General features: G+C 34.7%; 48 protein-coding genes. 7 read left to right on the forward strand and 41 right to left on the reverse strand.

All coding sequences use genetic code 11. The annotated features are described in order from the left end of the window. Positions 1 to 112 precede the first annotated feature (112 nt). Both AC3ASS_RS04865 and cls read right to left on the reverse strand, forming a co-directional pair. Positions 113 to 400 (reverse strand): hypothetical protein, encoded by a 288-nt coding sequence (locus AC3ASS_RS04865; RefSeq protein WP_488282389.1) that lies wholly within the window; start codon positions 398 to 400, stop codon positions 113 to 115. Between the two features lie 198 nt (positions 401 to 598). Continuing rightward, complete coding sequence (cls, locus tag AC3ASS_RS04870) at positions 599 to 2,041, reverse strand: cardiolipin synthase (RefSeq protein ID WP_488282432.1); 1,443 nt, start codon at positions 2,039 to 2,041, stop codon at positions 599 to 601. 260 nt (positions 2,042 to 2,301) lie between these two features. Between cls and AC3ASS_RS04875 the strand changes: the two genes are divergently transcribed. Together AC3ASS_RS04875 and tatA are read left to right on the forward strand one after the other, a co-directional pair. After that, positions 2,302 to 3,426: an ATP-binding protein gene (locus AC3ASS_RS04875; protein WP_488282390.1), complete on the forward strand. Its 1,125-nt coding sequence runs from the start codon at positions 2,302 to 2,304 to the stop codon at positions 3,424 to 3,426. Positions 3,427 to 3,670: 244 nt separating this feature from the next. Beyond that, positions 3,671 to 3,838, forward strand: coding sequence for a twin-arginine translocase TatA/TatE family subunit (tatA, locus tag AC3ASS_RS04880; RefSeq protein WP_488282391.1), 168 nt, complete (start codon positions 3,671 to 3,673; stop codon positions 3,836 to 3,838). A 59-nt stretch (positions 3,839 to 3,897) separates the two neighbouring features. Here tatA and AC3ASS_RS04885 read toward each other — a convergent pair whose 3' ends face one another. The 7 genes from AC3ASS_RS04885 to AC3ASS_RS04915 all read right to left on the reverse strand — a co-directional run bounded on the left by AC3ASS_RS04885 (position 3,898) and on the right by AC3ASS_RS04915 (position 11,364). Further along, the gene (locus AC3ASS_RS04885; protein WP_488282392.1) at positions 3,898 to 4,785 is read right to left on the reverse strand and encodes a YitT family protein; all 888 of its coding nucleotides are present in this window, start codon (positions 4,783 to 4,785) and stop codon (positions 3,898 to 3,900) included. Between the two features lie 334 nt (positions 4,786 to 5,119). Beyond that, complete coding sequence (locus AC3ASS_RS04890; RefSeq protein WP_488282393.1) at positions 5,120 to 5,851, reverse strand: glucose 1-dehydrogenase; 732 nt, start codon at positions 5,849 to 5,851, stop codon at positions 5,120 to 5,122. 16 nt (positions 5,852 to 5,867) lie between these two features. After that, positions 5,868 to 7,163 carry an arsenic transporter gene (locus AC3ASS_RS04895; protein WP_488282394.1) on the reverse strand — a complete coding sequence of 432 codons (1,296 nt, stop codon included), beginning with the start codon at positions 7,161 to 7,163 and terminating at the stop codon, positions 5,868 to 5,870. Between the two features lie 168 nt (positions 7,164 to 7,331). Continuing rightward, the gene (locus AC3ASS_RS04900) at positions 7,332 to 8,237 is read right to left on the reverse strand and encodes a cation diffusion facilitator family transporter (protein ID WP_488282395.1); all 906 of its coding nucleotides are present in this window, start codon (positions 8,235 to 8,237) and stop codon (positions 7,332 to 7,334) included. Positions 8,238 to 8,440: 203 nt separating this feature from the next. Further along, positions 8,441 to 9,856, reverse strand: a complete 1,416-nt coding sequence (locus AC3ASS_RS04905) for a SpoVR family protein (RefSeq protein WP_488282433.1) — start codon at positions 9,854 to 9,856, stop codon at positions 8,441 to 8,443. A 144-nt stretch (positions 9,857 to 10,000) separates the two neighbouring features. Beyond that, positions 10,001 to 10,270, reverse strand: a complete 270-nt coding sequence (locus AC3ASS_RS04910; RefSeq protein ID WP_488282434.1) for a DUF3889 domain-containing protein — start codon at positions 10,268 to 10,270, stop codon at positions 10,001 to 10,003. A gap of 122 nt (positions 10,271 to 10,392) precedes the next feature. Next, the gene (locus AC3ASS_RS04915) at positions 10,393 to 11,364 is read right to left on the reverse strand and encodes a M14 family zinc carboxypeptidase (RefSeq protein ID WP_488282396.1); all 972 of its coding nucleotides are present in this window, start codon (positions 11,362 to 11,364) and stop codon (positions 10,393 to 10,395) included. 165 nt (positions 11,365 to 11,529) lie between these two features. On the opposite strand from AC3ASS_RS04915, the gene AC3ASS_RS04920 reads away from it, so the two are divergent. The 3 genes from AC3ASS_RS04920 (at position 11,530) to AC3ASS_RS04930 (ending at position 12,871) form a co-directional block, all read left to right on the forward strand. Then, complete coding sequence (locus AC3ASS_RS04920; protein WP_488282397.1) at positions 11,530 to 11,781, forward strand: YhdB family protein; 252 nt, start codon at positions 11,530 to 11,532, stop codon at positions 11,779 to 11,781. 184 nt (positions 11,782 to 11,965) lie between these two features. Then, on the forward strand, positions 11,966 to 12,397 hold the full coding sequence (locus AC3ASS_RS04925) for a disulfide oxidoreductase (RefSeq protein ID WP_488282398.1): 432 nt from the start codon (positions 11,966 to 11,968) through the stop codon (positions 12,395 to 12,397). Positions 12,398 to 12,400: 3 nt separating this feature from the next. Next, the gene (locus AC3ASS_RS04930; protein ID WP_488282399.1) at positions 12,401 to 12,871 is read left to right on the forward strand and encodes a thioredoxin family protein; all 471 of its coding nucleotides are present in this window, start codon (positions 12,401 to 12,403) and stop codon (positions 12,869 to 12,871) included. A 67-nt stretch (positions 12,872 to 12,938) separates the two neighbouring features. On the opposite strand, the gene AC3ASS_RS04935 is transcribed toward AC3ASS_RS04930, so the two are convergent. Then, positions 12,939 to 13,355, reverse strand: a complete 417-nt coding sequence (locus AC3ASS_RS04935) for a DUF5365 family protein (RefSeq protein WP_488282400.1) — start codon at positions 13,353 to 13,355, stop codon at positions 12,939 to 12,941. Between the two features lie 95 nt (positions 13,356 to 13,450). On the opposite strand from AC3ASS_RS04935, the gene AC3ASS_RS04940 reads away from it, so the two are divergent. Next, positions 13,451 to 14,350: an RluA family pseudouridine synthase gene (locus AC3ASS_RS04940; protein ID WP_488282401.1), complete on the forward strand. Its 900-nt coding sequence runs from the start codon at positions 13,451 to 13,453 to the stop codon at positions 14,348 to 14,350. A gap of 62 nt (positions 14,351 to 14,412) precedes the next feature. Here AC3ASS_RS04940 and wrbA read toward each other — a convergent pair whose 3' ends face one another. From wrbA to AC3ASS_RS05010, 14 genes are all read right to left on the reverse strand, one after another. Beyond that, on the reverse strand, positions 14,413 to 15,024 hold the full coding sequence (wrbA, locus tag AC3ASS_RS04945) for an NAD(P)H:quinone oxidoreductase (RefSeq protein ID WP_488282402.1): 612 nt from the start codon (positions 15,022 to 15,024) through the stop codon (positions 14,413 to 14,415). Between the two features lie 125 nt (positions 15,025 to 15,149). Continuing rightward, on the reverse strand, positions 15,150 to 15,932 hold the full coding sequence (locus AC3ASS_RS04950; RefSeq protein ID WP_488282435.1) for an aldo/keto reductase: 783 nt from the start codon (positions 15,930 to 15,932) through the stop codon (positions 15,150 to 15,152). Positions 15,933 to 16,128: 196 nt separating this feature from the next. Then, positions 16,129 to 17,028 carry a phosphogluconate dehydrogenase (NAD(+)-dependent, decarboxylating) gene (gnd, locus tag AC3ASS_RS04955; protein ID WP_488282403.1) on the reverse strand — a complete coding sequence of 300 codons (900 nt, stop codon included), beginning with the start codon at positions 17,026 to 17,028 and terminating at the stop codon, positions 16,129 to 16,131. A gap of 246 nt (positions 17,029 to 17,274) precedes the next feature. After that, a complete protein-coding gene (locus AC3ASS_RS04960) occupies positions 17,275 to 17,760 on the reverse strand; it encodes a DUF1259 domain-containing protein (RefSeq protein WP_488282404.1) in 486 nt (161 codons plus the stop codon). 301 nt (positions 17,761 to 18,061) lie between these two features. Continuing rightward, on the reverse strand, positions 18,062 to 19,498 hold the full coding sequence (lpdA, locus tag AC3ASS_RS04965; protein ID WP_488282405.1) for a dihydrolipoyl dehydrogenase: 1,437 nt from the start codon (positions 19,496 to 19,498) through the stop codon (positions 18,062 to 18,064). Then, a complete protein-coding gene (locus AC3ASS_RS04970; protein WP_488282406.1) occupies positions 19,498 to 20,763 on the reverse strand; it encodes a dihydrolipoamide acetyltransferase family protein in 1,266 nt (421 codons plus the stop codon). The genes lpdA and AC3ASS_RS04970 overlap by 1 nt, the downstream gene beginning before the upstream one ends. Positions 20,764 to 20,782: 19 nt before the next feature. Beyond that, positions 20,783 to 21,784: an alpha-ketoacid dehydrogenase subunit beta gene (locus tag AC3ASS_RS04975; protein WP_488282407.1), complete on the reverse strand. Its 1,002-nt coding sequence runs from the start codon at positions 21,782 to 21,784 to the stop codon at positions 20,783 to 20,785. Continuing rightward, complete coding sequence (gene pdhA, locus AC3ASS_RS04980) at positions 21,781 to 22,851, reverse strand: pyruvate dehydrogenase (acetyl-transferring) E1 component subunit alpha (RefSeq protein ID WP_488282408.1); 1,071 nt, start codon at positions 22,849 to 22,851, stop codon at positions 21,781 to 21,783. Before pdhA ends, AC3ASS_RS04975 begins: the two co-directional genes overlap by 4 nt. 25 nt (positions 22,852 to 22,876) lie before the next feature. Continuing rightward, complete coding sequence (locus AC3ASS_RS04985) at positions 22,877 to 23,986, reverse strand: Leu/Phe/Val dehydrogenase (protein ID WP_488282409.1); 1,110 nt, start codon at positions 23,984 to 23,986, stop codon at positions 22,877 to 22,879. A 230-nt stretch (positions 23,987 to 24,216) separates the two neighbouring features. Next, entirely contained in the window at positions 24,217 to 25,017 is an 801-nt protein-coding gene (locus AC3ASS_RS04990; RefSeq protein WP_488282410.1) for an ABC transporter ATP-binding protein, read from the reverse strand. Then, a complete protein-coding gene (locus AC3ASS_RS04995; RefSeq protein ID WP_488282411.1) occupies positions 24,992 to 25,966 on the reverse strand; it encodes an ABC transporter permease in 975 nt (324 codons plus the stop codon). Before AC3ASS_RS04995 ends, AC3ASS_RS04990 begins: the two co-directional genes overlap by 26 nt. Positions 25,967 to 25,983: 17 nt before the next feature. After that, the gene (locus AC3ASS_RS05000) at positions 25,984 to 26,979 is read right to left on the reverse strand and encodes an ABC transporter substrate-binding protein (RefSeq protein WP_488282412.1); all 996 of its coding nucleotides are present in this window, start codon (positions 26,977 to 26,979) and stop codon (positions 25,984 to 25,986) included. Positions 26,980 to 27,995: 1,016 nt separating this feature from the next. Next, positions 27,996 to 28,550 carry a YdcF family protein gene (locus AC3ASS_RS05005; protein WP_488282413.1) on the reverse strand — a complete coding sequence of 185 codons (555 nt, stop codon included), beginning with the start codon at positions 28,548 to 28,550 and terminating at the stop codon, positions 27,996 to 27,998. Between the two features lie 315 nt (positions 28,551 to 28,865). Then, on the reverse strand, positions 28,866 to 29,828 hold the full coding sequence (locus AC3ASS_RS05010; RefSeq protein ID WP_488282414.1) for an NAD(P)H-dependent flavin oxidoreductase: 963 nt from the start codon (positions 29,826 to 29,828) through the stop codon (positions 28,866 to 28,868). 63 nt (positions 29,829 to 29,891) lie between these two features. Between AC3ASS_RS05010 and AC3ASS_RS05015 the strand changes: the two genes are divergently transcribed. Continuing rightward, the gene (locus AC3ASS_RS05015; protein ID WP_488282415.1) at positions 29,892 to 30,422 is read left to right on the forward strand and encodes a gamma carbonic anhydrase family protein; all 531 of its coding nucleotides are present in this window, start codon (positions 29,892 to 29,894) and stop codon (positions 30,420 to 30,422) included. Between the two features lie 57 nt (positions 30,423 to 30,479). On the opposite strand, the gene AC3ASS_RS05020 is transcribed toward AC3ASS_RS05015, so the two are convergent. The 17 genes from AC3ASS_RS05020 to AC3ASS_RS05100 form a co-directional block, all read right to left on the reverse strand. Continuing rightward, positions 30,480 to 30,653, reverse strand: a complete 174-nt coding sequence (locus AC3ASS_RS05020) for an IS3 family transposase (protein ID WP_488282416.1) — start codon at positions 30,651 to 30,653, stop codon at positions 30,480 to 30,482. Between the two features lie 37 nt (positions 30,654 to 30,690). Next, positions 30,691 to 30,852, reverse strand: a complete 162-nt coding sequence (locus tag AC3ASS_RS05025; RefSeq protein ID WP_488282417.1) for a hypothetical protein — start codon at positions 30,850 to 30,852, stop codon at positions 30,691 to 30,693. A gap of 84 nt (positions 30,853 to 30,936) precedes the next feature. Further along, positions 30,937 to 31,833: a phenylacetic acid degradation operon negative regulatory protein PaaX gene (paaX, locus tag AC3ASS_RS05030; RefSeq protein WP_488282418.1), complete on the reverse strand. Its 897-nt coding sequence runs from the start codon at positions 31,831 to 31,833 to the stop codon at positions 30,937 to 30,939. Positions 31,834 to 31,920: 87 nt separating this feature from the next. Beyond that, positions 31,921 to 32,697, reverse strand: a complete 777-nt coding sequence (locus tag AC3ASS_RS05035) for an enoyl-CoA hydratase-related protein (RefSeq protein ID WP_488282419.1) — start codon at positions 32,695 to 32,697, stop codon at positions 31,921 to 31,923. Between the two features lie 11 nt (positions 32,698 to 32,708). Then, positions 32,709 to 33,911, reverse strand: coding sequence for a thiolase family protein (locus AC3ASS_RS05040; RefSeq protein ID WP_488282420.1), 1,203 nt, complete (start codon positions 33,909 to 33,911; stop codon positions 32,709 to 32,711). A 20-nt stretch (positions 33,912 to 33,931) separates the two neighbouring features. Further along, on the reverse strand, positions 33,932 to 34,756 hold the full coding sequence (locus tag AC3ASS_RS05045; RefSeq protein WP_488282436.1) for a 3-hydroxyacyl-CoA dehydrogenase: 825 nt from the start codon (positions 34,754 to 34,756) through the stop codon (positions 33,932 to 33,934). A 137-nt stretch (positions 34,757 to 34,893) separates the two neighbouring features. Continuing rightward, positions 34,894 to 36,411, reverse strand: a complete 1,518-nt coding sequence (locus AC3ASS_RS05050) for an aldehyde dehydrogenase family protein (protein WP_488282421.1) — start codon at positions 36,409 to 36,411, stop codon at positions 34,894 to 34,896. A 14-nt stretch (positions 36,412 to 36,425) separates the two neighbouring features. Continuing rightward, on the reverse strand, positions 36,426 to 37,199 hold the full coding sequence (locus AC3ASS_RS05055) for an enoyl-CoA hydratase-related protein (RefSeq protein ID WP_488282422.1): 774 nt from the start codon (positions 37,197 to 37,199) through the stop codon (positions 36,426 to 36,428). Between the two features lie 8 nt (positions 37,200 to 37,207). Beyond that, on the reverse strand, positions 37,208 to 37,984 hold the full coding sequence (locus AC3ASS_RS05060) for an enoyl-CoA hydratase/isomerase family protein (protein WP_488282423.1): 777 nt from the start codon (positions 37,982 to 37,984) through the stop codon (positions 37,208 to 37,210). Then, entirely contained in the window at positions 37,981 to 38,271 is a 291-nt protein-coding gene (locus AC3ASS_RS05065) for an EthD family reductase (RefSeq protein ID WP_488282424.1), read from the reverse strand. The genes AC3ASS_RS05060 and AC3ASS_RS05065 overlap by 4 nt, the downstream gene beginning before the upstream one ends. Positions 38,272 to 38,300: 29 nt before the next feature. Further along, positions 38,301 to 38,801: a 1,2-phenylacetyl-CoA epoxidase subunit PaaD gene (paaD, locus tag AC3ASS_RS05070; RefSeq protein WP_488282425.1), complete on the reverse strand. Its 501-nt coding sequence runs from the start codon at positions 38,799 to 38,801 to the stop codon at positions 38,301 to 38,303. Between the two features lie 26 nt (positions 38,802 to 38,827). After that, positions 38,828 to 39,652 carry a 1,2-phenylacetyl-CoA epoxidase subunit PaaC gene (gene paaC / locus AC3ASS_RS05075; RefSeq protein WP_488282426.1) on the reverse strand — a complete coding sequence of 275 codons (825 nt, stop codon included), beginning with the start codon at positions 39,650 to 39,652 and terminating at the stop codon, positions 38,828 to 38,830. Continuing rightward, positions 39,612 to 40,001: a 1,2-phenylacetyl-CoA epoxidase subunit PaaB gene (gene paaB, locus AC3ASS_RS05080; protein WP_488282427.1), complete on the reverse strand. Its 390-nt coding sequence runs from the start codon at positions 39,999 to 40,001 to the stop codon at positions 39,612 to 39,614. The genes paaC and paaB overlap by 41 nt, the downstream gene beginning before the upstream one ends. 19 nt (positions 40,002 to 40,020) lie before the next feature. Beyond that, positions 40,021 to 40,992: a 1,2-phenylacetyl-CoA epoxidase subunit PaaA gene (paaA, locus tag AC3ASS_RS05085; protein WP_488282428.1), complete on the reverse strand. Its 972-nt coding sequence runs from the start codon at positions 40,990 to 40,992 to the stop codon at positions 40,021 to 40,023. An 85-nt stretch (positions 40,993 to 41,077) separates the two neighbouring features. Beyond that, a complete protein-coding gene (paaK, locus tag AC3ASS_RS05090) occupies positions 41,078 to 42,403 on the reverse strand; it encodes a phenylacetate--CoA ligase PaaK (RefSeq protein ID WP_488282429.1) in 1,326 nt (441 codons plus the stop codon). A gap of 577 nt (positions 42,404 to 42,980) precedes the next feature. After that, positions 42,981 to 43,772 (reverse strand): TerC family protein, encoded by a 792-nt coding sequence (locus AC3ASS_RS05095; protein WP_488282430.1) that lies wholly within the window; start codon positions 43,770 to 43,772, stop codon positions 42,981 to 42,983. Positions 43,773 to 43,822: 50 nt separating this feature from the next. Continuing rightward, positions 43,823 to 43,957, reverse strand: a complete 135-nt coding sequence (locus AC3ASS_RS05100; RefSeq protein WP_488282431.1) for a hypothetical protein — start codon at positions 43,955 to 43,957, stop codon at positions 43,823 to 43,825. Between the last annotated feature and the right edge of the window lie 182 nt (positions 43,958 to 44,139).

Genomic DNA, 44,139 nt, shown 5'->3' on the forward strand with positions numbered 1-44,139 from the left:
TATTGGTCTCCATAAAATGAAAATACCACAGCTTAAATGACTGTGGTAGACCCAAATTTTTATACTTTCTTATCTTTTAAAAAAAGCCCCTAAATATAAGGGGCTCATTCACTCAAGTAATAACTTCAACTTGTCCGCTTTCTGTAATTACAACAGTATGATAACTATAAAACGGAGACATATCTGTAATATGTTCAGGCTGGTCATTCGATAACACATTCATATATTCATGATAAACTTCTGGATCCTTGATTAAATGATAATAATATAACTTTTGACCATCTAATTGATCAATATTTCTTAATACAAAACGTTCTTGAAAATGTTCGATAAACCACTCATGTGCCTCATTATATGAATGAAAAGTCGGCCTTTCATTTAATATTTTTTCAAAATCCATATGTTCCTCCTTAGCGAAAAGTTCTCTTTCACTAGTTTGAAGAAACATATTAATATTTATACCTAAATGAAAGTGAAAGGTATGACGAAAAAGAAACATTATCAAAAAGTGCTACTAGAGAAAAAACTCATCATTTCCATTATTGAAATGATGAGTTTTCCCTCTTTATAGAATGATCTATTATTTATCAATACTCATTTATAATATTGGTGATAACAATCGAGAAATCGACTCTTTAAACCTAATTTTTAATGGACGCTTTTTATATTCTTCGAGCGTTAATTCTTTACTCCATTTTAAATCTTCTTTAAAAATGCTAGAAAGTTTTTCGGCAATTTGTCTACTATAAATAAATGCATTAACTTCAAAGTTCAATTTAAAACTTCTTACATCAATATTTGCTGTTCCCACCGACGCTATTTCGTCGTCAACAACAATGGTTTTTGCATGTAAAAACCCATTATCATATATATAAACTTTTGCTCCAGCTTTTAATAGTTCACCTACATAGGAAAGAGTAGCCCAATAAACAAACATATGATCAGGTTTATTCGGAATCATTAAATGAACTTCCACACCCGATAATGCAGCAATTCTCAGTACATCTAATATACTTGCATCCGGAATAAAATAAGGGGTTTGAATATAGATAGATTTTTTTGCAGAACTAATCATTTTTATATACCCATTTTTTATTTGTTCCCACTCAGAATCCGGACCACTAGTAACGATTTGTAACGAAACATCACCATTTTCGACTGTATATGGAAAATACCTTTCTTCATAGTTAATATCATGACGAGTAGAGGCTTGGTTCCAGTCGAGAATAAATCTAGTTTGAATAGCCTTTACAGCCGTTCCCTTTATTCGCAAATGTGTGTCACGCCAATATCCAAATTTTTTGTCCTTTCCTAAATATTCATCTCCGATGTTAAATCCTCCAACATATCCGATCTTCCCATCGATAATAACTAGCTTCCTATGGTTCCGATAGTTTACTCGTAGGTTAATAAATGGAACTTTCGAAGGAAAGAAAACTTCTACCTCTCCACCAGCTTTTATAAGTGGACGAAATGCTTTCTTTTTAATCCTTCTAGATCCCATTTCATCGTACAAAACCCGTACTTTTACTCCTTCTTTTGCCTTCTTCGTTAATAATTCAATAAGCTTTACTCCTATTTGATCATCTCGAAAAATGTAATATTGGAGATGAATATGATCTTTTGCCTTCTCTACATCATGAAATAAAGATTCGAACTTTTCCTTCCCGTCATAAAAAATCTTTACATCATTATTTTGTGTTAAAATAGCCCCATTGTTGGCTAGTTGTAAATAAATCAAATCTTTATAAGCATTTGCATATTGATCTTTAAAAGGAAATGAATCACTTCGTAATTGTTGAATTTGCTCATTAATTAAATGTTCAATTCCAATTTTTTTTATATCTTCCCATTGGAATAGTTTTTCCCGTGTTAAATTTTGCCCAAAAATTAAATATAAAATAAAACCTAAAAATGGAATAAACGTTAGTACAAGTAACCAAGCCCAAGTTGCGCTTGCATCCTTTCTTTCTAAAAATAATATAATTCCTGCAAAGAAAAAGTTTAGTATAAATAAAATACTCAATAAAACCGTGAACATCAAAAAATCGCACCCATCTCTATATATAATGTTTGAATTACATTTATTGGGGTAAAGTATTTTTAGTTAAACCATCACTGTGTTTTACAACATACCCCAAAGGAAAAAATTTTTTACGAATAAATAGTATACACATGTCATATTCATGATAATACATGTAACTAATTTTTTGTCAAAAAAAGATGATTTTTTGAAGATACATACAATGACAAACTCCTCTTTTATTCTGCAAATTTTTGAAATCGATTGGAGGGAAAAAGATGCAAACTTCCTTTATTAAAAATCAACAATTTTTACAATCTATTCATTTTAAAAAACGAAGTAAAAAATTAAACAATAGTGTTTGGAATTATCCAGTCAATGACCTGATTGTCAAACTTTCAATTGATGGAATATTTACTTTCGTATCACCAGTAAGTTCTTTATTGCTAGGTTATTCCCCTGATGAAATGATCGGTAAACCAGCTGCTCAATTTATCCATCATGATGATGTAGAAAGACTTATAATTTTTTTACAAGAACTTAATTCCAAGCCAATAAAAAATGTTAACGAAACACAATTTGTTGAGAAGTTTCGCTTTATTAAAAAAGATGGAACGAGTGTATGGATGGAAGTTGTTATTTCGATAATATTTCATCATATAACTAAACATCCTATCGAATTTGTTGGAATTATGAAAAGCATTATCGGAAATAAAAAGCATGAAGAAATGTTATTACAAAACGAAAAACTATCGGTTGTCGGCCAATTAGCTGCAGGCATTGCGCATGAAATTAGAAACCCATTAACATCGTTAAAAGGGTTTATTCAGTTGATGAAATCAGACAATGGTTGTAAAAAACAATATCTAGAAATCATGGAATCAGAAATAGAGAGAATTGATTCTATTTCCAAAGAGTTAATGATACTAGCAAAACCAAATAAAAATCAATATCAAGTAACGGATTTAGAACCAATTTTATTGGACTGTATTTCTCTATTAGAAGGAGAGGCTTTTTATAAAAGAATAGATTTAAAAATTGATATTGAAGAACGTTTATTTCCTATTTATTGTGATGAACAAAAAATTAAACAAGTATTTATAAACATTATAAAAAATGCTATTGAATCCATGGATAAGCCTGGAAAAATAACGATTGAATTGAAAGAAAAGAATAATCAAGCCGTTATATCCATTACGGATGAAGGGTGTGGAATTCCAAAAGAATATATTTCACATCTAGGAAAACCATTTTTTACAACAAAATCTAATGGGAACGGTTTAGGTTTAATGATGTGTTATAAAATCATTGAAGAACATAACGGTACAATTTCCGTTCAAAGTGAACCCGGCATAGGAACAACTTTCTACATATACCTGCCATTAAATTATGACCATCATTAAAATTATATAGTAAAATCGATGAATATTGGAATAATATTTTAATAAACTCACTAACCTAAAGGATAAGCGGAATAAAAAGTAGCTAATTTTCCGAACTTAATAGAGAAATTAAACCATCCATATGATCAATCGATCGGCTTTATGTTAAGTATAACCCTACAGTTTATTATCTATATCCAAATTTGCAAAAATGTAATTTACGGTGTACGATAATTATGTATGTATATTAAAGGAGATGACCTTAATGAATCTAGGGTTTGGTGAAATCGTACTCATCCTATTAGTTGCATTATTAATATTTGGTCCATCCAAACTTCCTAAATTAGGTAGAGCCGCTGGCGAAACATTACACGAGTTCAAAAAAGGTATGAAAGAAGTTATTGAAGACGATGCAGATAAAACAAAAAAATAATAAAATGAATCTCCCACTATTGGGAGATTTTTTGTTTGTTAAGGAAATTATGAATGTTTTTAATGAATATCTTTCTTTTTAAATCTTCCTCCGCGAACTTCAACAATATTTGCAATGGCTAAAAAGGCATCTTTATCAATTTCTTCAACAATTTTTCTTAACTTTGCCTCTTCAAGTCTTGTAACTACACAAAAAATAACTTTTTTATCATCACCGGTATATGCTCCTTCTCCCTTTAAATATGTAACCCCTCTACCTAAACGAGCAAGTAGGCTTTCACCAATTTCTTTATATTTCTCACTAATGATCCACGCAGATTTCGATTCATCCAATCCTTCAATGACAATGTCTATCGTTTTATAGGCAATGAAATAGGCAATCATTGAATACAATGCACGATCGAGCCCGAACACTAAACCCGCTGAAGCAAATATAAATAAATTAAAAAACATAATCATTTCTCCAACGGAAAAAGGGAGTCTTTTATTAAGGAGGATGGCTAAAACTTCAGTACCGTCAAGGCATCCACCATATCGAATAACAAGACCAACACCTGCACCAAGAACTATTCCACCGAAAACCGTCGATAATAATAAATCATTTGTAAATGCAGGGAAATTATGTAGAAAGACGGTAGTTATAGAGAGTACGGAAATTCCTAATAATGTGGATAAAGCAAACGTTTTCCCGATCTGTTTATACCCTAAATAGAAAAAAGGAATATTAAGTATAAAAATATAAATTCCTAGTTTTATTCCTGAAATATGGGATAGAATAATAGATATTCCAACAATTCCACCATCTAGTATTTTGTTAGCGACTAAAAATTCTTCTAGACCTACTCCCATTAAAATAGATCCGATAATGATAAAAAAGATCCTTTTTGATAGCTCCATTTTCGTTAATTTCTTACTAAAATGTTGTTGAACAATTTCAGCTTCTGACATATACCATCCTCCCATTTTCATATGATAAAATGTTCATTCTAAATTCGCTCTTTTATTATAACTCTAATTTTTCTATAAAAAAATAACCCTTAATTTGAATTACTTAATTTTTCTTTATTTTTCGAATAAAAAAATTTCGTACTTACCTGTGTATAATGTGTTTTTTATTGCTACTATAATTCATAATTTTTTAGCTCGGCTCGCAGTGGCTTGCGAACGACTCACTCCTTCCCCTACGATAAGTCAACATCGGCTCGTCCCTCGCCGTGTTTCCTTTATCTCAGTGCAGGAGTGCCTCCCGTTCGTTCGCCACTATACGCTCGCCTCCGCTTTTCTATTCATAAATCATTTTTTTGGTGATTCCGCCATCGATGATGATGTTTTCTCCGGTTATAAAGTTGTTGTTTTCGTCTGTTAAGAATAAACATAGTCGAGCAATATCTTCAGGTTTTCCTACTCGTTTTGAAAAATGTTGTTGATGGTCAATTTCGCTAAGTTGGGAGTAGTCACCTGTTTCAATCCAACCTGGTGAAATGCAATTCACTGTAATTTTCCATTCACTTAATGACGCTGCTAATGCATGGGTAATGGAAATGATTCCGCCTTTTGTTGCAGCATACGCTTCTGAATGAGGTTCCGACATAAATGCTCGAGTGGAAGCTATATTAACTATAGAACCACCGTTTTTATTCATTTTCATATATTTTGCTGCTTCTCTTGAACATAGAAAAACACTTCGTAAATTTGTATTTATAACATCATCCCATTCATCCATCGTTACTTCCAGCGGAGATTTAAACAATCCTTTCCCAGCATTGTTAATTAAAATATCAATTGTTCCATATTTTTCTTTTGTTCTTCTCATTAAGTGGATAATATCCTCTTCTTTCTTTACATCGGTATGAATAAAAGTCGCTTCTATTGTTTTTTCTAATTCTTCCCCATGCTTCTCATCAATATCTGCAATAACAACATTCGCCCCTTTTTCTCGATAATGGGTAACAATCGATTTTCCAATACCGTTTGCTCCACCTGTAACAATAACGGTCTTTCCTCGAAAAACCATAAATATCTGCCCCCTTTTATACGAATAACAACCAAATATATAAACCCAATAATGTAATAAATAACGTCGGAATTGTTAAGATTATCCCAGTTTTAAAATACGTTCCCCATGAAATCTTTACACCTTTTGTTGCTAATACGTGGAGCCATATTAATGTTGCTAATGACCCAATCGGAGTAATTTTTGGTCCTAAATCCGATCCAATGACATTCGCATAAATCAATGCTTCTCTTATGACACCACTAGTTGTTGTATCGGCGATTGCTAATGCGTCAATCATTACTGTAGGTAAATTATTCATTATGGATGAGAGAATTGCTGCAATAAAACCCATTCCAATCGTTGCCGAAAACAAACCTTGATTGGCAAAAAATTGAATAATGTCAGTTAAAATGTTTGTTAAACCTACATTTTTCAATCCATACACGACTACATACATTCCGATAGAAAAGAAAACAATCGCCCATGGAGCACTTTTCACAACTCTTCTACTATTTACGACCGGACTTTTATGAGCCAAATATAAAAAGATGATCGCAATTATACCCGCAATAATAGAAACAGGTACTCTTGTAAACTCACTGGCGAAATACCCCATTAATAATATTCCTAATACAATCCAAGAAAAACGAAACATATTTTGATCACGAATTGCAGCACTCGGTTTTTTCAACTGACTAATATCATAATCTTTTGGTATGCTTTTTCTGAAAAATACATATAAAACTACTATACTTGAAAGCATGGAAAACATATTTGGTACAATCATTCTAGAAGCATACTCTACAAAATGAATATTAAAAAAATCAGCTGAAACGATATTGACTAAGTTACTAATAATAAAAGGCAACGAAGTAGTGTCTGCAATAAATCCACTTGCCATGATAAAAGGAAATACCATTTTTTCTGTAAAGTTAAGATTTCGTACCATGGCAAGAACAATCGGTGTTAAGATTAATGCTGCACCATCATTAGCAAATAGTGCTGATACCATTGCTCCAAGGATTGTTACATAGACAAACATTCGAACGCCATTTCCATTCGCCGCCTTAGCCATATGTAATGCAGCCCACTCAAAAAATCCAATATCATCTAATATCAATGAAATTATTATGATTGCAATAAACGTAAGCGTTGCGTTCCAAACAATCGCTGTCACATCTAGAACATCTTGTATGTTAACAACACCCACTAATAGAGCTAAGACTGCCCCACCCATTGCTGACCAGCCAATAGACAACCCTTTAGGTTGCCAAATAACGAATACTAATGTAAGTAAAAAGATCAAAGATGCCAAAATCGTTTCTGTCAATAAACTCCCTCCAAGTAATCTATCGTTCACTTAAACTATTAATTTCAATCCTTTTAATAGAGAAAAATAAAAAAAGATTCCAACTTAAATAATAATGAACTTCTGACCATTTTAGCAAAAAAAAATTAAATAGATTGAAAAACAATCTATTTAACTCTTCAATAGTATTTAATTACAGACACCATGTGGGCTAGGACAACCGTTTACTTCTTTTTCAACTTGTAATGTGCTATGTTCAATTTCGTATTGATCGTGCAAAATATTTTGAGCTAACCGAAGAATTTCATCATGGTCACCCATTTCATCTATAGTTAAATGACAAATTAACATTGGTACACCCGAAGTTAATGACCAAATATGCAAATCATGCACGTCTAAAACATGAGGAATCTTTAATAAAGAGTCTTTTACAGATTCTATTTCAATATTGAATGGAACTCCCTCCATTAATATATGAAAGGATTCCTTCGTTACTCTCCATCCGCTAATCAATACTAAGATGGCAACAACGATACTTGCAATAGGGTCAGCAATTCCCCAATCAAAAAAATAAATAAGTAAAGCAGCTATAATAGCTCCTAAGGAACCTAGAAGATCTCCAATGACATGAAGAAAGGCACTACGAATATTTAAATTCTCATCTTTATCACCACTCATAAGGATCCATGCAACAACAATATTTATAATTAATCCAACTGTTGAAATGGTTAGCATCCCTAAACTTTCTACATGAAAAGGATTCGTAAATCGACGAAACGCCTCAACAAAAATATAAAGGGATATTCCGATTAAAGTGATACCATTTATCGAAGCTGCAATCATTTCAAATCTCCGATAACCAAAAGTCTTCTTAGAAGTAGCTTTCCTCTCCCCAAGTTTTATGGCAAATAAACTTAACCCTAATGCAAATGCGTCACTAAACATATGCCCTGCATCCGAAATTAATGCTAAACTATTCGTTAATATTCCCCCAATAACTTCAACTACCATAAATATTACAATTAAAAAAAATGAAATCATAAGCGCTCTTTTATTTTCATTATGATTATGTGAGTGATTATGTTGATGACCCATCTTCATTCTCCTTTAATAATTATATATGAACATATATTCATATATATTATGAACGAAATACATTAATGGTTCAAGTCCTTGAGGAAAAAATCAAACGAATTTTAATAAAAATAATTAAAATATATCATTCATACTACTTCACCCAAATATCTCGAGAAAAAAATACCACAGTAAAATACTGTAGTATCAAAAGCACACTTATATTATAAATATTTCCTATGCACCGTCTTTCCATCATACGTAAATAAGATTTCTTTATTTTCAACTACCGTTTCCATATGAACTGTGCGGCCCCACAATTTATAAATATAAGGCAATACTTTTTCTAAATATTTTATATCTAATTCGATCCCTTCATACCAGTGCTTTAAATACAATTCTCCATTTCGCATATAGTCTCCATCATTGACAGTAATGTATGGAAATCCACCGTTTACTCTCATATTGACGAGTTGGTCACGAACGTTTTCCCAATCTCTATCTACAATTTTGTATTCTTTTCCTTGTTTTTGGAATAAATACATATCTTCTCTCAGTACAAGGTCTTTCGTTAAATAATTTCTTAAGAAAGAAATATCTGATTCAAGTTCGCGAACTTCAAAAATTTTTTCTCTTCCTTTCCCTTTTTGGAACCCACGTTTTAACATTTCTTCTGTTGGATTGTTATACCTTTCTTCAATATCTTCAAAGATTTTCAAACCTAAATAATAAGGATTAATGCTGGTACGTGAAGGCTGAACAACATTTGCATTAAGTTTTGCGAACTCAATCGCTTCATCACTCGTTAAGTCCATTTCCCTTAAAATACGTTGATGCCAATACGAAGCCCAGCCTTCGTTCATAATTTTCGTTTCTAGCTGTGGCCAAAAATATAACATTTCCTCACGTATCATAGTCATAATGTCTCTTTGCCATTCGGAAAGTTCACGACTATATTGAATAATAAATAAAAGGAGATCTTTTTCTGGTTGTGGAGGAAATTTATTTCTTTTCTTTTTCACAACGGGCTTCTTTTTGTCTTTTTTATCCAATTCCCATAAGTCATCGTACGGAGTGGAAGGTTTCTCATTGACCGCGATCTCTTCTTCCTCATTTAATTCCCATGATAAAGAATTTCGTAATAAAGAAGGGTCGATATGTTCTTCGATTGCTAATACAGCATCTAAAAATTCTTCCACTTCTTTTTTACCATATTGGATCTCATAACGACGGATCCGTTCCGCCGTTGAAGCCATACTTTCAACCATATCTCTTTTTGTATTTTGAAAACGAACATTATTTTTGAAAAAATCACAATGGGCAAGCACGTGGGCAACAATTAATTTATTTTGGATTAAGGAGTTTGAATCTAAAAGGAAGGCGTAACATGGATTGGAATTAATGACTAATTCATAAATTTTGCTTAATCCCAAATCGTAATGAAGCTTCATTTTATGAAATTGCTTTCCAAAACTCCAATGAGAAAATCGAGTAGGCATTCCGTAAGCACCAAATGTATAAATAATGTCAGCTGGACAAATTTCATACCTCATCGGATAAAAATCTAGCCCAAAACCTTGCGCAATCTCAGTTATCTCTTCAATCGCACGATCCAAAGCTTTTCGTTCATCATCGCGCATCATCTTTTTCCCTCCCTACTTATTTTTCAATGTATGTAAGGAAGAGGGAAAAGATGATTTCCTAGGTATGAAGATGTTATAGATAAAATTTCTTTTACTCAAAATAATGTAAACATAACAAGGAACCAAGTTGGTTGCCTTTAATCAAGAGGATTGTTCTTTTACCGTTAATTGAATTAACCGATTATTTGCTAAAGAATGTTGAATGGTTACAATGACAAAAGTTGGTCGATTGTTTTGCATAACTTCAAATTTAAAAGAATCTTTAACCTCTTGATCTGAAACCTTTTCACGTCCTAAATATTCATAATCTGCAACTTTTTGATCTGGGTAGTCTTCTTTCACGACAGCAATTGCTATTCTTCCATATTTCGCGTAATCCGGTTGTTGTGCATAAGCTTGTTGATGGGAAATCTATACGAGAAAAAGTGCTAACAAACCAAAATAAATTCGTCTCATTTTCGAAAATATACCCCCTTCAGTCTTTTTCCTTATCATTTTCTCCACAGATTTCCATCTTATGTATGTATAGCTTATTATTGAAAATACTTTGCTTCGTTCGCCAAATATATCCCGACATATTGATTCCGTTTCCATTCTTCATAGATTTCATGAAAAGATGGAGGAAGTTCTTTTTTAAATGTTCCAATCTCAATAGTAAATGCTGGTCTTCCATAATGATCAATAAACCAATCTGTAAACCCAGCTCCATATGATTCTTGCGGCGGATCAGCTAATTTGTAGGAAGTTAATTGAGCAAGTTTTTTTGCAATCGAATAGTCTCTTTTCACATTTTGTTTTTGTCCATAATTCCAATAAATCACTCTTCCTGTTGAATGATAGGAAACTGCCATAATCGGTTGTGTTTCTTCAATAAAATCAACCAATTTCTTGACTTCTAACGCTTGGAAAGGTTTTGTTCCCTTATAATTTTTTGGACCTGGTCTCTCTCTGGACGGAACTTCATTCCAGCCAGCGGGATACTGTCTGTTCAAATCAATTCCTATAGCATTTGCTTTCCAAGTTGTAAAATCTGTACTTCCATCATTTAAATATATCGCATACGATTTCCAAACAAATGATAGAAAATGTAATCCACCTTGTTGAAGCATTACACCATCAGGATTAATTTGAGGAATAAACCATATGGATACTTCATGAAAAACGTTTGAATCAAATGGACCAATGTTCGTATGTTTAGAATATGCATCTGCATATTGCTCCAACATATTCATTAAAAGAAATGTAGTCATCCATTCCCTTGCATGATGAGCCCCAATGAATACTATATTTCGTTTTCCTTTACCTAATTTAATGGCAAACAAATCATTTCCTAATGTCGATTTTCCAATGGAAGTAACTTGAATGTTTCCACGATATTTTTTCTGTATTTTTTCAATATCTTCCGTCAAATCGTAATAAGAATATGGAATTTTATATTGTACAATCTTTTCCTCGCCTACAAACGGATGGAATAGTATGGAAAACATTAACGCTAATTTTATCAATGGTATCACCTATAATTAGGCTTACCTACATTTCTTGGAGTAATCATGAAATATACTGGAAATATAAAACGGGTTATTATTCATTGGCTGTTAACTTTTTCAGAGAAAACAACAAAATAGATGTGACATACTATTAGTACTCCTTACAAAGGAGGCTGATCATAGATGAATAAAGCAGATTATGACCGCGCCCTTTATTATACTCATCGTTCACAATGGGATAATTTATTAATATTAATGGTCCGGACGAACGATGATTTTTTATCAAAAAAAATTGAACAATTTCTCCATGCTTATCATTTCGAAAAGAATTATTCCGTTATTGAAAAAAAATTATATAATTTGCTTCAATACATTGACCATGCAAATGAGACAGCAACAACCATTCAAGAAGAATCATTATACACATACGTTTAAATCGGCGGAAATACGGAAGAAACAAGTGAAGCGAGTGCTTAACTAGCACTCGTTATTTTTATTGAAAGATGTTCGATTATTTTCTATGATAGAGAAAATGAATTTTTTTTGAATTCAAGTTTTTTCTAATCCTTTGTTAAAAAAAATATGATATAAATGAATCAGTACATAATGGAGGATTTGTATGGAAAAACGAAGAATAAAATTGGATAATAGTCTGTTTTTAGCTTGGGGAACATCTGTTATTGCTATGGCTGGCAGTCTTTACTTTTCAGAAATAAAACAATATGAACCATGTGAGTTATGCTGGTATCAACGCATTCTTATGTATCCGTTAGTTATTCTTTTACTCATTGCTTACATGAAAAAAGACTTTAAAATATCCCTTTACACTTCTGTATTATCTGGAATTGGAGCATGCATCTCTCTTTATCATTATTTAATCCAAAAGGTTACGTTTTTTTCTGAAACTGCACCAGCATGTGGGAGAGTCCCTTGTACAGGACAATATATAAACTGGGGCGGATTTATTACTATTCCTTTTTTAGCATTAACAGCATTTATAATAATTTTTATTTTATCTTTGTACATGTTGAAGAATATAAAGGAGGACTAACTTTTGAAAAAAATCATCGTCTTTTTAGCCATTATTGTTCTTATATTTTCCGGCTTATATTTCGTAAATCAATACCAAAATAGTGAAAAATTAAAAAACAATCCATACGACAAAGAAAATCTAAAACAATCCACCATTGATTTATTGGATGATCCAAATTACCAAAATATTGTTTTACCAAGTGATTTAGAAGAAAAAATTCAAAGTGGTAATCCTGTAACGGTTTATTTCTTCTCTCCAGAATGTCCGCATTGTAAAAAAGCAACACCAATATTAGCACCTTTAGTTAAAGATATGGGGATTGATTTGTTGCAATATAACATTTTAGAGTATGAGCAAGGCTGGAATGATTATAACATTACAGCTACACCTACAATCATACATTTTGAAAATGGGAAGGAACAGGCTAGATTTACAGGGGCAGCATCTAAAGCTGAATATGAAGCTTGGCTAAACGAACATGTAAAAAAATAATAAAATTTTGTTACATTTAATACAAAAGACTTCAATAAATCGCGTCAAACGATTTATTGAAGTCTTTTTATATTAAATATTCATTATCAGGTTTAGAATACTGACTAAGTCTCATTTCTTTTAATGGATATTGAAAATGCTTCATTTTGAAAGGAAAATGTATTCCATACCGCTCTAATCGTTGAACATTTTTTTCAAACATGACTTTGTATTTTTCACGTTCTTGTTCGTCTACCATTTCAATTATTGATATAATAGTTTGCAGACTGCTTATGATTTCAAAAGAATTTTTTAAAATACTAATTTGTTCATTATTGAATCGGATATCAAGGATGTTTAATGATGAGAATTGTTCAATTTCTTCATCCGTAAAAAAATCAGGAAACAATGAAGTGTATAAATAATCAACTAATGAAAGAATGTATTGTTCCTGCTCCGGTGTTGATGCCGTAACAATTTTCATAATCACACAACTTTCTGTCATTTAATTGTAATCCATTTATCATAATTAACATTAGAATAACATATGGACAAATGGAATTTATGTGGTAATTAAAGGAACAGACTTGAGGTGATATTTTGATAATAACGAGGAAAAATGGAAAATACCTAGATTTAACTGTACCGAAACAATGGGAAGGGTTGACTATTGAGCAAATATTTCGAGATCTCTGGAGGGCACCAAAAAAGATTATTCATCAGTTTAGAATGGATAAATCAGTGTTGGTAAACGGTGAAATTGCGTCATTTCATTATAAATTGATTAGCGATGATATTTTACAAATTCCTTTATTTATTGATGAAGACTCGGGAATACCTCTTACCCCAATGAATATACATATACTTTATGAAGATGATCATCTCATCATTGTAAATAAACCTCCAAGTATAAGTACCCACCCTAATGAGAAGAAGGAAACGAATACATTATTAAACGGTGTATCTTATTATTTATTTCAAAAGGGCGAAAAACGACACGTTCGACAAATCCATCGTTTAGATAAAGATACTACTGGTGCTATATTATTCGGAAAACATGCATTGATTACAGCTATGCTAGATCAAATGCTATCAGAGAGAAAAATAAAGCGAACATATATGGCTATTGTACATGGAAAATTAAAAAAGAAAAAAGGAACGATTCACGCAAAAATTGGACGAGACCGACATCACCCCACAAAAAGAAGAGTTTCACCAACAGGACAAGATGCGATTACTCATTATGAGGTGTTAAACTACAACGATAAAAAAAATACTACACTTATTACATGCACTTTAGATACGGGAAGAACTCATCAAATACGTGTCCACTTAAGTTCTATAGGACATCCATTAGTCGGTGATCGATTATATGGTGGAAAACCTGACGTACAAAGACCTGCCCTTCATGCCAAATTTTTGGAATTTGTACATCCTATAACTTTGGAATACATACGTGTTGAAGCTCCATTTATTGATCATCCTCCAATTTTTCCATAAGAGAGGTTAAAAAGGTTTAATAACCGTCTAGGGATTGGTGCTTGCCAATCCCTATCTATTTACTATTTCATTCCTGATTTTATGGCAGCAGCGACAGAAACGGTTCTTTTTGCTTGATGAGCAACTGCCGCTTTGACATCTTCTTTCATTTTCCCATCCTCACCTACTGTAACACTCGTCCCATAAGGATTTCCTCCTGCGGCAAATGTTACCGGATCAGTATAACCAGGTGGTACGATAATAGCCCCCCAATGAGCCATTGATGTATATAAAGCGAGGATGGTCGCTTCATGCCCCCCATGTAAATTGCTTGCAGAACTCATGGCACTTACAACTTTATTCACTAATTTCCCTTGTGCCCATAAACCACCTGTTTGATCTAAAAATTGCTTAAATTGCGATGGAACGTTTCCGAATCGAGTAGGTGTACTGAAAATGATGGCATCTGCCCATTCTAAGTCTTCGTTTGTAGCTTCAGGTATATGTTTTGTTTCATCAAAATGTTTTTTCCAAGCCTCATTCGTTGCTATTGCGGACTCGGGAGCAAGCTCTTTCACTTTGCGTATACGAACTTCCGCACCAGACTCTCTTGCAGCTTCCTCTGCCCATTTGGCTAATTGATAGTTTGTACCTGTTGAACTATAGTAAATAATAGATAGGTTCACTTTTGTCATACGATCATCCTTTCTTAATGTAAATTTTGTTCTATAATTATTTCTCCTATTTCAAACTTGTATATGCATAAGTAATTAAAAAAGCTCAAATAAAAAAGCCTGTACTTCTGTACAGACGAAAAATATTAGAATTGAAAATTATCTGGATCCTTACCATAGCGCTGATTTTTATTTAATCGATTAATTTCTTCCATATCTTCATAGCTTAATTCAAAGTCAAATATATCCGCATTTTCTTTTATTCTCTCTAATTTAACAGATTTAGGAATGATTACTATATCTTGTTGTAAATGCCAGCGTAAAACGACCTGTGCAGGAGACTTTCCATATTTTTGACCAATTTCAGCAAGAATTGGTTCATCTAATAGTCTAGCTCTCGCAAGTGGAGACCATGCTTCTATTTGAATGCCATGTTGTTGACAGAATTGGCGAAGTTCCAGTTGTGAAAAATGTGGATGCAGTTCTACCTGATTTATAGCAGGTTTTACTTTACATTGTTCAAATATGTCCTGTAGATGATGAATCTGAAAATTACTTACACCAATGGCTCGAACTTTTCCTTCCTCATATATTTTTTCTAATGCTTTCCAAGTTTCTATATATTTCCCTTTTACTGGCCAATGAACTAAATATAAATCTATGTAGTCTAGATTCAATTTTTCTAAACTCGTTTCAAATGCTTTTAGTGTAGAATCATATCCTTGATCTGTATTCCAAACTTTTGTCGTTACAAATATTTCTTCACGTGGAATTCCACTTTCTCTAATTGCTTTTCCTACACCCGCTTCATTTTGATAAAATGCTGCGGTATCGATAGAACGATAACCAACATTCAACGCATACTTTACAACTTCTTCTACCTGTTTTCCCTCATCTACTTTGTAGACACCTAGGCCAAAAAAAGGCATCTCTACTCCGTTATTTAATGTTACAGTATCATTGATTGTTCTCACCCAATCCACTCCCATTCTCTATGTAATCTATGCCTTACATGTTAGTTTTTTCAGTAACACTCTCTTATCTTCCATAGAGTATTTTTTCTGAATCTTTATTCAAAAATTTTACCATAAAAAAGAGGATGTTTTAACCATCCTCTTATCATTTTTATTCTCTTTTCACAACTGCATGTCCGCCAAATTCATTACGAAGCGCTGCCACGATTTTACCCGAGAATGTATCGTTTTCCAATGATCGGTAGCGCATCATTAAAGAAAGTGCAATGACTGGGGCAGCTGTTTGAAGATCAAGAGCCGTTTCCACCGTCCATTTTCCTTCCCCAGAAGAATGCATAACTCCTTTAATACTTGAAAGTTTAGCATCTTTCGAAAATGCATTTTCCATTAATTCCATTAACCAAGAGCGAATAACTGATCCATGATTCCATACTCTTGAAACTTTTTCATAATCATATTCGAATTGACTTTTTTCCAAAATCTCAAACCCTTCAGCAATCGCCTGCATCATTCCATATTCAATTCCATTGTGAACCATTTTTAGGAAATGACCACTGCCAAGTTCCCCTGTATATAAATATCCATTTTCTACAGAAATATCTTTAAAAATAGGCTCAATCATTTTAAAAATCTCTTGATCTCCACCAATCATCGTACAAGCCCCGTGCCTTGCGCCGTCTGTCCCCCCGCTAGTTCCACAATCAAAAAAATATATTCCTTTTTCCTCTAGTTTTCGTCCTCTTTGAAGTGTTTCTTTATAATTTGAGTTCCCTCCATCAATTAAAATGTCACCGGCTTGCATATATGTATAAGCTTCATTGATAACCTGCTCAGTAATTTCTCCAGCCTGAACCATACACCAAATGATTCTTGGTTTCGGAAGTTTTTCCACCAATTCTTTTATAGATGATGAACCTTCAGCACCATATTCAACTGCTTTTTGGACGGATTCTTCATTTACATCATAGACCACTACTTCATGATGATGGTCGAGTAAATTGAACGTTAAATTTAATCCCATTTTTCCTAATCCTATCATCGCAAGTTTCATAATGTTATCCTCCTATTGATCAATTCTTTTATTAGTTTTTACATTATAACAGGAATTTTGCACAAATTTTTTAAAATAAAAAAGACAATTGGTTTCTTTCTAGTTATGAACCAATTGTCTGCTCTACTTCCTCCTATTATGCATTCATATTTGTCCTATTGTTTTTATTTTACGTTGATAGTTTTCTTTTTTCCATTTTATCTACACTTTCAACTACATAGATGGGAAAGTCTACATTATCCTTAATTATTTTTTCCTAAACAGTCCTGCTTCTCTTGCCGCATCAATACTCTTTTGTGCAAATTCAAACGGATCTCCTACATTTTCCCAATGAATGTACATTAATCGAGGTTCATCAAACAACCAATGGTTGTGTAGTGCAGTAACGATTAATCCTCTTTTTCTCAATTCAGAAATAAACGGGTTAATTTCTTTCTGTAAGATTACTGTCTCACCAAGATTTAAAGTACGCCCTTTTTTATTATCTTCAAATGAAAGAGCAAATGGTAGTGCAAGTGGGGATTGTGTTCGACGACCTAGTATTTGTGCATTAATATTTCTAAGACGTTGAACAACACATACTGGAGAAGATGTTATGACTTCTCCCCCTATAATATTGGCTAGTTTTTGGCATGTCGAAATTTTATTATGTTTTTTTCTATCAAAAGCTTCATCAAGATTATGATCATTTCTTATAGAACCATACATTATACGATCCCAAAATGGATTCATCCTATTCACCTCCATTTCGCTAATAATATATTCATTTAAGAAGGACAAGTATGGATGAATAACCTGTTACTAATACACATTCAGATGCGGAATTGTGAAATTCCCTTAGGAAAATTTCATTCAACAATTAACGTTTATTCTTAATTTCACTAGTAAAAAATGATCCATATGTTTTTGGTTTGACAAGATTTAATTTTAATCTTATTAATAGAAAAACCACGGTTAACGTAACAAGCGGCTAAAATGTAAAAAAGCTATTAGAACGTTTATATAAACGTCCTAATAGCTTGTGAACATATAATTATTTTACCCCAACAGCTTTTTTAGAAGGAGCTTGATGTATCGCTTGGTTGACCAAATCTTCTACTGCTTCCAATAATCCTTCATTCACACTTGGATGAGGATATAACGGAAACTTCAAGTCTTCCTCCCTAGCAACCATTTCTAGGGAAGATATAGCCGTAGAAATTAACTCAATGGCTCCAGCACCCATTAAATGAACACCTAGAATTCGCTCTGTTTTATGATCTGATACAATTTTTGCAAATCCTTCACGTTGATTTAATATACCTGCATATCCATTTCCTGCTAAGTTAAACTGTCCCGTTCGTACTTCATAGCCTGCTGCTTTTGCTTCATCTTCCGTTAATCCTACAGAAGCAATAGGTGGTTTACTATGGACTACTTTCGGTATATATGGTGTTACCCACTCCGATGATTGACCGCAAATGACTTCAGCTGCCGTTTTCCCTTGCTTAATAGCTTTTACAGCTAATTGCTCACCACCGGTCACATCACCAATTGCATAAATTTTCGGAATTGAAGTTTGACATCTTTCATTTATGGCTATAGAACCATCTTCATTAAAGACCATCTTTAAACGGTCGACTCCTAAATCCTCTACATTAGCTTTATAACTTGATTGAACATATAGGTGAGAAGCTTCAATGGAAACCTCCCCTTTGTCACTTTCAATCATTACCACTACTTGTTCTTCATTGGATTCAGCTTTTACTAAGCGTGAACATTTGACAATTTTTATCTTGTTTTTCTTCATTAAACGTTGCAATTCCCTTTCGATGGAAGAATCAAATCCAAAACCATTCCAATTCGAATCGAATAAAATGGTCACGTCACTTCCTAAAGCTTTAAAACTAAATGCAGCTTCTAGGGCTATATAATCATTACCATAAATGACAAGATGTGATGGAACTTCTTTTAATTCATATAATGAGCGAGAATGTACAATTCGCGTATGATCGAATTCTACCCCCGGAAAACTATCTGGTCTACTACCTGTCGCAATGATCACTTCATTAAATTTATATATATCAAATTGATGGCCATTTTCTACACCGATTCGTTCTGAGTCTAAAAATGTTGCTGAACCTTGTAACACTTCAATCTTATTTGCTTTACAAAGAGCTTCTACACCTTTTCGAAGCTGAGTTACTACTTTTTCTTTATAAACTTGTAGTTGTTCGAATTGTAGTTTATATTCACCCACTTCTATACCGAAAGAGGAAAGTTGTGACACTTCTTGAGCTTTTGTAGAAATGTGTGAAAAAACTTTTGAAGGAATACATCCTTCATTCAAACAAACTCCACCCACAACATTTTTTTCGATTAATGTTACTTCTCGACCTAGTTGAGCAAGGCGAATGGCTGCCGTATAACCTCCAGGTCCTCCACCAATGACGATGACATCTCTTTCTTGTGTTAATTCTCCGACAACCATTATACCAACTCCAACAATAGCATTTTTGGATTTTCTATTAGCTCTTTGAAGCGATTTGTAAAGGCAACAGCTGTTCCACCATCTGCTACACGGTGATCAAATGACATCGATACATTCATCATCGAACGAATGACAATTTCTTTATTTCGAACAACTGGCATTTCTTTCGTTTTATGGAAAGCCATTAATGCAACTTCTGGATAGTTGATAATTGGTGTTGCACCAATACTTCCGAGCGGACCAACGTTACTAATTGTAAACGTACTTCCCGTTAATTCTTTCATTGATAATTTATTTTCTTGAGCTTTTTTATTAAGCTCTTTCATTTCTTTATGAATTTGTTTAATTGATTTTGTCTCAACATTATGGATAACAGGTACGATTAAACCTTCTTCTGTATCTGCTGCAATTCCAATGTTGTAAACCTTTTCTAACTTTATAACCTCATTTTCTTCATCCAATTTTGCATTGAAAATTGGGAAATCTTTTAATGCAAGTTGCAATGCTTTAATGAAAAATGCTGCAACAGAAATATTATGCCCCATTTCTTTTAATTCACTTCTAAACTCGATGAGATCAGTCATATCGATCTCTTCAAAATGTGTAACATGCGGGATTGTGAATAATGATTGAGACATTTTCTTCGCAATTTGTTTGCGACGTCCCTTAAATGGAATGACCTCAGGATCACGTTTTGCCACTTCGTAAACGGCCGCTGGTTGTTCCGAAACTTCCTTCTTAACCTCATCTTGTGTTGATACAGGATTTTTCAATTGTTCAATGTAACGATAAACATCTTCATCAGTCACTCTTCCTGCTGGCCCAGTTCCAACGATTTCTTCAATATTCACTCCATGATCCCTAGCAATTTTTCTCGTATACGGTGCAGCAAGAACTACTTTCATTTGACCAGCAGCTGCTGGTTTAAACTCTTTCGATTCTTGTTTTGTTACTTCAGCAATGACAGGTTCTTGTTTTTCAACTGTGGATTCCGATTTTTCTTCCGTTTGAGTCAAAGCGCTAGTACCGCCCTCTTCTTCTATGATTAAAAGGGTTGTACCGACCGTAACAGTATTTCCTGTTTCTACTAAAATTTCTTTCACAATGCCTGTTCCAGGAGACGGCAACTCTGCGGTCATTTTATCTGTTTGAACTTCTACTAATGCTTGGTCTGCAGTCACTCGATCTCCTACTTTGACGAAGTAATGAAGAATTTCACCTTCATGCATTCCTTCGCCGATGTCGACTAGTTTTACTTCTAACACAGTTTCACCTTCTTTCTCGTTAAAAATGGATCACTTTCTCGATTGCTTTTACGACACGACCAGTATTTGGTAAATAATGTTCTTCTAATGTAAAGAACGGAACTGGAACATCAAAACCTGTTACGCGCTCAATAGGAGCTTTCAAATAAAGGAACGATGTATCGTTAATAACTGAAATTACGTCATTACTTACTCCACCTGTAGCATGAGCTTCATGCACAATGACAACTCGACCAGTTTTTTGAACAGATTCAGCAATGGCATCTTTATCTAATGGATATAAAGTGCGTAAATCAATAACATCACATGTTACGCCTTTTTTCTCCATTTCTTCTGCTGCTTTCGTTGCAACTGGTACCATTGCACCCCATGCGAAGATAGAAACATCTTTACCGTCACGAACTTTTCTTGCTTTTCCGATTTCTACCGTATATTTGCCTTCAGGTACATCTTCACGACTTGAACGATATAGTTTCATCGACTCCATAAATAAAACCGGATCTGGATCTTCGATTGCAGCAATCAATAAACCTTTCGCGTCGTAAGGAGTTGAAGGACAAACGACTTTAATTCCTGGCATATGTGTAAAGAGTGTCTCTACACTATCGGAATGAATTTCTGGAGCACGAACCCCTGCCCCATAAGGTGCACGAATGACTAGAGGAACATGGAACTTGCTCATCGTTCTCATTCGAATCCGTGAAGCATGTGTCATGATTTGTTCATAAGCAGGGTAAATAAATCCTAAAAATTGAATTTCAGCAACTGGCAACATCCCATTAATAGCCATTCCAATTGAAACACCGACAATACCTGCTTCACTTAATGGTGTATCAATGACACGGTCCTCTCCGAACTCTTCTTGTAGTCCGTCTGTTGCACGGAAAACTCCACCGTTTTTCCCAACGTCTTCACCTAAAACGATGACTTCTTTTTTCTCTTTTAACATCGTACGTAAACCATCTGTCACCGCTTGAACTAATGTTAATTTATTCGTCTTTACATGTGTTTCAACTGTCATCGTTTTTCACCCCGCAAGTATTCAAAATATGCTTGTTTTTGTTCCTCAATAGTCCATGTCGGTTTCTCGAATACATGATCAAACAAGTCATTGACGTCAGGGGCTGGGAATGCTTCCATTTCTTTTACTGCCTCTTCAATCGTTTGTGATGCTTTTTCTTCTACTGAAGCAGCCCATTTTTCATCCCAAATTCCTTTATTTTTCATTAATCTTTCCACACGTAAAATTGGATCATATTTTTCTCTTCGTTCTAAACTTTCTTCTTGATTACGATATTTCGTTGGATCGTCCGCAGTTGTGTGGGCACCATAACGCCATGTTACCGCCTCAATTAACGTTGGACCTTCACCGTTTCTTGCACGATCTAATGCTTCTTTTGTGTAGAAATAAACAGCAAAAATATCGTTACCGTCTAGACGAATACCTGGAATTCCATAAGCTACAGATTTCTGGGCAATCGTTTTAGAATTCATTTGTTTATGAATAGGTACTGAAATTGCGAAACTATTATTTTGGTTAAAGAATACTACTGGTGCTTTAAATACACTTGCAAAGTTCAATCCTTCATGGAAGTCGCCTTCAGAAGTTGCACCGTCTCCAAAATAAACAATAGCTGCATTTTTAGTCCCTTTATATTTTTCTGCCATAGCTGCACCTGTTGCATGAGGGAGTTGCGTAGCAATCGGTACGGCAGGTGGGAATATTTTTTTTCCTTCAGGAGGAACACAGCCTTCAACTCGTCCATTCCAATATAAAAATACAGTTGAAAGTTTATGTCCGAAAGTAATTGTTGCCGCATGATCACGATACGTTGGGAACAGCCAGTCGTCTTTTTCTAGTGCAAGAGCACTTCCAACTTGTGCAGCTTCTTGTCCTTCAAATGGAGCGTATGTTCCTAATCTACCTTGGCGTTGCAAGCTTATTGCTTTTCTATCAAAAGTACGAACAAACATTAAACGTTCATATAATTCTTTAATAAATTCTGGTGTAAGCTTGTCTTCATATTTTGAATCGACGATATTACCATTTTCGTCTACGATTTGAATCTTTGGGAATTGGTGTTCCATGATCTCACCTCTTTATTATTCATCTTTATTTTTTTATGTCCCATTTCGGACGTTTATGATGTGTGAAAAAGCTATTTCTCTTCTTACGTTCTTCAATTCGTTTTTCTACAAATAGGTTTGCTGCTTTATAGGTTGGAATTTTTTCACTTTCAGAATATTTATAGACCTCTAGTAAAGAAGAATAAATCGCTTCCGTTTTCTTTAGAACACGATTTTTATTTGGACCGTACAATTCATCTGCTACTTGGATTAATCCACCTGCATTTACAATATAGTCAGGCGCATAAAGAATTCCTTTTTCGTATAATGCTTGACCATGTCTTTCTTCATTTAATAGCTGATTATTAGCACTTCCGGCAATTGCTTTCACTTTCAATTGTTGAATCGTATCATCATTAATGATTGCACCTAAGGCACAAGGTACGAATACATCGGCATCAACGCTATAAATCTCATCACTAGAAACAACTTTTACTGTGCCATCGTATTGTTTACTCAATTCAACGAGATCTTGAATTGCTTTTTCATTAATGTCTGTTACGTAAAGATTTGCTCCATTTTCTAATAATTGAGTAGCAACTTTAAATCCAACTTTTCCTAAACCCTGGATGGAATAAGTTTTTCCCTCTAATTTTTCGTCTCCAAAAGCAACTTTATTTGATGCTTTTATTCCATAAATGACTCCTAATGCAGTTGGAACAGATGAATCTCCACTACCGCCATATTCTTCAGGTATACCAACAATACAATTAGTCTCTTTCGCAGCATGGACAAAATCTTCTGGTGTTGTTCCCATATCGGTACCTGTATAAAATCTTCCATTCAATGATTCTACGAATTGGCCAAACGCACGAAATAGCTGTGGGGAACGATCTTTATTTGGATCACCAATAATTACAGACTTTCCTCCACCAAAATCAACATCAGCTGCAGCACATTTGTATGTCATCCCTTTTGATAAACGTAATACATCTTCTAGCGCTTCTTCTGTGGAAGCATAAGGGCGCATACGGCATCCGCCAAGTGCCGGTCCAAGTGTTGTATTATGTATTGCAATAATAGCTCTTAATCCACTGTCTGGATCATTGCAAAATACTATTTGTTCATGTTCATAAGCTTTTGTAAAAATATCCATTGTTGTATCCTCCTACTTGTGAAATAGTAAACGCTTACATAACAAATAAAAAAAACAAGATTTCCTACTATAAGTCTAATATTCTATTACGTTATTTTAACGATATTCTATCATTTCGTAATATTTATCGTCAATCATTTGCCATAATTTTTTGAAATGTCGATTTAATTCTTAATTTTTCTACTGAAATTCCATATAAAAAAGGAAAGAGGATTATATCCCTTTCCCTTTTATACACTACTTAATAAAGCACGGTCGCTTGCTAATTTTTCTCCACGAATACGTTGGAATTCTGCTAAAAGTTTTTCAATAGTTAATTTCTTTTTCTCTTCTTCTCCAACTTCTAAAATTATTTGACCTTTATCCATCATGATCAAACGATTTCCTAAATCAAGTGCTTGCTGCATATTATGGGTAACCATTAAGGTTGTTAGTTTATGTTTTTCAACAATTTCTTTCGTTAATTCTGTAATTAATTGGGCACGGGAAGGGTCAAGTGCCGCAGTATGTTCATCTAGCAATAAAATGGACGGCCCAGTAAAAGTTGCCATTAATAGTGATAATGCTTGTCTTTCTCCACCAGATAACAGACCGACTTTAGCGTTCATCCGGTTCTCTAATCCAAGGTGTAGAGATTTTAAAGATTCTATAAAGAATTCTTTTCTCTTTTTTGTAACTCCGGAACGTAACGTTCTTTTCTTGTCACGAGAATAAGCCATTGCCAAGTTTTCTTCAATCGTCATGGATGGTGCTGTCCCTGCCATCGGATCTTGAAAAACTCGCCCGATATATTGGGAACGTTTATATTCCGGCATATTAGTTACATCTTTTCCTTCTATTTCAACTGTTCCAACATCAGGAGTCAGAACACCAGAAATTATATTCATTAATGTAGATTTACCTGCACCATTACTACCGATAATCGTTACGAAGTCTCCTTCTTTTAATTGAAGATTGATTCGATCAAGTCCGATCTTTTCATCAGGTGTTCCTTCGTTAAAAATCTTACTGATTTGATTGAGCTTTAGCAATGGCTTCTCCCTCCCCACTCAATGCTGTCATTCTTTCTGCATGACGCCTTGCTTTTCTACGTTTTTCACGCTGATTATCGATAATGTTTGGAATTACAAGCGCTAAAATAACGATAACAGCCGTAATCAATTTCATATCTCCAGCATCGAGGAATTCGACACGGAGCGCTAAACTTACAACAATTCGGTAAATAATAGCTCCACAAATAACTGCTAAAGTCGTTCTAGCAATTGTCTTTGTACCAATAATTGCTTCACCAATGATAACGGATGCTAACCCGATAATAATCATACCAATTCCCATACCGACGTCAGCAAATTTTGAATATTGTGCAATTAATGCGCCTGAAAAAGCAACGAATGCATTAGAAATACCTAATCCTAAAATAATAAGTCCGTCAGTATTTGCAGAAAAACTGCGAATCATTCGCTTATTGTCGCCTGTTGCACGAATGGCTAAACCAATTTCTGTTTTTAAGAAACGGTCTGTAATCCATTTTATGAAAAACGTGACAATAAACATACTGACAATAATACCCCAAGTTGAGTTAATATTCGATATTTTTGTGAAAATAGTTTCTGAATTTAATAGTGGAATATTTGGTCTCCCTATTGAAGTATCAGAAGTCAATCCCATAATTCGAAGATTAATAGAATATAAGGCAATCATCATTAATATTCCAGAAAGTAATGCATTAATTTTCCCTTTTGTATGAAGGATTCCCGTAATACAGCCAGCAATAAAACCAGCAACGAGAGCCGCTAGCGTCGCAATGATTGGATTGAATCCTGAAAAAATCATTGCTGATGCTACTGCGGCACCCGTTACAAAGCTGCCGTCTACGGTTAAATCCGGGAAATCAAGTACGCGAAAGGATAAATAAACGCCAAGTGCCATAATTGCGTATATGATTCCCATCTCGATAGAACCGAAGATTGCAGTACCCATTTGTAATCTCTCCTAACTTATTCTACGTATTCTGCGATGCTATCCCATTCAGACTTCAACTCAATCCCCATCTCAGCTGCAGCCTTTTTATTAATAACAAGTTTTAGTTTTTGTGGATATTGAACAGGTATTTCAGACGGTTTTTTCTCACCTTTTAATATAGATGCAGCCATTAATCCTGCTTCATAACCGATGTCATAATAATCAAATCCGTAAGCAGCAAAAGCACCTTTTTCAATGGAGTCAAGTTCAGCGGTTAATAATGGTACATCATGTTCATATGCTACAGAAATGACTGACTCGATAGCTGAAACTACTGTATTGTCAGTAACAATGTAGTATGCATCAATTTTGTCAACGATCGATTCAGCCGCTTGTTTAACTTCAGCAGAGGTTGAAACTGAAGCCTCAATAGGGTTTAAACCTATTTCTTTCATTAAACCTTTTACAGAGTTTACTTGTGCAACTGAATTTTGTTCACCGGCATTGTAAAGTAATCCGACATTTTTACCGCCTAATTCTTCTTTAATGAATTTTAGCGTATTTGGAATTGCTTCCGGATGAGCGTCGATCGTACCAGTAATATTTTCACCTGGCTGATCCAATGCCTTTACAAGTTCAGCACCAACCGGATCTGTCACACTAGTAAAAATAATCGGAATTTCTTTAGTATAGCTTAACACACTTTGAGCACTAGGTGTAGAGTTGGCAAAAATTAAATCTGGATTTGAACTAACTAAATTGTTAGCAATGGTTGTATTAGCACTTTGGTCTCCTTGTGCATTTTGCACATCGTATTTTGCTTCAATTCCTTGATCTTCTAATGCTTTTTTGAAACCTTCAAAAGCTTCATTTAATGAAGGATGTTCTACAATTTGTGTAACTCCTATTTTATATGTTTTTTTATCTTTATTATCATTGGATCCGCTAGATTCATCAGATTTCCCACAAGCCGCTAAAATCAAACCGGCAGATAATACGATACTTAGTAAAGATTTCGTACGTTTTTTCATTCTATTGTTACCCCCTTGATTGCTATAAAATGAAAGATATTTTTATGATGTATATTATCTTATAAAACTCGGAAAATATCCCCCTTTCTCTACGATGAAAAACCAATCGTATGTAACCGTTTACAAAACAAAATAATAAAAAACAATTAATCGCTATCATGTCTATCGTCAAAACATGATAACGTTAATTTAACGTTATATTATCATTTATTAATAATTTGAGTCAATAAATTTTTTGAATCTTTTAAATCATTGTATAAATAATATTTTTGTAAAAAAATTTTATTCATTTCTTTCCATTTAAAAATTTAATTGAATTCCAGACTGTATTTTTAATAAGAAATACATGAACCTTAATAGTATTTCTATATCGCAATATTTTCTACAAACAAGAACATATGGGTTGAATCCTTTACTTAGTGAAAAAGAGGTTAATTACTAGAGGTTACGCACAATTCATTGGTTTGAACTTATAGCAACTAAGCCAGAAATTGAAACAAAATACATTACCAACCTATTAATTGAGGAGTTTATTGAACAAACAGTAGAAAAGGTAAAAACAACATTAGAAGATTGGGATGCAAAGCTACTATTAGACTGTTACTTTTAAACTAAATCCATGTTTTTATTTTTAAAGAAAATGATAGGGAATTACATGGCAGAGTCGAACGCGTATCCCCCACCGAATAGAGAGTCACTCTCCGTATGTAGGGAGCTTTATGGTCTCCTACCTCTTCTTATTTTAATTGCAATACGTATTAATTAAAAGATATAAATAGTAGAATTATCATTAATTCTTAACTACGGACAAGTCTGTGATTAATTTCTCAAGTTTGATGACTCGTCCGTATTTTAAGAGTGAAGATACGTAAACTGGCACGAAAGAGTAGCTCCAAATGAATATCGTTGAAAAATTTAAACAAAATGCTCACCAAGTCATTATCCTTATTTTCTCATTTAAGTTCAAATGTTAAATTAACAGATAGATATAGCTAATATGAAAAGTAATCCACTTATCATTTTTGGAGTAATTTGATAAAATCCCTCATGTATCTACCTATTTTTTCAACTTCATCCATCACGTACATAATTTTATTTTCATCCAAGTACCAATTATCTTTTGTTATACCCGTTTTATCAACAACTGGACTGACAAAAAAAGTTGTTTCAGCCGGGAAATGAATTTGATAGGTTAGTAATGCCCGTCGAGCATGATAGTTTTTACAAGTAATAATAGCTCTTTTAGGTTTTATCCCAGCCAATTCAAGTACTTCCCAAGAATTTTTTGAGTTCTGAAAAGTATTTAAAGCTTTATCTTCTTTTAAGATTGCTGTTTCTGGAACACCTAGAGATAAACCTACTTCACGCAAGTAATCCCATTCTGTTGTCCTAATGTTTGGATTTCTCCCACCAGATGGAAGTATATAAGGAGCAAGTCCTTGATGGTATAATTCTGCTGCCCTTTCCATCAACTGAGGTTGACTGCAACCGGGAACTAAAATAATATCTGAAGGCTCAACCTCTGTTTCAACAAAAATAAAATCTGTTATACAATCAAACGGATATGACAATTTATCTCCCTCCTTCTAAAATAGTTTGGCTCGACTAATCGATCTTATTACCCTAAAATTAGGAAGTTGTGAGGGACTTACAAGAGAAATAAGCTAATTGTCTATTTCTTATTTATTTCACCATCGCCCATTATTGAAAATGACAACTTTAAAAAAATAGAATGCTCAAAGTTTGCCAATTATTATGGTTATCTTCTTGCATTCTATTCTTTCTATTATATTATTCATTAATGGATGAAAGTAAACCCTTGCATTAAGGGGCATTGAATTCTCAGCCTAATGAACATACATCTAATAATGTAAACCATTCTTTTTTCAATTTCTCATATTTTGGAATGTTGTAAATAGAGTTGACGCTGTTTGTTCTGCTTCCTTCATCATTGTTTGAATGACCTCTTCGACAGTAGGTAAATCTTTTATTAGACCTGCTATTTGTCCACTGTTCATATAACCTTTTTCCTCGTTTCCTTCGAGTGCACCAATTTTATGATATGTCTCACTTGTTTTTTCATTAAATTCTTCTAAACTCATGCCTTTCTTTTCCTTTTGTAATAATTGCTCCGTATATGGCGCCTTTAAGACTCTGCGTACTCTTCCTACTGAACGTCCAACAATCATAGTACTTACATCATCAGCATCCAATATTTTTTTCTTGTACATGTCAGCAAATGGTGCCTCTTTCGTAGCAATAAATCTCGTACCCATTTGTACTCCTTGTGCACCTAAAGCAAGCATTGCTGCAAGTCCCCTTCCATTTCCAATTCCTCCAGCAGCAACTACTGGAACATTAACAGCTTGTACTAGTTGTGGGATTAACGTCAACGTTGTCGTTTCAAATGGAGAGTTAATTCCTGCTGCTTCATATCCTTCCCCGACGATTATATCCGAACCGGCACTTTCAGCTTTCATTGCATGTTTGACTGATCCTACAACCGTAATAACTTTTACACCATGATCATGAAAATATGGTACAAGTGGAGCAGGATTACCAGCAGATAAAGATACAACCGGTACTCGATGTTTAATTACAAGTTCTACGATTTCTTTTGCATATGGAGAAACTGTTAGCGCAATATTGACTGCAAACGGCTTATCTGTTCGCTTTTTCACTTCTGTAATAATCGATTCGACTTCATCCGGCATCATTGTCCCCGCTCCAATCGTTCCTAATCCACCAGCTTTAGATACAGCTGCTGTTAGCGGAGCATTACTGATATTGCCCATCCCCCCTTGAATAATAGGAATTTGAATGTTTAATAGTTTACAAAGTTTATTCATCCTCATTCTCCTTACTTCATATGTTATAATTTTGATAACGTTTTCAATTTAGGAGGTCTTGTTATGATTATATCGTTAAATGGAAAAAAACCAAAGATTGATCCAAGCGTTTTTATCGCTCCTGGTGCACATATTATGGGAGATGTTACGATTGGAAAAGATTCTAGCATTTGGTTTAATGCCGTTTTACGTGGTGATGAAGGACCAATAACAATCGGAGAAAGATGTAACGTTCAAGATAATTGCACCCTTCATCTTTATGAAGAATTTCCATTAATTTTAGAAGATGAAGTTTCTGTTGGGCATAACGTTATTTTGCACGGTTGTATTGTTCGCAAAGGCGCTTTAATCGGTATGGGTTCTACAATTATGGATGGTGCAGAAATTGGAGAAGGAGCATTTATTGGGGCAAACACATTCATTCCATCAGGAAAGAAAATTCCTCCAAATACTTTAGTATTAGGTTCTCCTGGAAAAGTCGTTCGTGAACTTACTGACAAAGATAAACAAATTATTCAATTAACTATAGATACATATTATGAAAAAGGAAGATTGTTCAAAAAAGAATTAGAGTCTCAATTGAAACATGAGTAAAATAGAATATAGAAATGAACTGCCCCCCTGTCAAGTAGACAGCGGAAAAAAATGAATTTAAGCGGCTTTAGTCCTGTATTCAACTGGACTAAGGCCGTTTAGTTTTTCTTGATATCTTTCATGATTATAGAAAAATATGTATTCATCAATTGCTTTTCTAAGATCATCAAAGGTTTCATACTTGTGTAAATAATAATTGTCACATTTGAGGATTCCCCAAAACGACTCCATGGGTCCGTTATTAATCTCCTCCAAGACGATGATTCTTTTAATCCTTCAATTCCATATTTTTTATATCTATATATCCATCATAAATGGTTACACCACGCACATTATAAATGAATTCTAATTCGGAAATAGTGTGAGTACCGTTTTCTAAAGCTTTGACTATCATAATTTTTTCCTCTAAAGCACTTGCTCTTTTTGACATAAAAATACTCCCCCTAAAGTAAACAGTTTTTTATTTTTTAACTGTCTACCTTAAGGGGAGCATATCATTTTCCAATCGCTTTTTCTATAAACTTTCATCTACCATAAGAGGATGATGGTTAAAATCATATTCTTTATCTTTTTTCTTTATTTCATTTCCTTCACTAAACACTTCTTCAAAAAATCTGCTTGCAGGCTCTGCCAATTCACGATAATAGTCAGCAAATAATGAAGCCGCATGATTTCCCAACCATTTGTCTGGCAATAATTCTTCTGGCAACCCTGGATCTATAAAGAGAAATTTTCGGTATTGGTGGACAAGCTTTGTACGTTCCACAAAACATTGAGCATCTGTCATCTCACCTTTATGGATTTTGTTTTTATCGATGACATATTTTTGGCTATACTCTGCAATAAATTCTTCATATTTTTCATTAATGGCATCTAAATCCCAACAATCTTGGACTAACATTTTATTTTCATGCGGTCCGTCATACTCTGTAATAAAATAATGGATGTATGAATGAATGCCATATTTGTCCATTAATGAATATACTTGTTTTGTCAAATCATTCGGAGATATCCAACAGCTATTAGAAATGGTTCCAAATCCGCTCCAAACGAGTTCTTTCCTTAATTCATCTCGGATGTTTCTTTTTTCCTCTGGTATGGAATAAATGAGCATTCTCCATTTACCATCCCAACGCTCAGATTTTAACTTAAAAATTCGATTGGCGGCTTCATCCATTCGAGAAATACCACGATCCGTTAAGAAATAATAACTTTTATTTCCTTCTTTTCTGGACATGACCCAACCTTGTTTGTGCATTCGTGAAATGGCAGCTCGGACAGATTGCTCATTATGTCCAAATTCTTTTAATAAACGGATCAAGCTTCCAATCCAAATTTCATTACCATAATGCCTTATATAATCTCCATACAGAGTAAAAATCATCGATCTAGTATTAAAATTGTTTTCCATTTCTTTTCCCCTTCGCTAACACTATAATAAAACGGTTCATTGCTAATTAATTATTTCACAATGAACCGCTTGTCTGTCAAGTATTTACTATTCCCCTTTAAATTGTGGAGACCGTTTTTCTGCAAAAGCGTTTAGTGCTTCGATACGATCTTTCGTTGGAATCGTTATTTCATATGCTTTTGCTTCAATTTCAAGTCCAGTATGGAGGTCTGCATTCATTCCTTGGTTAATTGCAAATTTTGCTTGCTGAACGGCTATTGGTCCGTTTTGTAAAATGGCATTGGCTAATTCATGGCAAGCCTCCATTAGTTGGTTTGATTCAACAACAGATGTTAAAATGCCGTAATTCATTGCCTCCGTTGCATTTATTTTTTTCGCGGTTAAAATTAATTCTTTCGCTTTTGCCTCACCAATTAATCTTGGAAGTCGTTGTGTACCACCTGCACCTGGAATTATTGCCCAGCTAGTTTCAGTCAATCCCATCTTTGCATGTCGAACGGCAATACGAAAATCACAAGCTAACATTAATTCAAAACCACCACCGAAAGCATATCCGTTAACTGCTGCAATTGTCGGTTGTGGTAAGTCTGCTATTTGTTGAAATACGGTGCGAATTTTATAAACGTTTCGTCTCACTTCTGCTTCCGTCAATGTTCTGCGTTCTTTTAAATCCGCCCCAGAACTGAATGCTTTATCTCCTGCACCTGTGAAAATAACAATTCGTACATCTTTATCAACACGAATTTGTTCAACTAATTCTCCCAATTCTTTCAATGTCGCATAGTTAAAACAATTTAGTGCTTCAGGACGGTTAATGGTTACCAAACCAATGTAGTTTTTCTTTTCGTAAAGAAGATTTTCCAAGAGTCTCCCCCCTACTCGATGTTTTCTACTACAGTCGCAATTCCTTGACCGACACCGATACACATCGTTGCAAGTCCATATTGTACTCCACGGCGTTTCATTTCATAAATAAGAGTTGTCAATATTCTAGCTCCACTTGCACCTAATGGATGGCCAAATGCAATCGCACCACCATTGACGTTTACAATTTCGCGATTAAGGCCAAGTTGCTTAATACATTCTAACGATTGGGAGGCAAATGCTTCATTTAATTCCACTAAGCCTAAATCTGAAATGGATAATTGTGCTCTTTGTAAAGCTTTTCTAGTAGCATAAATTGGACCAAGTCCCATGATGGCAGGTTCAAGTCCAGCTACAGCAGATGCTTTATATTTAACAAGAGGTTTTAAGCCTAATTCTTCAGCTTTTTCGCGAGACATCATTAATACTGCTGATGCTCCATCGTTAACGCCTGAAGCATTACCAGCCGTAACAGTTCCATTTGGGAATAAAGGTTTTAATTTAGCTAATTTTTCTAATGTTGTATCTGGACGTGGATGTTCATCTGTATCAACAATTATTTCATTTCCTTTTTTATCCATAAAAGAAACAGGGACTATTTCTTCTTTAAACTTACCACTTTCCATCGCTGCTTTTGCTTTCATTTGACTTTCATAAGCAAACTCATCTTGTTCTTCACGAGAAATATTAAAACGTTCTGCAACGTTTTCTGCCGTTTGTGGCATAGAATCTGTTCCATACATTTCTTCTAATTTACTATTAATAAATCTCCAGCCAATGGTAGTATCAAATAATTCCATATTTCCACGTGGAAAGTCTAATTCTGGCTTTGCCATAACAAATGGTGCACGAGTCATACTTTCTGTACCACCGGCTATAAATATATCGCCCTCTCCAGCCATGATTGCACGAGCAGCATAATTGACAGCATCCAAGCCAGAACCACATAGACGGTTAACAGTAGTACCACCTACTTCAACTGGTAGTCCTGCAAGCAATGCAGACATTCTTGCTACATTTCGGTTGTCTTCCCCTGCTTGATTGGCATTTCCTAAAACAACTTCTTCAATTTGATCAGCAGGAAGATTAGGATTTCTGTCCAAAATAGCTTTAATAACCACTGCACCTAAATCATCCGGACGTACTTGTTTTAGTGCACCTTTATATCTCCCTATTGGAGTACGTACCGCATCTACAATGACGACTTCTTTCATTGTTGTTCTCCTTTCTGATGTTACTCACCTTTATTGGTATAGTCGTATACTCCACGACCTGTTTTCCGTCCTAGTCTTCCTGCTTTGACATATTTCACTAATAGAGGAGCTGGACGATATTTTTCACCTAATGTTTTATGTAAATAATTTAAATTGTTTAAACGAGTGTCTAATCCAACTAAGTCTGCTAATTCAAAAGGACCCATTGGATAATTCAATCCTAATTTAATGGCTTTATCAATTTCTTCTGGAGTTCCAACTCCTTCTTGAAGCATATAGAATGCTTCATTACCAACTAGAGCACTTATTCGGCTTGTTACAAATCCAGGAAACTCATTGACCACAACTGTTTCTTTTTTCATTTTTTCAGCGGCAGCTTTTACGAGTTCAGCAGTTTCATCACTAGTTTCCAACCCACGAATAATTTCCACTAGTGGCATTTTATGAACTGGATTAAAGAAATGCATAGCAATTACTTTATCAGGTCGTTTAGTAAACGATCCAATTTCTGTTGGACTCATTGTTGAAGTATTGGTTGCTAAAATACAATGAGCAGGAGCATTGGCGTCTAATTTTTCAAAAACATCCTTTTTAATTTCAATTTTTTCTGGTACAGCTTCAATAACTAAATCTGCTTGTTTTGCTGCCTCTTCAATACTTGTTGTAAAAAATAATCTTGCTTTTGCTGCTTCCATTTCTTCAATAGTTATTTTTTTTCGTTCCAACCCTTTTTCAAAAATAGTATCGATTTCACTTTTTGCACTTTCTAACGCTTTTTCATTTACATCAACGAGATTCACTTGAAACCCGCCAACCGCACTCACATAGGCGATTCCTCGTCCCATCACACCTGAACCAATAACTGCAACTTGTTTAATTTCCACTATTGTTCATCCTTCCTTTTCAATAGATGTAAAATGATTTCCTATGACAAGATAGCGAGCATACCACTAGATATGCTCGCTAAATTTTCAAGTAAATCTTATACTCCAAATGGATTTAATGGACGAGAGCCGTAGTAAGAAAGAACGCTCTTAGTTTCTGTATATAAATCTAGCGCTTCAAAGCTTAATTCTCGGCCAAAACCAGATTGTTTGTAACCTCCGAATGGAGTTCCAGGGAATGCAGAGAATGGACTATTAACCATTACAATTCCTGCTCTAATTTCTCCGGCCACTCGAGTAGCACGAGCATGATCTTTTGTCCAAATCGCAGATCCTAAACCATAGATTGTATCGTTAGCTAATTGAATAGCTTCTTTTTCATCTTTAAATTTCATTGCTACAACAACTGGACCAAAAATTTCCTCTTGAACAACTTTCATGTCATGGTTCACATCAGCAATAACAGTTGGCTCATACCAATATCCATTTTCATAGCCTTCTACTACTGCACGTTTTCCACCAGTTAAAATGGTTGCACCATCATTAATAGCAGATTTTACATAGCTATCAATCGTATTTAATTGATCTTCGCTAATTACCGCACCGACATGTGTACCTTGATCAAATGGGTTACCAAGTTTCAACTCTTTTGTTTTTGCTACAAATTTTTCCATGAATTCATCATAAATGCTTTCATGAATGTATAAACGGGATCTTGCTTCACAAGATTGACCAGTATTGTAGAAAATACCAAATAATGAACCAGCAACCGCTGCATCGATATCCGCATCTTCAAATACGATGTTTGGAGATTTTCCACCAAGTTCTAAAGTTACCCGTTTTAATGTTGAGCTTGCTTTAGCCATGATATCTTTTCCAATTGGCGTAGAACCTGTGAAAGCAACTTTATCTACGTCTGGATGTTCAACTAAATAATTTCCGATCGTAGAGCCTGATCCTGGAATTACGTTGACAACCCCTTCAGGTACTCCAGCTTCATGGCAAATTTCTGTTAATACAATTGCTGTTAGAGGTGTTAATGATGCAGGTTTTAATACTACTGAACATCCAGCAGCAATAGCAGGTGCAATTTTCCATGCAGCCATCATTAACGGATAATTCCATGGAACAATTTGAGCACAAACTCCAACTGGCTCTTTTAATGTATAGTTAAAGAATGGCCCTGGCATATTGTTTACATTTCCACGATGTCCGACAATCGCAGATGCATAAAATTCAAAATCTTCTATTGCTTGCATGACTTGACCTTGTGCAGCAGATAAAGATTTACCGGTATCTAAAATCTCTAATTCTACTAATTCATTAAAACGAGAACGCATAATAGAAGCAATTTTATTTAGTACACGTGCTCTTTTCCCAACAGGAAAACGACGCCATTTCCCATGGTCGAACGCTTGACGAGCAGCTTTTACGGCCTTTTCAGCATCCTCTACAGTAGCTTTTGCTACTTCCGCAACCGCTTCTCCAGTTGCCGGATTATATGTAGTGAATGTTTGACCGGAAGAACTTTTGACTCTTTCTCCATTAATGAATAGATCATATACTTCGCGTTTTGTCGGAAGGACTTCAAATTTTTGATCTTTAACAGTTGCCATGTGATCCTCTCCTTTTATTTCCCCTTAAATTCGGGTAGTCTTTTTTCCTTAAAGGCGTTAACACCTTCTTGATGATCTTCTGTAAGACCAGCTATTCGTTGAGAATATGCTTCTTTTTCTAGCATCCAATCAAGATTCTCATTGAAACTTTGTTGCATATAACGTTTAATTAAACCTATTGCTTTCGTCGGCATTTTTGCAAGTCTTTCTGCAAATTCTTTTACCCCTTGTTCCCATGAGTCTAAAGGTATTACTTTCGTTACAAGCCCATACTCATACGCTTGTTCCGCAGTAATTTTTTCTCCTAAAATAGCTAATTCCATTGCTTTTGCCAGGCCAACAATCCTTGGTAAATAGAAAAGATTTCCTGAGTCAGGAACTAGTCCGACGTGAATGAATGCTTCTATGAAACTAGCTTTTTCAGAAGCTAAACGAAAATCACATGCTAAAGCTAAACTAAAACCGGCACCAGCAGCCACTCCATTCACAGCAGCAATCACTGGTTTTTCTAATGATGCAATTTCTTTAACCATCGGATTATAACGTTTTCGCAAAATTTCAGCATGATTCGTTTCTTCAGCAATACTAGATAAATCTTCCCCAGAACAAAAAGCTCGACCTTCTCCTGTAATCACTACTGCTCTGACGTTATCATCTTTTTTCATCTTTTTGAAAACGTCTATCACTTCTTTATTCATTTGTTCGGTAAAAGCATTTAATTTATCAGGACGATTTAACGTGACCCAACCTACTCCATTTTCTACTTGATATTTAATTGTTTCGTACATTTAACCACCTATTTCCCTTTAAAATGTGGCTTTCTTTTTTCGATAAAAGCTCTCATACCTTCTTTTTGATCTTCAGAAGAGAAGAGAAGATAGAAGTTTTTACGTTCAAATTGCATCCCTTCATAAATGGAATAATCAACCGCTTTATATACAGCCTCTTTAATCAATCGGATAGATAATGGTGGCTGCTTTGCAATTTTCTTTGCAAAAGAAAGAGTTTCTTCCATTAATAATTCAGGGGCTATCATGCGATTAATTATGCCGAAATGGAGTGCTTCACTTGCACTCATCATTTCCCCAGTCCAGAGCCATTCTAAAGCTTTTGTTTTACCCATCAGTTTGGTTATACGTTGGGTTCCTCCAGCTCCAGGCATTACTCCTATGTTGACTTCAGGAAAACCGAATTTTGCATCCTCTGCAGCAAATATTACGTCACAAGCAAGTGCAAGTTCGAATCCACCACCAAGAGCAAATCCTTGTACGGCAGCAATAATTGGCTTTTTAATAGTATTTATACGATCCCACTCGGCAAACTGATTTAACAGCTCCATTGAAATCGCATCATCATTGGCCATTTCATCAATATCTGCTCCGGCAGCAAAAGCACGTCCATTTCCAGCAAGAACGATGACCTTAATTTGGTCATCGCGATCATATTTTTCCAAAACGGTAATTATTTCTGTTACCATTGGTCGATTAATTGCATTTAATACTTTTGGACGATTCAATTTTATGAGACCGATTGTCTCTATTTGTTCGGTTTCAATAAATTGAAATTCGCTCATTCTACCTCTTCCCCAAATAAGAATGTTACAAGATCACCAGCAAAAGACATGACATCTTTTCCAGAAGCTTTTGCTTCATCTGTCTTAGAAGCAACTTTAAAAGCTTCTTTGCTTTCATAAACCATTTCACACATTAAATAGTACGGGCCATCACCAGCAAACTTTGTTACACGGATGTCCTGTAATCCAGGTATTTTTTTCGTTAAAGGAACGTGTGTGTTGAAATAATATTCATCGAATTTTTCTGTATCTTCAGGCTTTTTAAATAAGGCAATCATTTTATACATATTTTTCCCAACCCTTCATTGTATTTCTACTACATTAATGTTGAAATTGGTTTCATTGCTTCAAATGGATTTTTACATCCTTTGCAATATAAAATACTTCTGCATGCGGTAGGTCCAAAGATATTTTCCATTGTCGTGTAGGATGAACCGCAATACGGGCAATCAACCGACCACATTCCATCTTCTTCAATATATTTAGGAGGCGGGGCGATACCAAATTCTTTCAGTCTTTCCCTCCCAAGTTCCGTAATTCTGTCTGAAGTCCAAGCCGGATGTTGAATAAATTCAACGTCCGCATGTTGAATTCCTTCTACATTTAAGATAGCGCTTTCAATATTCTTTTGAATAAATTCAAGTGCTGGACAACCCATAAATGTAGGAAGTACTTTAACATAAGCGGTTCCGTCTTCAACATAAACTTTTTCAATCATCCCTAAATCAAGGACACTGACAGAATCTATTTCCGGATCTTTCACATGTTCTAGAACTTTATAAATCTCTTCTACTAATCTTCTCTCTTTATCTAACATGTTCACCCCTGCTTTCTGCTGACAAATTACCAAGTAGCATTAGGAATACTTACATATACTTCACTTAAAGTTGATAGCGCTTGATCTAAATCTGCCGTATGTTCACCTATGCGACCATTTCCTCGTTTCATTCCTGGTTCTCCAGGATAAGAGAAGTTTACAGATTGTAAAATTCCTTCTAATTTTGAGAGATATTGCTTTTTAAGCTCATCTTCTCCTGCAATCAACCCAAATTCTTTCATTTTTTCAGCATTTGGCCCAAATGTAATTAGACCTTCTAGATCAGCCCAAACTTTTTCAACAGCTTTTTTCATTCGTTCCGTAGCTTCTCCACCTGCAAGTGAAAGCTGTTTAAACCAAGTTCCCCAATGCATTAAATGATAATATTCCTCTTTGTTAATGTTGATGGCTACTTGTGCAAGTGGTTCGTACGAACTGTTTTTTAAGGATTCAAGTTTTAATTTTTTATAAATATCGTAAAAATAGTGTCTTACGACAGTGAATGCCCAATCATATCTAGGTTCTTCTAAATATGTTCCAGGTCCGTTGACTTCTTCTAAAATGACGGCATTCTTTCTTTCACTAGCTTTTCGACCATGAGCTAGATAGTCTGCATCTCCTTCTCCTAATTCTTCGAGAAGTTGATAATACATGGCTGCATGCCCCATTGTATTCTGATTAATGGAAGAATATGCAACGTCCTCTTCAATGTGAGGTGCAAGTCCTAACCATTCAGAACCACGGAAAGCTATTAATAAATCATCATCTGCCAATTGATATAAAAGTTCCACTAATACGTTTTTATACGCTTCATTTTGCGCTGCTTCTTGTGCTGTTTGAATTTTTTTCATTTGTTCTCTCACCCCAAGATAGGATCTCTTTTTCATCAAAGAATTTTTGTTCATATTCACGCCATTTTTTCTTTAAATACCCGTAGCCTTTAGCTGTACGATAATCTTTGTTATCGAGCCTTTTTAATGTTTCTCTTTCTTCTTCAGTCATTTTTCTTATATCTGAACGCTTAACAACCCATATATCTGCAACTGGTTCACGACGCATAAAATTTTCTTGCGCCATCACCATTGCGATTTCATGGTTAGGAGCTAAGAGGCTAAATTGATATTGCATACTTGCAGTATCTGAACGTTTACTAAATACTTCGAACACTTCGTAAAAATTTTTGCTTTTATTTTCCTCCATGTTGCCTTCCTCCTTTATCTTAAACCGCTGCTTGTGTATCCATATTTAATGCTTCACGTACCCAGCGATTATTCTCATAAGAAAGTTTTCTTAATCGAAGGCGTTCCTGAGATTTTGGACCTTGATTTTTTATAATTTTCTTGAACTCGTTCCAGTCTGGTTGTTGATAAATCCACTCTTGTTTTTCTTCATCAAAGTACATTGTTTCATCTGGTAAACGTAACCCTAATGATAAAATTCTAGGTACATATTTTGTAAAGAAATCTTGACGCAATTGTTCATTAGTTTTTGTACGGATACGATACTTAATTGTAATATCTTGTTTTGTAGAACCAGTTGTATCTGCACTTGGAGGTCCAAAGAACATTAACAATGCAGGCCACCAACGGTCTAGAGCATTTTGAATTAACGCTTTTTGTTCTTCCGTTCCTTCAGCTAATGCTAGAATTATAGATTCACCGTGCTGAGCATGGAACACTTCTTCTGCACAAATTCTTTGTAATGCACGAGCATATGGTCCGTAAGAAGCATGTAACATGTTTGTTTGAGTGATGATCGCTGCTCCGTCTACTAACCAACCGATTAGACCAGCATCTCCCCATGTAGGCGCTTCCATGTGGAACACATTATGAAACTTTAAATCTCCTGTAAATAAATCTTGCATGATTTCTTCACGTGTTTTTCCTAGAGGTCTCATTAAATCTTCAGCAACACGTAATAACAGCTGTCCATGACCCATTTCGTCTTGAACTTTTGCCATAATTCCAAGTTTTCTTCTCAATGTTGGAGCTTTCGGCACCCATTCTTTTTCAGGAAGAGCACCCATAATTTCACTAATTCCATGCATAGAAATTAATTTAATTAAAGCCATACGATATTCTTCCGGCATCCAATCATCTGCTTCAATTTTTTCGCCAGCTTCAATTCGCTCCATAAATCTAGCATGTTTTTCTTCTTCCGTTAAATGTTCAAATGAAGTTAAAACTGACATGAAGTATTACACTTCCTTTCGTATAACGTTTTATTAACGTTATTATAAAATACTGTTATATAATATTCAATACTTTTTTATTTCGTTACTTAACAAAAGATTGCTTACGTAAATCTACAATACGAACTGCTTTCCCTTCTGATCTTGGGATGGATTTAGGCGGCAACACTTTAACCTTCATTGAAACTAAACAATTGTTCTTCATTGAATGTTGAACTATTCTAGTTAGTTCACTTATCTTTTCATGATTCATATCACCTTGAATGGCTTTGTAAAGTTCGTCACTTACTTCTACATGTAATTCAACATCATCTAGAGGTCCTTTTTTATGTAAGTGCAGTTGATAGTGCGGAGCTAACTCTTTAATTTGAATTAAATAATGTTCAATTTCAGATGGGAATACGTTCACCCCGCGAATAATTAACATATCATCGATTCGGCCTTTAACTCTAGACATGCGGATCGTCGTTCTTCCACAAACACATTTTTCACGAGTAATGGAAGCAATATCACCAGTTCGATAACGAATGACAGGGAAAGCTTCTTTCTTTAAGCTTGTAAACACAAGCTCCCCTTCTACTCCATCAGGTACACGCTCTAAAGTTTTTGGATCAATCACTTCAACGAAGAAATGATCTTCAGCTACATGTAAACCGTCTTGAGCTTCATGACATTCCATGGCAACTCCAGGTCCAATAACTTCACTTAGCCCGTAGATGTCGCATGCTTTAATATCAAATAAATCTTCTAATGCTTTTCTCATTTCTTCAGACCAAGGTTCAGCCCCGAAAATTCCAAATTTCAAGCTTGTTTTCCTTGGATCTTTTCCTAATTCAATCATTTTTTCACCAATGCTTAAAACATATGACGGTGTGGCGCTAATAACAGTAGGTTTGAAGTCCTCGATTAAACTTATTTGGCGTTCTGTATTCCCCCCTGAAACAGGTACGGTTACCATTCCTAATCTTTCACCGCCATAATGAAGTCCTAATCCCCCCGTAAATAAACCGTAACCATAGGCGTTATGAAGAATTTCTCCAGGTTTTCCTCCAGCAATGGCAATTGCTCGTGCAACAATTTCAGCCCAGTTATCAATGTCATTTTTTGTATAGCCAACAACAGTCGGTTTTCCACTAGTACCGGAAGATGCATGGATACGAACCATTTCCTCCTGCTTTACAGCAAATAAGCCAAACGGATAGTGATCTCTTAAATCTTTTTTTGTCGTGAAAGGTAAGTTTTGTACATCTTCTAATCCTTGGATATGATCCGGTTTTATTCCCCTTTTGTCGAATTCTTTCCTATAAAAAGGAACATTTTCATAAACTCTTTTTACTGTTTCTTTTAAATCTTTTAATTGTTCTTGTTCAATGGTACTTCTGTCAGCCGTTTCAATTTCATGTAATATCATAAATTCCCCTCCCCAATACCTATTTAAAGCGCTTACATTTTTGAGTTTTTCATATAACGTTTTATTATCGAATTATATAAAAAACGTTATGAAATTATTTAACTTTAGGATATCTTTTTTACAAAATAGTGTCAATAAAATACTGAAGATTCAAACAACCAAATATTTCTTATAATATTGCGACTTAACTCATAGTGTTTTTTACAAAACCTTTAAATAAATACAAATATTACTAATATTATAGTAAAATCTATCTATGCAAGGAGGGGGAATAGAATTGAATCTATTGATTCAAATAATTAAATCAATTGTTATATGGATCCTTGTGATGACTATTTTAATATTTTCTTAACTTATATTTGTTGATTGAATCTTAAAATTGCTTTTTCCTGCGCCGATAAATTTCAAATCTTGTTCTTATCATTCAGTAATATTCTCGAACTTTTCTTTGTACACACCTTTGAACCAATTCATTGAACGATTTCAAATAAATGTTCTCTTTCTAGATTATTAAAGCCCGAGCCGTCCAAATAAAGGGCGGCTCAAGCTATGTTTCTAAAAGGGAAAATCTTTGAAACTACCCATTTCCATTGGATTCTTCTGCGGAAGGCAGTTCTTTTTTCTCCTTTGATAAAAACCAGCCACCTAATGCGATCAGAACGAGTACAGCATAGAATGTTATTTTCCATTCAGGTAATTTTGCAAACCCTTCAGGTAATATTGCCAGCTGAGGATGTGATAACGTATAAACAGATAGCTTTACCCCAACCCAGCCAACAATGAGAAACGCAGCGATTTCCAAACCAGGTTTCGAATGAAGCAATTTTACAAAGAAATTAGCAGCAAAGCGCATAATAATTAAGCCTATTACTCCTCCAGCAAAGATAACGAGAAACTTACCTCCATCCAGTCCGCCGATTTGCGGAAGATTTGTATTCGGAAGCGTAACTGCTAATGCTACTGCTGCAAGAATGGAGTCGACTGCAAATGCGATATCGGCCAATTCTACTTTGAAAACAGTTCCCCAAAATCCGGATTGTTTCTTTTCCTGTATTTCTTTATTTTTTTCTTTTTCTTTATTTACAGCAACTTTTCTAAAAATATGATTGATTGCGATGAATAAAAGATAAAGAGCACCTATCGCCTGAATCTGCCATACATTGACAAAGAATGAAATCACAAATAGTGAAGCAAAACGGAAAACGAATGCACCTGCAAGCCCATAAAACAACGCTTTCTTTCTTTGTTCTTCCGGAAGATGCTTGACCATAATAGCTAAAACAAGTGCATTATCAGCTGCCAAAAGCCCTTCAAGTGCAATTAGAAGTAGTAATACCCAGCTGTATTCTAATAAAATTGAAAGTTCCATGTAACCTGAATCCTCCTTTAGTATTTTACTGTAGTTTGATATTTCATTTTCTAAATAAGACCGTATTTTCCTTTAGGAGAGCCAACATTCATTTTTACCACAACCATTATGAATTTTATCCTTTTTATACACTCAAGCAAATAAATCATCCTTTTTACAACGAGGAAATGCTGTCTTTTTTTCATACACTTACCTCCCAGATTATCAAATCTAGTAGGAGGGAGCGATTAACTCCCGTCCTCTCACACCACCGTACGTACGGTTCCGTATACGGCGGTTCAATTAAGATCATTGACGCAAGTCTTTATAACTTCCGTGAATAGCTGTTCTCTTTATGCCAGTGGTCACTCCACCCTCCAAGAGGTCT

It is taken from the genome of Bacillus sp. JST-5 (assembly GCF_057747715.1).

What these genes read in the sequence shown, in the direction of transcription:
- AC3ASS_RS04925 (WP_488282398.1), top strand. Translation starts at nt 11,966, where the DNA reads ATGGAAAAACGAAGAATAAAATTGGATAATAGTCTGTTTTTAGCTTGG.
- AC3ASS_RS05055 (WP_488282422.1), bottom strand. Translation starts at nt 37,199, where the DNA reads ATGTACGAAACAATTAAATATCAAGTAGAAAATGGAGTAGGTTGGGTC.
- AC3ASS_RS04985 (WP_488282409.1), bottom strand. Translation starts at nt 23,986, where the DNA reads ATGGATATTTTTACAAAAGCTTATGAACATGAACAAATAGTATTTTGC.
- AC3ASS_RS05015 (WP_488282415.1), top strand. Translation starts at nt 29,892, where the DNA reads ATGATTATATCGTTAAATGGAAAAAAACCAAAGATTGATCCAAGCGTT.
- AC3ASS_RS05050 (WP_488282421.1), bottom strand. Translation starts at nt 36,411, where the DNA reads ATGGCAACTGTTAAAGATCAAAAATTTGAAGTCCTTCCGACAAAACGC.
- paaB (WP_488282427.1), bottom strand. Translation starts at nt 40,001, where the DNA reads ATGGAGGAAAATAAAAGCAAAAATTTTTACGAAGTGTTCGAAGTATTT.
- paaC (WP_488282426.1), bottom strand. Translation starts at nt 39,652, where the DNA reads ATGAAAAAAATTCAAACAGCACAAGAAGCAGCGCAAAATGAAGCGTAT.
- tatA (WP_488282391.1), top strand. Translation starts at nt 3,671, where the DNA reads ATGAATCTAGGGTTTGGTGAAATCGTACTCATCCTATTAGTTGCATTA.
- paaD (WP_488282425.1), bottom strand. Translation starts at nt 38,801, where the DNA reads ATGTTAGATAAAGAGAGAAGATTAGTAGAAGAGATTTATAAAGTTCTA.
- AC3ASS_RS05045 (WP_488282436.1), bottom strand. Translation starts at nt 34,756, where the DNA reads ATGGGACGAGGAATCGCCTATGTGAGTGCGGTTGGCGGGTTTCAAGTG.
- cls (WP_488282432.1), bottom strand. Translation starts at nt 2,041, where the DNA reads ATGTTCACGGTTTTATTGAGTATTTTATTTATACTAAACTTTTTCTTT.
- gnd (WP_488282403.1), bottom strand. Translation starts at nt 17,028, where the DNA reads ATGAAACTTGCGATGATAGGATTAGGAAAAATGGGATTAAATTTAACG.
- paaK (WP_488282429.1), bottom strand. Translation starts at nt 42,403, where the DNA reads ATGATATTACATGAAATTGAAACGGCTGACAGAAGTACCATTGAACAA.
- AC3ASS_RS04875 (WP_488282390.1), top strand. Translation starts at nt 2,302, where the DNA reads ATGCAAACTTCCTTTATTAAAAATCAACAATTTTTACAATCTATTCAT.
- AC3ASS_RS04950 (WP_488282435.1), bottom strand. Translation starts at nt 15,932, where the DNA reads ATGCCTTTTTTTGGCCTAGGTGTCTACAAAGTAGATGAGGGAAAACAG.
- AC3ASS_RS04935 (WP_488282400.1), bottom strand. Translation starts at nt 13,355, where the DNA reads ATGACAGAAAGTTGTGTGATTATGAAAATTGTTACGGCATCAACACCG.
- wrbA (WP_488282402.1), bottom strand. Translation starts at nt 15,024, where the DNA reads ATGACAAAAGTGAACCTATCTATTATTTACTATAGTTCAACAGGTACA.
- AC3ASS_RS04960 (WP_488282404.1), bottom strand. Translation starts at nt 17,760, where the DNA reads ATGAATCCATTTTGGGATCGTATAATGTATGGTTCTATAAGAAATGAT.
- AC3ASS_RS04900 (WP_488282395.1), bottom strand. Translation starts at nt 8,237, where the DNA reads ATGGGTCATCAACATAATCACTCACATAATCATAATGAAAATAAAAGA.
- AC3ASS_RS04865 (WP_488282389.1), bottom strand. Translation starts at nt 400, where the DNA reads ATGGATTTTGAAAAAATATTAAATGAAAGGCCGACTTTTCATTCATAT.
- AC3ASS_RS05095 (WP_488282430.1), bottom strand. Translation starts at nt 43,772, where the DNA reads ATGGAACTTTCAATTTTATTAGAATACAGCTGGGTATTACTACTTCTA.
- AC3ASS_RS04975 (WP_488282407.1), bottom strand. Translation starts at nt 21,784, where the DNA reads ATGACAGTTGAAACACATGTAAAGACGAATAAATTAACATTAGTTCAA.
- AC3ASS_RS04890 (WP_488282393.1), bottom strand. Translation starts at nt 5,851, where the DNA reads ATGGTTTTTCGAGGAAAGACCGTTATTGTTACAGGTGGAGCAAACGGT.
- AC3ASS_RS05060 (WP_488282423.1), bottom strand. Translation starts at nt 37,984, where the DNA reads ATGAGCGAATTTCAATTTATTGAAACCGAACAAATAGAGACAATCGGT.
- AC3ASS_RS05100 (WP_488282431.1), bottom strand. Translation starts at nt 43,957, where the DNA reads ATGAAAAAAAGACAGCATTTCCTCGTTGTAAAAAGGATGATTTATTTG.
- AC3ASS_RS05025 (WP_488282417.1), bottom strand. Translation starts at nt 30,852, where the DNA reads ATGTCAAAAAGAGCAAGTGCTTTAGAGGAAAAAATTATGATAGTCAAA.
- AC3ASS_RS04995 (WP_488282411.1), bottom strand. Translation starts at nt 25,966, where the DNA reads ATGGGTACTGCAATCTTCGGTTCTATCGAGATGGGAATCATATACGCA.
- pdhA (WP_488282408.1), bottom strand. Translation starts at nt 22,851, where the DNA reads ATGGAACACCAATTCCCAAAGATTCAAATCGTAGACGAAAATGGTAAT.
- AC3ASS_RS04920 (WP_488282397.1), top strand. Translation starts at nt 11,530, where the DNA reads ATGAATAAAGCAGATTATGACCGCGCCCTTTATTATACTCATCGTTCA.
- paaA (WP_488282428.1), bottom strand. Translation starts at nt 40,992, where the DNA reads ATGTCAGTTTTAACTTCATTTGAACATTTAACGGAAGAAGAAAAACAT.
- lpdA (WP_488282405.1), bottom strand. Translation starts at nt 19,498, where the DNA reads ATGGTTGTCGGAGAATTAACACAAGAAAGAGATGTCATCGTCATTGGT.
- AC3ASS_RS05000 (WP_488282412.1), bottom strand. Translation starts at nt 26,979, where the DNA reads ATGAAAAAACGTACGAAATCTTTACTAAGTATCGTATTATCTGCCGGT.
- AC3ASS_RS05020 (WP_488282416.1), bottom strand. Translation starts at nt 30,653, where the DNA reads ATGGAGTCGTTTTGGGGAATCCTCAAATGTGACAATTATTATTTACAC.
- paaX (WP_488282418.1), bottom strand. Translation starts at nt 31,833, where the DNA reads ATGGAAAACAATTTTAATACTAGATCGATGATTTTTACTCTGTATGGA.
- AC3ASS_RS05065 (WP_488282424.1), bottom strand. Translation starts at nt 38,271, where the DNA reads ATGTATAAAATGATTGCCTTATTTAAAAAGCCTGAAGATACAGAAAAA.
- AC3ASS_RS05010 (WP_488282414.1), bottom strand. Translation starts at nt 29,828, where the DNA reads ATGAATAAACTTTGTAAACTATTAAACATTCAAATTCCTATTATTCAA.
- AC3ASS_RS05040 (WP_488282420.1), bottom strand. Translation starts at nt 33,911, where the DNA reads ATGAAAGAAGTCGTCATTGTAGATGCGGTACGTACTCCAATAGGGAGA.
- AC3ASS_RS04905 (WP_488282433.1), bottom strand. Translation starts at nt 9,856, where the DNA reads ATGCGCGATGATGAACGAAAAGCTTTGGATCGTGCGATTGAAGAGATA.
- AC3ASS_RS04885 (WP_488282392.1), bottom strand. Translation starts at nt 4,785, where the DNA reads ATGTCAGAAGCTGAAATTGTTCAACAACATTTTAGTAAGAAATTAACG.